This window comes from Sporosarcina aquimarina (genome assembly GCF_033253705.1).
Lineage (GTDB): Bacteria > Bacillota > Bacilli > Bacillales_A > Planococcaceae > Sporosarcina > Sporosarcina aquimarina.
Genome location: NZ_JAUBDH010000009.1, coordinates 57,672 through 115,342 on the forward strand (window position 1 = coordinate 57,672; position 57,671 = coordinate 115,342).

General features: G+C 42.8%; 60 protein-coding genes and 1 tRNA gene (2 of these 61 cut by a window edge). 15 read left to right on the forward strand and 46 right to left on the reverse strand.

The annotated features are described in order from the left end of the window. The 8 genes from tpiA to QT716_RS13445 form a co-directional block, all read right to left on the reverse strand. Positions 1 to 607, reverse strand: partial view of a triose-phosphate isomerase gene (gene tpiA, locus QT716_RS13410; protein ID WP_317936599.1) — the 5' portion only. 155 nt of this gene lie to the left of the window's left edge; the window shows 607 of its 762 coding nt (coding positions 1-607); its start codon is at positions 605 to 607; its stop codon lies beyond the left edge, outside the window. Positions 608 to 620: 13 nt separating this feature from the next. Continuing rightward, on the reverse strand, positions 621 to 1,808 hold the full coding sequence (locus QT716_RS13415) for a phosphoglycerate kinase (RefSeq protein ID WP_317936600.1): 1,188 nt from the start codon (positions 1,806 to 1,808) through the stop codon (positions 621 to 623). A 146-nt stretch (positions 1,809 to 1,954) separates the two neighbouring features. Beyond that, complete coding sequence (gene gap / locus QT716_RS13420) at positions 1,955 to 2,962, reverse strand: type I glyceraldehyde-3-phosphate dehydrogenase (RefSeq protein WP_317936601.1); 1,008 nt, start codon at positions 2,960 to 2,962, stop codon at positions 1,955 to 1,957. Positions 2,963 to 3,054: 92 nt separating this feature from the next. Beyond that, positions 3,055 to 4,047, reverse strand: coding sequence for a sugar-binding transcriptional regulator (locus tag QT716_RS13425; protein WP_317936602.1), 993 nt, complete (start codon positions 4,045 to 4,047; stop codon positions 3,055 to 3,057). 174 nt (positions 4,048 to 4,221) lie between these two features. Continuing rightward, positions 4,222 to 4,461 (reverse strand): glutaredoxin family protein, encoded by a 240-nt coding sequence (locus QT716_RS13430; RefSeq protein ID WP_317936604.1) that lies wholly within the window; start codon positions 4,459 to 4,461, stop codon positions 4,222 to 4,224. Positions 4,462 to 4,540: 79 nt separating this feature from the next. After that, entirely contained in the window at positions 4,541 to 5,344 is an 804-nt protein-coding gene (locus tag QT716_RS13435) for a TPM domain-containing protein (RefSeq protein ID WP_317936605.1), read from the reverse strand. Next, the gene (locus QT716_RS13440; RefSeq protein ID WP_317936606.1) at positions 5,344 to 5,919 is read right to left on the reverse strand and encodes a LemA family protein; all 576 of its coding nucleotides are present in this window, start codon (positions 5,917 to 5,919) and stop codon (positions 5,344 to 5,346) included. The genes QT716_RS13435 and QT716_RS13440 overlap by 1 nt, the downstream gene beginning before the upstream one ends. A gap of 181 nt (positions 5,920 to 6,100) precedes the next feature. Continuing rightward, positions 6,101 to 6,172: transfer RNA gene (locus QT716_RS13445), tRNA-Arg, on the reverse strand. A 188-nt stretch (positions 6,173 to 6,360) separates the two neighbouring features. Here QT716_RS13445 and clpP point away from each other — a divergent pair. After that, on the forward strand, positions 6,361 to 6,969 hold the full coding sequence (gene clpP, locus QT716_RS13450) for an ATP-dependent Clp endopeptidase proteolytic subunit ClpP (protein WP_317936607.1): 609 nt from the start codon (positions 6,361 to 6,363) through the stop codon (positions 6,967 to 6,969). Positions 6,970 to 7,010: 41 nt separating this feature from the next. On the opposite strand, the gene QT716_RS13455 is transcribed toward clpP, so the two are convergent. From QT716_RS13455 to QT716_RS13540, 18 genes are all read right to left on the reverse strand, one after another. Next, entirely contained in the window at positions 7,011 to 7,271 is a 261-nt protein-coding gene (locus QT716_RS13455) for an HPr family phosphocarrier protein (RefSeq protein WP_317936608.1), read from the reverse strand. Positions 7,272 to 7,289: 18 nt separating this feature from the next. After that, positions 7,290 to 8,234 carry a DNA-binding protein WhiA gene (whiA, locus tag QT716_RS13460; protein WP_317936609.1) on the reverse strand — a complete coding sequence of 315 codons (945 nt, stop codon included), beginning with the start codon at positions 8,232 to 8,234 and terminating at the stop codon, positions 7,290 to 7,292. A gap of 31 nt (positions 8,235 to 8,265) precedes the next feature. After that, positions 8,266 to 9,243, reverse strand: a complete 978-nt coding sequence (locus QT716_RS13465) for a gluconeogenesis factor YvcK family protein (RefSeq protein WP_317936610.1) — start codon at positions 9,241 to 9,243, stop codon at positions 8,266 to 8,268. 4 nt (positions 9,244 to 9,247) lie between these two features. Next, a complete protein-coding gene (gene rapZ, locus QT716_RS13470; protein WP_317936611.1) occupies positions 9,248 to 10,135 on the reverse strand; it encodes an RNase adapter RapZ in 888 nt (295 codons plus the stop codon). A 4-nt stretch (positions 10,136 to 10,139) separates the two neighbouring features. Then, positions 10,140 to 10,610 (reverse strand): NUDIX domain-containing protein, encoded by a 471-nt coding sequence (locus QT716_RS13475; protein WP_317936612.1) that lies wholly within the window; start codon positions 10,608 to 10,610, stop codon positions 10,140 to 10,142. A gap of 212 nt (positions 10,611 to 10,822) precedes the next feature. Further along, positions 10,823 to 11,773, reverse strand: a complete 951-nt coding sequence (trxB, locus tag QT716_RS13480) for a thioredoxin-disulfide reductase (protein WP_317936613.1) — start codon at positions 11,771 to 11,773, stop codon at positions 10,823 to 10,825. Positions 11,774 to 11,865: 92 nt separating this feature from the next. Beyond that, a complete protein-coding gene (locus tag QT716_RS13485; RefSeq protein ID WP_317936614.1) occupies positions 11,866 to 13,392 on the reverse strand; it encodes a tetratricopeptide repeat protein in 1,527 nt (508 codons plus the stop codon). A 90-nt stretch (positions 13,393 to 13,482) separates the two neighbouring features. Then, on the reverse strand, positions 13,483 to 14,007 hold the full coding sequence (locus tag QT716_RS13490) for an acyltransferase (RefSeq protein ID WP_317936615.1): 525 nt from the start codon (positions 14,005 to 14,007) through the stop codon (positions 13,483 to 13,485). Continuing rightward, entirely contained in the window at positions 14,004 to 14,657 is a 654-nt protein-coding gene (ppaX, locus tag QT716_RS13495) for a pyrophosphatase PpaX (RefSeq protein WP_317936616.1), read from the reverse strand. Before ppaX ends, QT716_RS13490 begins: the two co-directional genes overlap by 4 nt. Next, entirely contained in the window at positions 14,650 to 15,615 is a 966-nt protein-coding gene (locus QT716_RS13500; protein WP_317936617.1) for a nucleoside recognition domain-containing protein, read from the reverse strand. Before QT716_RS13500 ends, ppaX begins: the two co-directional genes overlap by 8 nt. Beyond that, entirely contained in the window at positions 15,605 to 16,411 is an 807-nt protein-coding gene (lgt, locus tag QT716_RS13505) for a prolipoprotein diacylglyceryl transferase (RefSeq protein ID WP_317936618.1), read from the reverse strand. Before lgt ends, QT716_RS13500 begins: the two co-directional genes overlap by 11 nt. Continuing rightward, complete coding sequence (hprK, locus tag QT716_RS13510; RefSeq protein WP_317936619.1) at positions 16,412 to 17,365, reverse strand: HPr(Ser) kinase/phosphatase; 954 nt, start codon at positions 17,363 to 17,365, stop codon at positions 16,412 to 16,414. A 165-nt stretch (positions 17,366 to 17,530) separates the two neighbouring features. Then, entirely contained in the window at positions 17,531 to 18,742 is a 1,212-nt protein-coding gene (locus QT716_RS13515) for a DUF4097 family beta strand repeat-containing protein (RefSeq protein ID WP_317936620.1), read from the reverse strand. A 72-nt stretch (positions 18,743 to 18,814) separates the two neighbouring features. Continuing rightward, entirely contained in the window at positions 18,815 to 21,688 is a 2,874-nt protein-coding gene (gene uvrA, locus QT716_RS13520; protein WP_317936621.1) for an excinuclease ABC subunit UvrA, read from the reverse strand. A 6-nt stretch (positions 21,689 to 21,694) separates the two neighbouring features. Then, positions 21,695 to 23,677 carry an excinuclease ABC subunit UvrB gene (gene uvrB / locus QT716_RS13525; protein WP_317936622.1) on the reverse strand — a complete coding sequence of 661 codons (1,983 nt, stop codon included), beginning with the start codon at positions 23,675 to 23,677 and terminating at the stop codon, positions 21,695 to 21,697. 130 nt (positions 23,678 to 23,807) lie between these two features. Continuing rightward, positions 23,808 to 24,044: an IDEAL domain-containing protein gene (locus QT716_RS13530; protein WP_317936623.1), complete on the reverse strand. Its 237-nt coding sequence runs from the start codon at positions 24,042 to 24,044 to the stop codon at positions 23,808 to 23,810. A gap of 75 nt (positions 24,045 to 24,119) precedes the next feature. Beyond that, on the reverse strand, positions 24,120 to 25,328 hold the full coding sequence (locus tag QT716_RS13535) for an ABC transporter permease (protein ID WP_317936624.1): 1,209 nt from the start codon (positions 25,326 to 25,328) through the stop codon (positions 24,120 to 24,122). After that, positions 25,312 to 26,061: an ABC transporter ATP-binding protein gene (locus QT716_RS13540; RefSeq protein ID WP_317936625.1), complete on the reverse strand. Its 750-nt coding sequence runs from the start codon at positions 26,059 to 26,061 to the stop codon at positions 25,312 to 25,314. Before QT716_RS13540 ends, QT716_RS13535 begins: the two co-directional genes overlap by 17 nt. A 119-nt stretch (positions 26,062 to 26,180) precedes the next feature. Here QT716_RS13540 and QT716_RS13545 point away from each other — a divergent pair, with 119 nt between their 5' ends. The 4 genes from QT716_RS13545 (at position 26,181) to QT716_RS13560 (ending at position 28,028) form a co-directional block, all read left to right on the forward strand. Beyond that, the gene (locus tag QT716_RS13545) at positions 26,181 to 26,612 is read left to right on the forward strand and encodes an HIT family protein (protein WP_317936627.1); all 432 of its coding nucleotides are present in this window, start codon (positions 26,181 to 26,183) and stop codon (positions 26,610 to 26,612) included. 78 nt (positions 26,613 to 26,690) lie between these two features. Then, positions 26,691 to 27,047, forward strand: a complete 357-nt coding sequence (locus QT716_RS13550) for a YtxH domain-containing protein (protein WP_317936628.1) — start codon at positions 26,691 to 26,693, stop codon at positions 27,045 to 27,047. Positions 27,048 to 27,195: 148 nt separating this feature from the next. Continuing rightward, positions 27,196 to 27,783 (forward strand): HTH-type transcriptional regulator Hpr, encoded by a 588-nt coding sequence (locus QT716_RS13555; protein WP_317936629.1) that lies wholly within the window; start codon positions 27,196 to 27,198, stop codon positions 27,781 to 27,783. 53 nt (positions 27,784 to 27,836) lie between these two features. Next, complete coding sequence (locus tag QT716_RS13560) at positions 27,837 to 28,028, forward strand: hypothetical protein (protein ID WP_398293538.1); 192 nt, start codon at positions 27,837 to 27,839, stop codon at positions 28,026 to 28,028. Positions 28,029 to 28,077: 49 nt separating this feature from the next. On the opposite strand, the gene QT716_RS13565 is transcribed toward QT716_RS13560, so the two are convergent. After that, positions 28,078 to 28,179: a YjcZ family sporulation protein gene (locus QT716_RS13565; protein WP_082003340.1), complete on the reverse strand. Its 102-nt coding sequence runs from the start codon at positions 28,177 to 28,179 to the stop codon at positions 28,078 to 28,080. A gap of 144 nt (positions 28,180 to 28,323) precedes the next feature. Here QT716_RS13565 and QT716_RS13570 point away from each other — a divergent pair, with 144 nt between their 5' ends. Then, positions 28,324 to 29,247, forward strand: a complete 924-nt coding sequence (locus QT716_RS13570; RefSeq protein WP_317936631.1) for a peptidylprolyl isomerase — start codon at positions 28,324 to 28,326, stop codon at positions 29,245 to 29,247. Between the two features lie 501 nt (positions 29,248 to 29,748). Here the strand turns inward: QT716_RS13570 and yhaM are convergent. From yhaM to QT716_RS13605, 7 genes are all read right to left on the reverse strand, one after another. Then, positions 29,749 to 30,690 carry a 3'-5' exoribonuclease YhaM gene (gene yhaM / locus QT716_RS13575; protein ID WP_317936632.1) on the reverse strand — a complete coding sequence of 314 codons (942 nt, stop codon included), beginning with the start codon at positions 30,688 to 30,690 and terminating at the stop codon, positions 29,749 to 29,751. Then, the gene (locus QT716_RS13580; RefSeq protein ID WP_317936633.1) at positions 30,687 to 33,587 is read right to left on the reverse strand and encodes an ATP-binding protein; all 2,901 of its coding nucleotides are present in this window, start codon (positions 33,585 to 33,587) and stop codon (positions 30,687 to 30,689) included. Before QT716_RS13580 ends, yhaM begins: the two co-directional genes overlap by 4 nt. 19 nt (positions 33,588 to 33,606) lie before the next feature. Continuing rightward, positions 33,607 to 34,812, reverse strand: coding sequence for a metallophosphoesterase family protein (locus QT716_RS13585; RefSeq protein WP_317936634.1), 1,206 nt, complete (start codon positions 34,810 to 34,812; stop codon positions 33,607 to 33,609). Positions 34,813 to 34,946: 134 nt separating this feature from the next. Next, the gene (locus QT716_RS13590; RefSeq protein WP_317936635.1) at positions 34,947 to 36,203 is read right to left on the reverse strand and encodes an ABC transporter permease; all 1,257 of its coding nucleotides are present in this window, start codon (positions 36,201 to 36,203) and stop codon (positions 34,947 to 34,949) included. Next, entirely contained in the window at positions 36,196 to 37,095 is a 900-nt protein-coding gene (locus QT716_RS13595) for an ABC transporter ATP-binding protein (protein WP_317936636.1), read from the reverse strand. The genes QT716_RS13590 and QT716_RS13595 overlap by 8 nt, the downstream gene beginning before the upstream one ends. Positions 37,096 to 37,191: 96 nt before the next feature. Beyond that, positions 37,192 to 37,491 carry a DUF3796 domain-containing protein gene (locus tag QT716_RS13600; protein ID WP_317936637.1) on the reverse strand — a complete coding sequence of 100 codons (300 nt, stop codon included), beginning with the start codon at positions 37,489 to 37,491 and terminating at the stop codon, positions 37,192 to 37,194. 21 nt (positions 37,492 to 37,512) lie between these two features. Then, positions 37,513 to 37,713 carry a helix-turn-helix transcriptional regulator gene (locus tag QT716_RS13605; protein ID WP_317936638.1) on the reverse strand — a complete coding sequence of 67 codons (201 nt, stop codon included), beginning with the start codon at positions 37,711 to 37,713 and terminating at the stop codon, positions 37,513 to 37,515. Between the two features lie 312 nt (positions 37,714 to 38,025). On the opposite strand from QT716_RS13605, the gene QT716_RS13610 reads away from it, so the two are divergent. Both QT716_RS13610 and mgsA read left to right on the forward strand, forming a co-directional pair. Beyond that, positions 38,026 to 38,211 (forward strand): YhzD family protein, encoded by a 186-nt coding sequence (locus tag QT716_RS13610; RefSeq protein WP_317936639.1) that lies wholly within the window; start codon positions 38,026 to 38,028, stop codon positions 38,209 to 38,211. A 56-nt stretch (positions 38,212 to 38,267) separates the two neighbouring features. Further along, the gene (gene mgsA, locus QT716_RS13615) at positions 38,268 to 38,702 is read left to right on the forward strand and encodes a methylglyoxal synthase (RefSeq protein WP_317936640.1); all 435 of its coding nucleotides are present in this window, start codon (positions 38,268 to 38,270) and stop codon (positions 38,700 to 38,702) included. 12 nt (positions 38,703 to 38,714) lie between these two features. Here mgsA and QT716_RS13620 read toward each other — a convergent pair whose 3' ends face one another. The 5 genes from QT716_RS13620 to QT716_RS13640 all read right to left on the reverse strand — a co-directional run bounded on the left by QT716_RS13620 (position 38,715) and on the right by QT716_RS13640 (position 43,645). After that, positions 38,715 to 39,530, reverse strand: a complete 816-nt coding sequence (locus tag QT716_RS13620) for an STAS domain-containing protein (RefSeq protein ID WP_398293547.1) — start codon at positions 39,528 to 39,530, stop codon at positions 38,715 to 38,717. 152 nt (positions 39,531 to 39,682) lie between these two features. Then, positions 39,683 to 40,462, reverse strand: coding sequence for an enoyl-CoA hydratase (locus QT716_RS13625; RefSeq protein WP_317936641.1), 780 nt, complete (start codon positions 40,460 to 40,462; stop codon positions 39,683 to 39,685). 85 nt (positions 40,463 to 40,547) lie between these two features. After that, positions 40,548 to 42,053 (reverse strand): coproporphyrinogen III oxidase, encoded by a 1,506-nt coding sequence (locus tag QT716_RS13630; RefSeq protein WP_317936642.1) that lies wholly within the window; start codon positions 42,051 to 42,053, stop codon positions 40,548 to 40,550. 106 nt (positions 42,054 to 42,159) lie between these two features. Further along, complete coding sequence (locus tag QT716_RS13635) at positions 42,160 to 42,510, reverse strand: YlbF family regulator (RefSeq protein WP_317936643.1); 351 nt, start codon at positions 42,508 to 42,510, stop codon at positions 42,160 to 42,162. A gap of 13 nt (positions 42,511 to 42,523) precedes the next feature. Continuing rightward, entirely contained in the window at positions 42,524 to 43,645 is a 1,122-nt protein-coding gene (locus tag QT716_RS13640) for a DUF445 domain-containing protein (RefSeq protein WP_317936644.1), read from the reverse strand. Positions 43,646 to 43,836: 191 nt separating this feature from the next. Between QT716_RS13640 and QT716_RS13645 the strand changes: the two genes are divergently transcribed. After that, positions 43,837 to 44,619, forward strand: coding sequence for an ABC transporter substrate-binding protein (locus QT716_RS13645; RefSeq protein WP_317936645.1), 783 nt, complete (start codon positions 43,837 to 43,839; stop codon positions 44,617 to 44,619). A gap of 297 nt (positions 44,620 to 44,916) precedes the next feature. Here the strand turns inward: QT716_RS13645 and QT716_RS13650 are convergent, their stop codons facing one another. Continuing rightward, positions 44,917 to 45,309 carry a ferritin-like domain-containing protein gene (locus QT716_RS13650; protein WP_317936646.1) on the reverse strand — a complete coding sequence of 131 codons (393 nt, stop codon included), beginning with the start codon at positions 45,307 to 45,309 and terminating at the stop codon, positions 44,917 to 44,919. A gap of 72 nt (positions 45,310 to 45,381) precedes the next feature. On the opposite strand from QT716_RS13650, the gene QT716_RS13655 reads away from it, so the two are divergent. Both QT716_RS13655 and QT716_RS13660 read left to right on the forward strand, forming a co-directional pair. Beyond that, positions 45,382 to 45,585, forward strand: coding sequence for a YheE family protein (locus tag QT716_RS13655; RefSeq protein ID WP_317936647.1), 204 nt, complete (start codon positions 45,382 to 45,384; stop codon positions 45,583 to 45,585). Between the two features lie 54 nt (positions 45,586 to 45,639). After that, positions 45,640 to 45,783 (forward strand): hypothetical protein, encoded by a 144-nt coding sequence (locus tag QT716_RS13660; RefSeq protein ID WP_317936648.1) that lies wholly within the window; start codon positions 45,640 to 45,642, stop codon positions 45,781 to 45,783. Between the two features lie 26 nt (positions 45,784 to 45,809). On the opposite strand, the gene QT716_RS13665 is transcribed toward QT716_RS13660, so the two are convergent. The 3 genes from QT716_RS13665 to QT716_RS13675 all read right to left on the reverse strand — a co-directional run bounded on the left by QT716_RS13665 (position 45,810) and on the right by QT716_RS13675 (position 50,698). Next, a complete protein-coding gene (locus tag QT716_RS13665; RefSeq protein WP_317936649.1) occupies positions 45,810 to 47,081 on the reverse strand; it encodes an MFS transporter in 1,272 nt (423 codons plus the stop codon). 132 nt (positions 47,082 to 47,213) lie between these two features. After that, positions 47,214 to 48,959 carry an ABC transporter ATP-binding protein gene (locus tag QT716_RS13670; RefSeq protein ID WP_317936650.1) on the reverse strand — a complete coding sequence of 582 codons (1,746 nt, stop codon included), beginning with the start codon at positions 48,957 to 48,959 and terminating at the stop codon, positions 47,214 to 47,216. Continuing rightward, positions 48,956 to 50,698, reverse strand: a complete 1,743-nt coding sequence (locus QT716_RS13675) for an ABC transporter ATP-binding protein (RefSeq protein WP_317936651.1) — start codon at positions 50,696 to 50,698, stop codon at positions 48,956 to 48,958. The genes QT716_RS13670 and QT716_RS13675 overlap by 4 nt, the downstream gene beginning before the upstream one ends. A 582-nt stretch (positions 50,699 to 51,280) precedes the next feature. Between QT716_RS13675 and QT716_RS13680 the strand changes: the two genes are divergently transcribed. Further along, positions 51,281 to 52,594 carry a hemolysin family protein gene (locus QT716_RS13680; RefSeq protein WP_317936652.1) on the forward strand — a complete coding sequence of 438 codons (1,314 nt, stop codon included), beginning with the start codon at positions 51,281 to 51,283 and terminating at the stop codon, positions 52,592 to 52,594. Positions 52,595 to 52,641: 47 nt separating this feature from the next. Here the strand turns inward: QT716_RS13680 and QT716_RS13685 are convergent, their stop codons facing one another. Further along, on the reverse strand, positions 52,642 to 54,198 hold the full coding sequence (locus tag QT716_RS13685) for a GNAT family N-acetyltransferase (protein ID WP_317936653.1): 1,557 nt from the start codon (positions 54,196 to 54,198) through the stop codon (positions 52,642 to 52,644). 115 nt (positions 54,199 to 54,313) lie between these two features. Between QT716_RS13685 and QT716_RS13690 the strand changes: the two genes are divergently transcribed. Genes QT716_RS13690 through QT716_RS13700 form a run of 3 tightly spaced genes read left to right on the forward strand, consistent with a single transcriptional unit; the run spans position 54,314 to position 56,075 of the window. Beyond that, positions 54,314 to 54,739, forward strand: coding sequence for a disulfide oxidoreductase (locus tag QT716_RS13690; protein ID WP_317936654.1), 426 nt, complete (start codon positions 54,314 to 54,316; stop codon positions 54,737 to 54,739). Between the two features lie 3 nt (positions 54,740 to 54,742). Beyond that, complete coding sequence (locus tag QT716_RS13695; RefSeq protein WP_317936655.1) at positions 54,743 to 55,213, forward strand: thioredoxin family protein; 471 nt, start codon at positions 54,743 to 54,745, stop codon at positions 55,211 to 55,213. A 22-nt stretch (positions 55,214 to 55,235) separates the two neighbouring features. Beyond that, positions 55,236 to 56,075, forward strand: coding sequence for an RluA family pseudouridine synthase (locus tag QT716_RS13700; protein WP_317936656.1), 840 nt, complete (start codon positions 55,236 to 55,238; stop codon positions 56,073 to 56,075). 49 nt (positions 56,076 to 56,124) lie between these two features. On the opposite strand, the gene QT716_RS13705 is transcribed toward QT716_RS13700, so the two are convergent. Both QT716_RS13705 and trmL read right to left on the reverse strand, forming a co-directional pair. Further along, complete coding sequence (locus tag QT716_RS13705) at positions 56,125 to 56,952, reverse strand: aldo/keto reductase (protein ID WP_317936657.1); 828 nt, start codon at positions 56,950 to 56,952, stop codon at positions 56,125 to 56,127. A gap of 328 nt (positions 56,953 to 57,280) precedes the next feature. Beyond that, on the reverse strand, positions 57,281 to 57,671 hold the 3' portion of the coding sequence (trmL, locus tag QT716_RS13710) for a tRNA (uridine(34)/cytosine(34)/5-carboxymethylaminomethyluridine(34)-2'-O)-methyltransferase TrmL (RefSeq protein ID WP_317936658.1). The gene runs 83 nt beyond the window's last position; 391 of the gene's 474 nt are visible here — the last part of the coding sequence; its start codon lies beyond the right edge, outside the window — the gene reads right to left on this strand; its stop codon occupies positions 57,281 to 57,283.

Genomic DNA, 57,671 nt, shown 5'->3' on the forward strand with positions numbered 1-57,671 from the left:
CCACAGGTCCTGAATACAGATCCGTTAAGACACTGCGGATTTTTGCACAGACTTCGTTTGCGTCTTCTGCAGTAGCAGTACGACCTGTTCCGATTGCCCAAATTGGCTCATAAGCAACAACCGCTTTCGCTGCATTTGCTTCATCAATCTCCGCAAACGCTTTCTTAACTTGGTCTGAAACGATTGCTGAAGTCTCGTTAGCTTCACGCTGCTCAAGCGTTTCGCCTACACAAACGATTGGAGTCAAGTTGTATTCGAACGCTGCTTTTACTTTACGATTCACAGCTTCGTCTGTTTCGTTATAGTACTGTCTGCGTTCAGAGTGTCCAAGAATGACATACTTGGCCCCAATGCTTTGGAGCATTGCTGGACTCACTTCTCCTGTAAAAGCGCCTTCTGCGTTTTCATGCATCGTTTGCGCTCCAATTTGGATTGGAAGTCCTTTTGACTTTTCTACTAGAGTCGCTAAATACGGTGCAGGCGGACAAATCACTGTTTCAGAAGCGTCGCTATCTTTTAACTTTCCCGCTAAAGCATCCATAAACGAAACCGCTTCATCCATCGTTTTATACATTTTCCAGTTTCCTGCGATAATTGGTTTTCTCATGAGTGTTGCCTCCTTATGAACGATCTTTTAGTGCAGCGACACCTGGCAGTTCTTTTCCTTCCATGAACTCCAGTGACGCACCGCCACCTGTTGAAATGTGGTCCATCTTATCGGCTACATCAAATTTCTCGACAGCAGCAGCTGAATCACCGCCGCCAATAATCGTGAATGCAGTTGTTTCAGCCATCGCTTTGGCAACTTGCTTTGTGCCATCCGCAAATGGTGTCATTTCAAATACTCCCATCGGTCCGTTCCAAATGACCAATTTCGAGTCACGAATCACACTGTCATAAAGTTCCGCTGTTTTAGGACCGATATCCAGTCCCATCCAACCTGGCTCGATTTCGCTAACTGAAACAACTTTCGTTGCAGCTTGTTCTGAAAACGCATCGGCTACTTTCGTATCGATTGGTAAGTATAAGTTAACGCCTTTTTCTTTTGCTTTTTCAATGAATGATTTGGCAAGGTCGATCTTGTCTTCTTCAACAAGCGAATTCCCTGTTTCATGGCCTTGAGCTCGTGTAAATGTATACGAGAGTCCGCCGCCAATCAGAAGATTGTCCACCTTATCCAATAAATGATCGATTACGCCAATTTTGTCTTTAACTTTCGCGCCGCCAATAATTGCCGTGAATGGACGTTCAGGAGCAGACAATGCTTTTCCTAAGACATCTAATTCTTTTTCAAGAAGGAATCCTTGGACACTCGGCAAATACTCTGCGATTCCAGCAGTCGTTGCATGTGCACGGTGTGCAGCACCAAATGCATCATTGACGAAAACGTCTGCAAGTGCAGCAAACTGCTTAGCGAGTTCCGGATCGTTTTTCTCCTCACCAGCATGGAAACGCACATTTTCAAGTAATAGGATGTCTCCATCAGCTAATTCAGAAACACGTTGTTCAACGAGAGGGCCTGTTGACTCGTCCAGCTTTTGAACAGGTTTCCCAAGTAATTCAGCCAATCGTTTCCCCGCCTCAGTTAAGCGGGAGTCTTCTTTGACTTCACCTTTTGGACGTCCCAGGTGGCTCGCAAGAATTACCTTTGCGCCTTGCTCTGAAAGGTATTCAATCGTTGGAAGTGCAGCTCGAATCCGTGTATCGTCCGAAACTTTTCCATCTTCCATCGGTACATTGAAATCGACCCGGCAGAAAACACGTTTCCCTTTTAGATCTAAGTCTTTCATCGTCATTTTGGCATTCATGCGAACAAGCACTCCTTAAAAGAAAAGTTTATGTTAAAAAAGGAGGAAACGGGCAAAGCCGCTCCTCCTGCCCATCTATTAAGTATAATCGGTCACAATCCGATAAGCCAGATTTTATGTGCCCGATATATGCGGTCGTTTGGTTCTTATAGTCCTTTTTTGTTCATGAACAACGCAAGGTCGATACAACGTGCAGCATATCCTTGTTCGTTATCATACCAGCTAATTACTTTAACCATGTTATCTCCTAAGACCATTGTAGACAGACCATCAACTGTAGATGAAGCCTGGTTGCCATTATAGTCTTTAGAAACAAGCGGAAGATCCGTGTAGAACAAGTATCCTTTTAGTTCGTTTTCAGATGCTTCTTTTAGCGCTTTGTTTACCTCTTCAACAGTTACGTCTTTTTTCAACTCAGTTACGAAGTCGACAAGAGATACGTTAGGAGTTGGTACACGTACAGCCATTCCATCTAGTTTCCCTTTCAATTCAGGAATAACTTTAGTTACAGCAGATGCTGCTCCAGTTGTTGTAGGAATCATTGACTCTGCTGCAGCACGAGCACGTCGGTAGTCTTCGTGAGGAAGGTCAAGAATACGCTGATCATTTGTGTATGAGTGAATAGTTGTCATCATACCGCGTTCAACACCGAATTTTTCGTTCAAAACTTTCACGACTGGTGCTAGACAGTTTGTTGTACATGAAGCATTCGATACGTAGTGATCTGTTGCAGCATCGTATTCTTCTTCGTTCACACCCATAACAAGTGTTTTCACATCGCCTTTAGCCGGTGCTGACAAGATAACTTTTTTCGCTCCAGCATCGATATGTTTTTGCAAGCCTGCTGCATCACGGAAGACGCCAGTACTTTCAACGACGATGTCCACTCCAAGCTCTTTCCATGGAAGGTTAGCTGGGTCTTTTTCAGCATAAACGCGAATCTTTTTACCATTAATAATAATATGGTTTTCGTCTGAAGTGATATCCGCATCCAAGATTCCGTGAACAGAGTCATATTTAAGCAAATGTGCCAGCATCGGTGCATCTGTTAAATCGTTTACAGCTACAACTTCTAATTCTTCGTGTGCCAAAGTGTCTCGCATTACAATACGTCCAATACGTCCAAATCCATTAATCGCCATTTTTACAGTCATGTAAAATCCCTCCAAGGTTATGTTTGTTTTTTAACTTATATTGACGGTCTGTTCTAGAAACTTTCCAAAACAAGACCGATGTAAACGTTTAGTTAGTCATTCTCAATCAGGCTAACGATTTCTTTTGCTGCACCTTCATCTGTAATGAGCACGGTTTGTTTCGCAGCCCCTCGCAAATAAGAGAGGATTGCTTCTGCTTTTTCAGAACCGCCGGCAACTGCTAAAATCAGCGGAATCCGTTCCAAATGATTTGTTTGAATCCCAACGGTTCTGAGTCGATGAACAATTTCGCCAGCACCATTAAAGTAATATCCGAACGCTTCACCTTTTGCTCCTTTGGATGCGAGCATTTGCTGTTCGTCTTCGTCAGAATCACGCATTGCTGCCATTTTTTGAGCATCACCGATACCATGCAGTAAGCAATCTGTACTCTCATACAAATCCAGCATTTTTCTTGCAGTTGGCTCTTTCAAAAAGACAGTATGTGCTTCTTCACTGAGTGATTCCGGATAATACAGCGATTTGTACGATGAGTTACACGTTTGTGCAAACGTAGCTGCGATGACGTTCGCCTGCTGCCCAATATCATCACCCACTCCGCCACGTGCCGGAATGAACAAAGTATCTTCTGCACCGGGATAACAGCTTAAGTGTCTCGGGATAGCAGCCATCGTGCCGCCGCCAGTTACCGCTACAATCCGTCCGTTCCCAATACGGCTTGCAAATACAGAAGCGGCTTCCGTTCCAAGTAATTCGTTCGAACCACCGGGATCTGAGCTATTTCCTTTTACAATGTGCACCGCTTGAATTGAAAAGTAGTCCTTAATACGTTTAGCTAGAACATTCTTTCCATATTGCAATTCAATTAGCGGTTCTAGATGGTGTAAAACATTTTCTCCCTCGGTCGTTACAGTGGCACCTTCTTTCGCAACTCGGATCAGCTGCTGATTACGAAGGGCTTCCATTACAGACCTTGTTTCACGTTCAGACATTCCGGCAGTTTCAGCTAGGGGGCGTCTTCCGATTGGACCGGTTGTCTTAATGAGCTTTAAAACAAGATAACGCTGCTGTAAGGCAGCCATCATTTCTGGAACTAACTTTTCTTGTGCTTCAACAATTACCGGCTTCAGTGTAACTCCCCCTCTCTTAATCTACTGGACATTATCTGACCATAATGGTTGAAAAACGTCCCACATTAGTCAAAAAAATATATTAACTTATATCCATCATTATACATACTATTCCCGCTTTATTCAATATTAAACATCGGATTCAAAAAGTAAAGCGAGATCCACATAACTAATTACACCTGAACACAATACTTTATTGTCCTTTTCCACTACAGGAATCATGAACACATACTGTTCGTGTTTCGCGTCATTCTCCTCGATATTAACGGCCGTCCACGTTAAGGGATAGTCTTCTTTAATAAGTTCCATCATCTGTTCAGCTTCATCACACAGGCTGCAGCCTGGTTTTGTATAAAAAAGTACGTGCATCACAATCCCTCCATTACTTTGTAGTGTAAATTGAAAAAATGATCAACGCAACAATTACTGCTGCGTTGATCATTCACTGTTACCAGCTTCGGCCTGCGCCTCCGCCGCCTCCGGAACCTCCGCCGCCAAAGCCGCCGAATCCTCCACCGCCGCCTGAACCTCCGGAACCGCCTCCGAATGATCCTGGGAAGATGAATGGTCCGCCGCCTCGCCGGCCGCCTGATCCTCCGGAGCCGCCTGAACCGCCGCCTCTTCCAGAGTTAAAGAAGATTTGGATGAGAATGAATCCAATCACAATGATTGGGACGATAGGGAACCCACCGCCATCATCACTGTTGTCTCCTTCAAATGTTGCTACGGGTAATTCAGAACCTTCCATGCCGTATTCTTTTGCAATTTCGTTATACACAACTTTGTACATTTCGAATACACCTTGACCAGGTTCCCCGTTTTGCATATAGGGCATCGCTACTTCATCAATAATTCTACCTACTTTACCGTCAGGAAGTGCGCCTTCTAAGCCATAACCAACTTCCAAACGAATGTGACGTTTACCATCTTCATCCGGATCAGTCGTTACAACTAATAATGCCCCATTATTTTCTTTCTTGTCGCCAAGTTGAAATTCGCGCAATTTATTTAAAGAAAACTCTTCTAGAGGTCTTCCTTCAGTTGATGGGACGATCAATACGGCAAACTCAGCACCAGTAGCGCTATAGAGCCGTGTTCCATAATCCGTTAATTCTTCTCTTTGACTCGAAGACAAAATGCCGGATTCATCTTGAATAACATCCACTTTCGCTTGAACTACAGGTTGAACCACTGTTAACAATACGAGAAGCATGCCAAGCAGGGCAAATGCCCGGACAGCTGTCTTTTTCATTACTCATCTTCTCCGAAGTCGACATCTGGCGCTGTTTCAGCTCCAGCTTCAGCTTTGAAGTATTCTTTTTCGTCAAACCCAAAAATCGATGCAACGAGTTTGCCCGGGAAACGCTTCACAGATTTGTTATAAGAAGCGACCTCGCCATTATAATCTTTACGTGCTACCGCAATACGGTTTTCAGTACCTGCTAATTCATCCATAAGCTGTGTAAATTGTTCGTTACTCTTTAAATCAGGATAGTTCTCCACAACGACTAACAATCTGCTTAACGCGCCAGAAAGTTCAGAGTCTGCAGCAGCTTGTTCCTCCGGACCTTTAGCTCCTGCTAGTTTTGAACGCGCCTCAGTCACTTGTGCAATGACCTCTTTCTCCTGTTTCGCAAAGCCTTTCACGGTATTCACTAAGTTCGGAATGAGATCCACTCTTCGCTGCAACTGTGTTTCAATCTGAGAATACGCTTGGTCCACATTTTCTTCAGAAGTAACAAACTTGTTATAACTCGGCACAAAAATTAGTGCCAATACGACGATAATACCAACTACAACCGCTATCGGTCCCAATAGTTTTTTCAACACTCTCCGCCTCCTTGAAATTTTATAGTTCTTCTTCACTTTCAGAAGTTTACCCTGAAACGAACACGCTCAAAACGTTCTCGCTTATTCTTTATACGCAGCTGCATCGAAAAAGTTTCTTTTAAACGAAAAAAACTCACTTCACTGAATGAATTACATTCAGTGAAGTGAGTTTAAAGTATGCCCTCGGCGGGAGTCGAACCCACATTTCAAGCTTCGGAGGCTTGCGTGCTATCCATTGCACCACGAGGGCGTTTTCCGTCCTTTAGTTCTTTAGCGGACAAGTTATAGTATACGTGCTGGGATATCCAAAAGCAACAAAAATTTTTAAAGCGTTATATTTGACCTTAGTTGACCATACTCTGTATGATAAAGTCATGGTTGAGCGAAAACAGCGACTCAACATACGACTATTTCAACCATTAAAGGGAGGAACAAAAGATGAACTTAATTCCTACAGTTATTGAAACAACAAACCGTGGAGAGCGTGCGTATGATATTTACTCTCGCTTGCTAAAAGACCGGATCATCATGCTTGGCAGCGCAATTGACGATAACGTGGCAAACTCAATTGTTGCGCAGCTGCTCTTCCTTGAGTCTGAAGATCCAGACAAAGACATCTCAATCTACATTAACAGCCCAGGCGGAAGTATTACAGCAGGTATGGCGATTTACGATACGATGCAATACATTAAGCCGAACATCCAAACCATCTGTATCGGTATGGCTGCTTCAATGGGTTCATTCCTACTTGCAGCGGGTACAAAAGGAAAACGCTATGCACTTCCTAACGCTGAAGTCATGATTCACCAGCCACTTGGCGGTGCTCAAGGTCAGGCAACTGAAATTGAAATCGCAGCAAAACACATTCTATTCATCCGTGAAAAGCTTAACCAAATCCTTTCAGAACGTACAGGACAGCCAATTGAAGTCATCGAAAAAGATACAGACCGTGATAACTTCATGACTGCTGAACGTGCGAAAGAATATGGATTAATCGATCATATCATCACTCGCAGTGATATGAGAGAATCCGAAGAAACTAAATAAGTCAGATCCGCAGCGTCCCGTTAACCGGGACGTTTTTTTGTTCACTGATGTTCTCCGTGTACAAAAGCGGCTAACGCATCCACAGCTTGCTGTTCGTCTCCACCATCGGCAACTAGAGTCACGGTGCTGCCTTGAGCAATCGCTAAACTCATGACGCCCATAATACTTTTTGCATTTACTTGACGCTGTTCCCGCTTTACATATAAGTCCGATGTATATCGATTCGCTTCTTGCACAAAAAGTGCTGCCTGTCTTGCTTGTAAGCCAGGCTTAATTTTTACTTCTGCTGTTTTCTCGATCATTTCATTTATCTCCCCTCTTCATGTAGTAATTCCGCCGACTCTGACTTTTTCTGCAATCTCGCCAATTTTACGCAGGCGATGATTGACCCCTGATTTACTGACTGGTCCTCCGGATAACATTTCTCCCAGTTCTTTAAGTGTTACATCTTGATGCTCTACACGTAAATGTGCGATTTCTTGCAGTCGATCTGGCAACGTTTCAAGACCGATTGTTGACTGAATCAGTTTGATGTTTTCCACTTGCCTCTGGGCAGCACCTATTGTTTTATTTAAATTGGCTGTTTCACAGTTTACAAGACGATTCACACTGTTTCTCATATCTCGGACAATACGAATGTCTTCGAATTTCATCAACGCAACGTGTGCTCCTATGATACTCAGGAAATCCGCAATTTTCTCTGCTTCTTTCAAATAGGCGACAAAGCCTTTTTTCCGTTCAATCGATTTTGCATTCAACTGGAAATCGTTCATGAGTTCGACAATTGCATCTGAGTGTTCCGCATAGAGTGAAAATACCTCTAAATGATACGAAGAGGTCTCTGGATTGTTGACGGATCCGCCCGCTAGAAATGCCCCGCGCAAATACGCTCTCTTACAACAATCATTTGGAATGATTTCTTTAGAGATTGTTTGTTTCGATTGAAACGTATTCGTCAGGATGTCCAAGTCATCTAATAATTGCTGTGCTCCTTCTCGAATCCGGCAAATGTACACGTTATTTTTTTTCAAACGCATTTTTCGGCGAACGAGCAATTCAACTTTGTATTTATAAAGCTTTTTCAAGTTTGAATATAACCGTCTTGCAATTGCGGCATTTTCTGTTTGAACGTCTAAACTAATCGCTTTGTTGGAAAACGATAAAACCCCATTCATGCGGATGAATGCTGCAACTTCCGCTTTAGTACAGCAGTCATCTGCCTCAATCTGTGTCAGTTCTTTTTTTGTTTCTGATGCGAAAGACATGATGTCTCCTCCTTCTCGGTGACGAGCACGTCTACTTATTATTCGATTCGTCTGTTATGTAGTTCACGAACCATTCCGCTACTTTTTCTGCGTCGTGTAAAACTCGCTCATTCTCTGCAAGTGCAATGTCTTCCTGCCAAATTTGCGGAACCATCTTTTGTAATTCTTCCAGATCCCGCTCCACTGGCCAAGATGTCACTGTCTGACCTGCAGCGGACAGTAGCGGCATGATGTCTGAACTATTTAAAAGAACTGCATCTAAAAATGGTTCTCCTACGTGATCATACAGTGCACCGACGTGTTCCGATGCTGTATAACGGAACGTTTCCCCTCTTTGGGTAGTCAGGTTGCCCACATATACTTTACGTGCGTCACTCTTAAGCACGGCATTTCGAATGCCTTGAACAAGTAAAGAAGGTAAAATACTCGTATACAAACTGCCTGGTCCGATAATGATCAGATCCGCTTGTTGAATTGCATTCAGCGTCTCTGGCAATGGTTCTACATCTGAAGGAGACAAATATACTTGGCTAATTTTACGGGCATACATCGGAATCTTAGATTCACCCGTGACGATCGTTCCATCATCGAGTTCTGCGTGCAACGTGATGCGTTGATTTGCTGCGGGAAGAACTTTTCCTTTTATGTTTAACACTTGCCCCATTTTTTTGACAGCACTGGCGAAATCGCCTGTAATGTCCGTCATGGCCGCAAGCATCAAGTTCCCGAGGGAATGTCCATGGAGATCATCCTGAGTTGTAAAACGATACTGGAAAAGCTGCTCGATGAGCGGTTCGACATCTGAAAGCGCTGCCATCACCTTTCGGACATCACCGGGAGGCGGGATATCATATTGATCCAACAACCTCCCAGAACTTCCTCCATCATCTGCAACTGTCACAACAGCAGTTAAGTCGACAGGGTAGTTTTTCAACCCGCGAAGCAATGTCGACAAACCAGTACCGCCTCCAAACACCACAATCTTTTTGCGGTCATTTGAAGTTGTCATAGCGTCAGCCCTTTCTTTTTTCAATGTGCTGATGAGTCACATATGTTGTGTACTCCTCTTTAAAAAGATTGCCGAAGTATTCTGCAAGAGTAACGGAACGATGCTGTCCGCCCGTACAGCCAAATGCAATGACTACTTGGGATTTACCTTCGTTTTTATATTGAGGTATCAAAAATTTGAAGAGATCTGTCAGTTTAGCAATCAAAGTTTGGGTATCTTCCCATTTCAGCACATACTCATACACTTCCTGATCCAGACCGGTTTGCGGCCGCATCGCTTCAATGTAGTAAGGGTTTGGTAAGAAACGAATATCAAATACAACATCCGCATCGATTGGCATACCGTGTTTAAACCCGAAGGATATAAAGTTAAGCGTGAAGTTTTCTCCTTCGCCAACAGAAAACTCCGAAATGATTTTATCTCTCAGTTCTTTAGGCTTCATGGTCGACGTATTAAAGATCGAGCGCGCTCTTCCTTTTACATCGCTCAGCAAGCCGCGTTCTTTCTGAATCCCTGTAAGCGGCTGTCGGCCATTCGCAAGCGGATGAGATCGTCTTGTCTCTTTATAACGGCTGACAAGTGTTTCGTCATCTGCTTCCAAGAAAAGAATTCGAGTCGATACGTTGTCCATTCGTGTTAAATTATCAATCGCATCGAGAAGAGCATCAAATAATCCACCGCCGCGTGTATCAATAACCGCAGCAATTTTAGATTTCTTGTTTTCGGATTTCAACATTAAGTCTAGAAATGTCACGAGTAATTCAGGCGGCAAATTATCGATACAATAGTAGCCCATGTCTTCAAAACTTTGCATTGCTACTGATTTCCCTGCACCAGACATTCCTGTAATGATTACCAGTTCTTGACCTTCAGATTGTGTGTCGATCCCCATTGGTTCATTCACCTTCCATTGAGTTTTGAATTTTTTCATCTAGCAGTTCAAAGTCCTCTGTATACGTAAATGTTCCATACTGAATTCCGGGATTCGATACGGCAAACAGCAAATTAGTACGGTCTCCTTCTGCCATAGGTAACGTTTTTAACGCCTCAACAGGATGCCATTCAAGCTCCCCTTCCACCGTATGTTCCATTGGAGTTCCAGTTAAGTCATGTGCGACAAATGTATATAACATCCATTCATTGACAACATCTTCACCATTTCGAATGACCATTGTAAAAGCACCTTTAAGATGTGGCTTTACAGGTCTTGCGCCCGTTTCTTCTGTGAATTCGCGGACTGCTGTTTCCATAATCGACTCCCCGGGATCCATTTTTCCTCCGGGAGCGACGTACCAGCCTCGACGCGGTTTTTTTAATAATAGCACTTTTCCGTCTTTCATGACGAGTAGGTTTACGATTCTTTGCATAAGCATTGCCTCACTTCTTTTTCTACACATAGTAATAAGTATAATCGATTTCCTCGGAAAACGACACAAAAAGAAGCTGCCGGCATGGTTCTCTCCGGCAGCCTAAAAGGTTATTTAAAAATAGGGGGTCAATCAACACTCTTAGTATAACCGATAACTATTTCAGGAGCGTTACAGAATTGTTAAAGTTGTATTAAGGAAACATCCCTAACTCAAACTTTTGCTTCGAGGGAATCATTCAACTCTTCAACGTATTTCTGACAAGATTGTGCTGCGATACTTCCGTCGCCTGTTGCTGTTACGACTTGTCGCAATAGTTTTTCACGTACATCGCCCGCTGCATAGATTCCAGGAATCTCTGTCTCCATCACTTCGTTTGTTTTAATGTATCCATTTTCATCCAAGATACCTAAGTTTTCGAATGGAGCGGTGATTGGATCTAAACCGATGTATATAAACATACCTTCAGTTTTATGCTCACGCTCTGAACCATCTTCAGTCGATACTAAAGTGACTGAATCGATTTTACCGTCTTTACCGTGGACTTCTTTAACTGTTGTATTCCAGACAAAGTCAATCTTGTCGTTTGCAAATGCGCGCTCTTGCACAATTTTTTGTGCGCGCAGCTCATCGCGACGGTGAATAATCGTTACTTTGCTTGCAAAACGTGTTAAGTACGTTCCTTCTTCAACTGCAGAGTCTCCGCCGCCGATTACAATGATTTCTTTGTTTTTAAAGAATGCACCATCACAAACTGCGCAATAACTTACTCCGCGGCCTGTAAGTTCTGCTTCACCAGGAATCCCCATCTTACGGTATTCCGCACCCGTTGTAATAATAATCGAACGGGCTTTGTATTCTTTGCCGCCTGCAACGACTGTTTTATATTCTTTGCCATCAATAATTTCTTTAACATCACCGTAAGCGTATTCAGCACCGAAACGCTTTGCATGATCAAACATTTTAGTGGACAAGTCTGGTCCGAGGATAGATTCGAATCCAGGATAGTTTTCGATTTCTTCCGTGCTCGCCATCTGGCCGCCTGGAACTCCACGCTCTAGCATAAGCGTCGACATATTTGCGCGAGCTGTATAAACCGCGGCTGTCATTCCAGCAGGTCCTGCTCCGATAATTAACACGTCATAGATTGTTTCAGCTGACATTGTAGTTCCTCCTCTAAATAACTCTTGTTCTGTACAAATCGTATAAGTTTTTAGAACATCCATCAACTTATCTGCCTACTTTTTGCAAGAGCTTATGAGAAGTTCGGCAAGAGCTCAAACAACTCACTTACGTACTTGGTCAGGGTAGCTGGACTAATGCCGTAAGTTGCGGCGAGTTTAGTCTTAGTAATCCCTTTAGTACGTGATGATTGAAACATATAGTCCGCCGCTGCTGCAATGGCCTTTGGATTTTTAAAGCGATACTGTTTACTGAACCCTGCTTCGAATAACGAAAACCACATTTGGAACAGATGGGTTCCTTGCTGATCCAATGGCTTATGCTGATCATAAAGGAGTCCAGTCGCTTCAATCGCCCGATTAAACGCCTTATCTGCAGCGGTTTCTTCCACTAGGCTATAATCTAAACTTGCAGCGAGTACAAGCTTTTCCAGATCATTCAGTTTCTCGACATCGATGTAAGCAGGATGGGCAATGATTTCTTGTTTATGAATCGACTTACCAAGTAAGAAGAAGCCAAACATCCTTTCACTCCCGTACTCATTCCCAATTTTGTCGAGTATAAATTGTTTGTCTTGCGTATACGCGGAAGTATCCAATTCCAACTCGGAATCCGTTTCAAGCCAAGGTTCGAGTCCAGCTTTTGAAGGATCAATTTCAACGAGTCGGCTGAATGCATCTTCAGCTTGTTTTCGATGACCAGAAAAGAACGCCGCATGAGAAAGCCAGAAGAAGAAACCGGCATCTCCTTCGAACCCTTTCTTTTGGATGCTTCGCAGCCAATGATACGCTTCCTTATGATTCCCTATCAATGCAAAAGTAGCTCCCAGTTTATAGCGGTTTTCAAACTGATAAGGCCGGATTTTCACAAGTAACTCAATTAGGGGTTTCAACTTTTCCTGATCGCCTTCATAGTAGTAAAACACAGCAAGATTACATAGTGCATGCACATTGCCTTGGTCTGCTTTCAGGACGTCATATAACAGTTGTCTCGCATCCGTCGTTTCACCTCTGTAAAAATAAGCGAGTGCAAGATTGTTAAAAGACGTCCAGGATTCTGGGTAGTCGACAACGATATCCTCAAGAACTGTTACGGCTTTGTCGAATTCCCCAGATTCCATTAAACGTCTTGCTTTTTCCTGTAAAAGATGAACTTCCTCATCTTCAGGTCCTTCTTCTGCCATAAATGCAGCTTCTTGCTCTGCAAACTCGATGATTTCTTTTGCTTCTTCCGATAGTTCACCCTCCGGTGCCATACCGATATACTTCTCAGCAAACAGTTTTGCCTCTCGCAACAAACCTAGGTGTGCATGAATTTCTGCAAGATAGAAAATCACATCTCGATCTGTCGGCTCCAACTCATATGCTTGTATAAGTAAGTCAAGTGCTTCTTCAAAACGTCCTTCTTCCATCACCATAATGCCGTATTGCATAACAATTTGATGATCTTCGGGATTAAGCTCCACCGCACGTTTCAAGTATTTGAGTGCTTCTGGAAACTGATCTTTCTGTATTTCCGCAAGTGCGCGCTCAAAATAAAAATCGCCGTCTGGGACAAATGAAATAATATTATTGTTTTTGTTGTGCTCGTTTTTATCCAAACAGATTCCTCCGAAAAAACAAGAAGGAACGCGAGGGGCGCACCTTCTTGCAATATGTCTACAGTATACCATAACTTCTTTTGTACAACGTTAAACCTTTAGATTGTTTTCTCTTCGCGCGGCACGCTGTTCAGCTGTGTATATAATCCGAACCGGATTGCCTCCTGCGAAAGCTCCTTTTGGAATATCCATATTGACCAGGGATGCAGCAGAAACAACAGCGCCATCGCCTATTGTCACTCCTGGAAGAATAGTGGAGTTCGCACCAATCATCACTTCATCGCCGATCACAACATCCCCGATTCGATACTCGTCTATCAAGTACTCATGAGCCAATATTGTCGAGTTAAATCCAATGATTGTATTGTTGCCGACTTTTATTCTTTCGGGGAACATGACATCAGGAAATACCATTAGTGCAAATGCTGTTGTATGGCCGACTTCCATGTGCAGGAATGTTCGATATAGCCAATTTTTCATTCTAAAAAACGGCGTGTATCGTCCGATTTGAATGACGACGAAATTTTTAGCTACTTTTGAAAACGAAACCGAGCTATACAAATTCCAAAGCGAGTTCCCCTTTTTTTTCACTGGAAAACGATCTGTTTTTCTCATTTGACTGCTACACCAATAATTTCGTATAAATCCGTTATATGCTTCAGCATGTAGTCTGGATTAAAAGTCGAAAGAAATTCTTCCCCTTTTAAAGACCAAGCAACACCAGCTGTCAGGACTCCCGCATTTTTCCCGCCTTGGATGTCGTGAAAGTTATCTCCAACCATTAATACTTCTTCTTTTTGAACGTTCAGCCGTTTCATTGCAAGGAGTAAGGGTTCGGGATCTGGTTTGGGATGTTGAACATCATCTAACCCGACAATCGTTTCAAATAGGTCCGATAGTTGGAGTAAATCTAGCCCTTTTTGAACCATATCATTCCGCTTAGTGGACACAACTGCCATTCGGATGCCTAAATCTTTCAAACGAGTTAACGTCTCTGTGACACCGTCAAACTCGGTAACGAGCTGGTCATGGTTGGCCATATTCCAATCACGGTATTCTGCGATCATCATTTCAGTTTTAGCAGGATCCATCCCGTTAAACGTTTCAGCCAACGTTGGTCCTAAAAAGGGTAAAATGTCAGCCCGCTGGTACCGTCCTGGGTAATGTTTGCCGAGCAATTGCTCAAACGATTGGAGGATCAGCTCATTTGTATCTAGTAATGTGCCGTCCAAGTCAAAAAGAATTGTTGTAATTTTGTTAGCCATTTGTCACGGTCGCCTCCTTTTCCAGTTTTTCATTTAGTTTATGCCGCCAGAAAAATGCGACTGCTATTGTAAGTACAAATGCTGTAACGACACGGATTAGTAAGAGCGGCCATATAGGTATTCCTAATGGAACAAATAATAACGTATCCTCAATGACCGCGTGACAGGCTACCAGGAAGATGAATGACAGTGTCGCGTCCCGTTTGCTGACGCCATCTTCTTGCACCGCTTGAATCATCACACCAGCACCATATGCAAGCCCGATGACGAGACCGGCAACGAGTGTTAACGACGCATTCGGTTGGACACCAATCAGTTTCGTAACAGGTGCAAATTTGGCAGAGAACTTTTCAAGGTATTTTCGATCTTTCAAAAATTGAACAAGGATCATGAGTGGAATGACGATAAGAGCAAGCTGCAAGACGCCAAAAGATGCTTTTTGTAATCCTAATAAGAAAATTTCAAGCCAGCCACTTGGAACCACTGTCGTTTCAGGGGCAATTCCATACTTGGCGATTTCTCCGCCACCGCGCCATACGAGATTAATAACAATACCAGAAATGGCAGCAAGCCCAAATCGTACGACGAGGACAATCCACAATTTGACACCGACTTTCAATGCGACCCCCGTCTCGATGAACAAGTTGTGTGCAAAACTCAACATGACCGCGATGATGAATACTTCCTTCACTGTCAAATCGAGTGATAAGATTCCTGCAATTCCTGCATACAAATTCAATGCGTTTCCTAACACGAGCGGAATTGCGGCTTCGCCGCTCAACCCGAACAAATTCATGAAAGGCGAAACAAGTTTTACAATCCAAGGTAAGATAGGCGTATGCTGCAAAATGACAACGAGAATCGTAATAGGAAAAATGATTTTTCCCAGTGACCAAGTCGTCTTCAAACCCGCGCCTAAGCCGTTACGCAACGTAGAGGTCTGCGTGTTATTTGTCATTGTACCTCACATCCGTCTTCACGATGAATCTACGATAAATCAGTAACCCCAATCCAATCAGCACTCCGATAATCGATACAACTTGAGCAGCACGGAGACCGCCGCCGTACAAACTGTCTGTCCGCATTCCTTCTATGAAGAAGCGTCCAATGGAATACCATGTTATATAGAAGAAAAAGATTTCGCCGCGTTTTAAATTTACACGCCGCAAGAGCAAGATAATTGCAAGACCGACTAAATTCCACAATGATTCATAGAGAAACGTCGGGTGATATGTGATACCCTCGATTGTCATTTGGTTCATAATCCAATCAGGAATGATGGTGTTGTCAAGAAACGCTTGTGAAACCGGCCCGCCATGAGCTTCCTGATTCATAAAGTTGCCCCAACGTCCAATAATTTGGCCAATGAGCAGTCCGGGTGCTGTAATATCCGCGACTTTCCAAAATGAGACTCCGCGTTTTTTTGTAAAGATAACCGCCGTAATAATCGCTCCAATTAAGGCACCATGGATCGCGATTCCGCCTTCCCAGATTTTAATGATTTCTGAAGGATGGTCTTTGTAGAAATCCCAGGAAAAGATAACGTAATAGATCCTTGCAGAAATAATGGAAATGGGCACCGCCCAAATCAGCATATCTGTGAGCAAATCGGGATGCATGTTTTGTTTCACCATTTCTTTTTGCACAAGCAAAAAGGCTAAAACAATCCCGGTTGCAATTAAAATTCCATACCAGCGGACTTCGAAAGTACCGAATGAAAACGCAACAGGATCGATCGCTAATAATGTGTTCATTTACCGATTAATCCCCTTCTCTTCTGCCGCAGCCGACTTCTCACTAATGACCGCGTCCAGCTTGTTTGTAAATTCTTCAGCCGCATTGATACCTAACGACTTTAATCGATAATCCATCGCAGCCACTTCGATAATCACGGACAAATTACGCCCCGGCCGAACTGGAACTACTAATTTAGTCACTTCAGAATCCATGATCTTCAACGTGTCTTCATCGACACCTAATCGATCGTACATCTTATCTGGATCCCATAACTCAAGTTCAATGACAAGCACTATCCGTTTATCGTCTTTTACAGAGCTTGCACCAAACAACGTCATAATATCAATAATCCCGACTCCGCGAATTTCAAGCATGTGCTGCAGAAGCGGCGGCGGACTGCCGATCAAGATGTTTTTGGCGACTTCACGAATTTCTACAGAATCATCTGCAATTAAGCGGTGCCCGCGTTTAACGAGTTCCAGCGCTGTTTCACTTTTACCCACTCCGCTTTTGCCTGTAATCAGTACACCAATTCCATAAACATCTACCAGAACACCATGAAGTGTTTCCATTGGAGCAAGCCGCCCTGCTAAGAAATTAGTGATCATTCCTGACAACCGCGTTGTCGGAACGTCTGAACTTAACACAGCGATGCCCATTCGTTCTGCAGCTGTTTCCAGTTCAGGCGGTAAAGTTACACCATGAGCCAAAACAAAAGCTGGTGTTTCCGGGGTACACAACAAATTCATACGCTCGATGCGATGGGCTTCAGGTAACATTTCGAAAAAGGAAATTTCGGTTTTCCCTAAAAGCTGTATGCGTGTTCTAGGATAAAAATCGAAATACCCTGCCATTTCAAGTCCTGGACGGGATATATCACTTAACTCTATCGTTCTGTCAATCCCCACTTCACCAACGAGCAGCTCCAAGCCAAATCGATCCTGCATATCTTTTACAGTGACTTCGCTCATCTGACAGTCACCTCCATATTCATTTAATGTCTATGCATCATTCTACCATTGTAAGCATGAATTTGAATGCTATTTTGCATATGTATTTTATTGTGAAAGTTCAGTTGGCAGCTGAATTCAAAAAAACCTTCTCTCGGAAATGGTGAGAGAAGGTGGATTTGTTAGTTACTCATGCTGTTCAGGTGTGTAGCAAACAAGTACTGAACCTGTTTTAGATTCAGCAAATACATGTAGATCGGATGGAGAATCCTGAACCTCTTTTTTAAAGTTGATAGAACGATGTAACAGCTGATCTTGGTTGGATGTTTTCTCCACATCGGGCAGCTTCAAGCTGAGACTGCCAATCGTAGACGTAACGCTTCCCACCAAAGAATGAGTACTCGGTACATACAATTCTATATTACCGCCAACACTTTTGGCTTCGAGTTTTTCAGGCTTATCGTGCTTAGAAGTAACAGAAATTGGTCCGTTAAGCGTTCGTGCTTCTGCTTCTTTTACTTTACCATCGATGTAGATCAGCCCATTCATCGTTTGAGCATCGAGTTTAACCGCATCAAAACTTAACAGACGAATTTCACCATTCAGTGTTTCAATCTCTGCTTCTTTTGAATTCACATAACTTGCATTGACCTTACCGTTTGCAGTCTTTACACGCAGTACGTCAGTTTCCAAATTGCGCACTTCAAGTCCGCCATTCAGCAATCGAACTGAAATTTTACGGTACACTTTTTTAGGAACGGTTAGCACCGTATTGACTTGTATCGTTTTTGAGTTGCTTGAAATTCTAAGTGTTTTGTCATCTGCTACAAAAATGAGTTTCTCAACGAAATCCTTCTTCGCCTCTTCTTCAGAATTAGATGTAAAAGTTTTCACAGAGAACGCAGCTGAAACTTCTTCACTATCACCCGGAACAATCGACAATTTTCCATTATCGATATCCAAAATCAGTTCTTCAATATCTTTTCCGTCTTTTTGTTCACTATGCTCAAACTTAACAGCAGCACCGAAAGGGTTATCCATATCAAACTGTTTTACTTTCTGTACTGCACTTTGCATGAACTGCATAAACTGATCCCCCACACTGGTTAAGTCTTTACGGAGATCCTCCATAAATTCTTCAGCAGAGGCACTGGTTTTTCCATATTTAGTTGACTGGTCTTCAGAAGAGTTTTTCTGCTTTTTAAAAGGATCCTCTTGCTCAGTTTTTTCTTCCTCTGATGCCGGGCTCTCTTTTTCCTTCGACTGTTCCGTTTGAACACTTGCAGGCTTGGCTGCAGAATCTGATTGCGATAATGCTTCTAGTAATGTGAGGGCCTCGTCAGTAGATATCGTTCCGTTTTCAAGCATAGTTAAAATGCGTTTTCGTTCGTTTTGCATTTTCTCCGCCTCCTTAGTGGACTGGTGATGCTCGTTCCCTTACTATCTATACGACTGCGATAGGAAAAAGTTTCATGTGACTGGATTTTCTGCTTGTTCCAGTCGATCCGTCATTCTTTTGCGATCCCGTTCTAAAATCGGTTTCAAATACATTCCTGTGTACGACTTTTTGTTTTCTGCGACTTGTTCAGGTGTACCCGTTGCGATAATTTGGCCGCCTTTGTCACCGCCCTCAGGTCCTAAGTCAATGATATGATCGACGGTTTTGATGACATCCAAATTGTGCTCAATGACGAGAACTGTATTCCCTGAGTCGACAAGTCGTTCCAATACTTTCAATAACTTCGCGATATCATGGACATGAAGCCCTGTAGTCGGCTCATCTAAAATATAGAACGACTTCCCATTTGAACGTTTATGAAGTTCAGAAGCCAATTTCACCCGCTGTGCTTCCCCGCCCGACAAAGTTGTCGCGGGCTGTCCTAATTGAACATAACCAAGACCTACATCCACAATCGTTTGAAGTTTACGTTGGATTTTAGGAATGTTTTCGAAAAACTCTGAAGCCGTCTCTGCAGTCATCTCTAATACATCCGCAATGTTTTTCCCTTTATACGTCACTTCTAAAGTTTCCCGGTTATATCGTTTACCGTGACAGACATCACAAGGTACATAGACGTCAGGAAGGAAGTGCATTTCTATTTTTAGAATTCCATCTCCGCGGCACGCTTCGCAGCGTCCGCCTTTTACGTTAAAACTGAAGCGTCCTTTTTTGTATCCGCGGACTTTAGCTTCGTTTGTCATCGCAAAGACATCACGGACATCATCGAACACCCCTGTGTAAGTTGCAGGATTGGAACGCGGTGTACGGCCAATTGGGGATTGGTCAATTTCGATGACCTTTTCCAATTCTTCCAATCCTTCTACGCTTTTATACGTCCCTGGCCGTTGTTTCGCGCGATTTAACTTTTGAGCTAAAATTTTATGGAGAACATTGTTAATAAGTGTACTCTTACCTGAACCTGAAACACCCGTGACCGCTATGAACTGCCCTAACGGAAAATCGACATTCACTTTTTTAAGATTGTTTTCAGAAGCACCTTTAATTGACACTTTACGGCCGTCCGGTTTGCGCCGTTCGATTGGCAATGGGATGTAACGTTTCCCGCTTAAATATTGGCCGGTAAGTGAATTAGGATCATCCATCACTTCTTGCGGTGTTCCAGCCGAGACGATTTCACCGCCGGCTACACCTGCACCAGGTCCGATATCAATTAGATAGTCTGCTTCCATCATCGTATCTTCATCGTGCTCGACGACAATGAGTGTATTTCCTATATCGCGCATGCTTTTCAATGTATTAATAAGCCGGTCATTATCCCGCTGATGAAGTCCGATCGACGGTTCATCCAAAATATAGAGTACGCCTGTTAAGCGGGAACCGATTTGTGTAGCAAGCCGAATCCGCTGGGCTTCCCCGCCTGACAACGTTCCTGCTGATCGCGAAAGTGTTAAGTAATCAAGACCCACGTTTACTAGGAATCCAAGTCGTTCATTAATTTCACGAAGAATCAGTTCTGCGATTTGCGCATCTTTTTCCGAGAGAGTTAAGCTGTCAAAAAACGTCCGTGCTTCGACAATCGATTTTTCTGTAACTTGCCCTATATGAATCCCGTCTACTTTCACAGCAAGTGATTCTGGCTTTAAACGGTACCCGTCACATGATGGACATGGTCGCTGTGCCATATATTTCTCCATTTGCTCGCGTACATAATCAGAAGAGGTTTCTCTGAAGCGACGCTCAACATTGGACAAGACTCCTTCAAAGTAAATGGCATTATCGCGTGTTTGTCCGAATTCGTTTGTATAACGGAATCTGATTTTGTCATCTTGGGAACCATGGAGTATTTTGTTTAGGTCCTCTGTCGCTAATTCGTTGACGGGACAATCCATTGAAATGTCGTAATGCTTCGCAACGGTTTTCAAGAGTTCCGGGTAATATTGGGAACTTGTCGGAATCCACGGAACGATCGCATCGTCTTTTAATGAAAGGGACGGGTCCGGGATGACGAGATCAGGATCCACTTCCAATTTCACTCCAAGACCATCGCAGTCAGGACATGCACCAAACGGACTGTTGAACGAAAACATCCGAGGTTCTAGTTCACCGATTGAAAATCCACAAATTGGACATGCATGATGTTCACTAAACAACAGTTCTTCTCCGTCAATGACATCGACAAGTGCAGTACCTTCAGCTAGACGAAGTGCTGCTTCAAGTGAATCACTTAATCGGCCAGCAATGCCTTCTTTAATAACGACCCGGTCAACAACCACTTCAATATTGTGTTTCTTATTTTTGTTAAGTTCGATATTATCATCTAAATCGAATGTCTCCCCGTCAATACGCACTCTTACGTATCCTTGTTTCTTCAAATCTTCTAGTAATTTCACGTGAGTTCCTTTACGGCCAGAAATGATGGGAGCTAGAATTTGAATGCGCGTACGGTCTTCCAGTTCAAGAACACGGTCTGTCATCTGCTCGACTGTCTGTGAAGTGATTTCAATACCATGATTCGGACAAATCGGTTTGCCGACTCTTGCGTATAACAAACGTAAATAGTCGTAAACTTCCGTTACTGTTCCTACAGTAGAGCGCGGATTTTTACTCGTCGTTTTCTGGTCTATTGAAATTGCAGGAGAAAGGCCTTCTATTAAATCGACGTCTGGTTTATCCATCTGTCCTAAGAATTGGCGCGCATAGGAGGAAAGCGACTCTACGTAGCGCCGCTGTCCTTCTGCATAGATTGTGTCAAAAGCAAGCGAGGATTTTCCGGATCCGGAAAGCCCAGTCATCACGACTAACTGATCCCGCGGAATCGTGACGTTAATGTTTTTCAAGTTATGCGCACGTGCGCCTTGAATATAAAGTTCAGTATTTTTCATACTTCCTCACCTTTCTGCTTTCAATTCCAAGATTGTATCGCGCAGTTCTGCAGCACGTTCAAAGTCGAGCGCTTTTGCAGAGTCTTTCATTTCTTTTTCAAGCGATGCGAGTAATGTAGCCTTTTCTTCTTTCGTGAGTTTCTTACCTTCTGTTACTTTATCGACAAAGGACAGAGATTCATCGGCTGCTTGTGTTGCGCGAATGACATCACGAATTCCTTTTTGAATGGTTTTAGGCGTGATATTGTGTTCTTCGTTATACGCCATCTGAATTTCACGGCGGCGCTGGGTCTCATCAATGGCTTTGTTCATAGAGTCTGTATATCGATCCGCATACATAATAACCCGGCCTTCAGAGTTACGTGCAGCACGGCCAATCGTCTGAATCAATGCACGTTCCGACCGCAGGAATCCTTCTTTGTCCGCGTCGAGTATGGTGACTAGTGATACTTCAGGTATATCCAAACCTTCCCGCAACAAGTTAATGCCGACTAAGACGTCATACGTGCCGAGTCTAAGTTCACGAATGATTTCGATACGTTCCAGGGTCTTAATTTCAGAGTGCAGGTAGTTCACTTTCACTCCTGCTTCTTTCAAATAATCGGTTAAGTCTTCCGACATTTTTTTAGTAAGCGTCGTTACGAGCACTCGCTCATTTCTTTGTGCACGGATGTTGATTTCATCCAGAAGATCATCGATTTGACCTTCAATAGGACGAACTTCAATGATTGGATCGAGCAGGCCTGTCGGACGAATGATTTGTTCCACCATTTTAGGCGTATGCTCAATTTCGTAAGGCCCGGGAGTAGCGGATACGTAAATTGCTTGGTTCACATGCTCTTCAAATTCTTCAAACATGAGCGGACGGTTGTCCAATGCGGATGGCAGACGGAATCCGTGCTCAACCAGCACTTTCTTTCTCGCTTGGTCGCCGTTATACATCCCTCTTATTTGCGGAAGTGTTACATGGCTTTCATCGGCAACAATTAAGAAGTCATCCGGGAAATAATCGATTAACGTATAAGGTGTTTCTCCCGCTTCACGTAATGACAGATGACGGGAATAGTTTTCGATTCCTGAACAGAAACCCATTTCACGCATCATTTCCAAATCATAACGGGTACGTTGTTCCAACCGTTGAGCTTCCAATAGTTTGTCGTTGTCCCGCATAATTTTAAGTTGTTCTTCCAACTCGATTTCGATACGTTCAATCGCTTTCACCATCTTTGCTTCTCCAGTAACGAAGTGGGAATTCGGGAAGATGGCAACGTGATCCCGTTCACCAAGCACTTCACCTGTCAGCGCATCCACTTCTCGTAAACGATCAATCTCATCCCCGAAAAACTCAATTCTGATACAGCGCTCGTCTTGAGACGCTGGGAAAATTTCCACTACGTCCCCCCGCACACGAAACGTTCCGCGAGTAAAACTAACATCATTGCGTTCATACAGATTGTCCACAAACATTCGCAACAACTGATTACGATCGATTTCAAGACCCGGTCTGAGTGAAATCATATGTGCTCCATATTCTTCTGGAGAACCGAGACCGTAAATGCATGAGACCGATGCGACGATCAGCACGTCATTCCTTTCAAATAATGCTGCTGTTGCTGAGTGACGCAGCTTATCGATTTCGTCATTTATGCTTGAATCCTTTTCAATATACGTATCTGTCTGCGGGACGTACGCTTCCGGCTGGTAGTAATCGTAGAAACTGACAAAGTATTCAACTGCGTTGTTAGGAAAGAATTCTTTAAATTCACTATATAGTTGCCCTGCAAGAGTTTTGTTGTGCGCTATAACTAATGTAGGTTTATTTATCTCTGTTACGACGTTGGATACTGTAAATGTTTTACCTGTACCTGTTGCACCTAGTAATGTCTGATGCTTTTCACCATTCTTTATGCCTGCCGTTAATTCTTTTATGGCGGCTGGCTGATCTCCTTGTGGAGTATATGGGGCTTGCAGGTCAAATTTCTCTGTCACTAATCGTCACTCCCTAGTATTCCTCTACTATCTATTTTATCACATTCCCTTTCTAACCCAAAGCAAAAAGCGAACGTACGTTTTTTTGAAGAAAAATAAAAAGCCGTACGCCATTGCGTACGACTTCGAATCAATCTTTTTCGTCCAACTTCAGAAGAGAGTCGGTAAGTTCAATAAATTTAGGTTTGTCTCGACGTTCCAATGCTTCATCAATCTGAATTAGCAATCGCTCTCGAGTTTGTTCACGATGTATGTGCTTCAAGAACAAATCGATGTAGATGTCATTCAACATTTTTTCCGCGTGCATTGATGAACTATTTTTTCCCACAGCCTTTAGAAACTCAGCATATGAATAATTATTCTCCATCTCGCTCACCTCGGAACCCTTTTTATTATTGTATCGAACTCTCTATATAAATTGCAAGCACTTTTTAGAATATTCCTACTCCTGTGTCTCTTTATTTGTTAGTCGGATTGTGGCTTCTGAAATAATGAGAACCACTGCCCCCATAATGAGCGGTGTTATCGAAAGTCCATGAATCACAAACGCCGCAATAATTACGCCAGCCACTTGTATCCATTGCACTCGTTCAGTTAAACGGAAGATTTGTTTATCCCTAGTTTGTTCAGTGTTTGGATAGAGCATATCCATGCGGAATTCGTCACCGCCCCGCAGGCTTTGCAAAGTCTGAATAGCTGATGCGAACGCCAACGCGCCTGTAAAGATGAATGCCACAATTGGAAATGGAATGAACAGCACGCCAATAATAGACAGCACCGTGAGTCGAAGCCACAGCCAAAACGATTCGTCTGTACGAATGAACGTCCTTCTGAGTAAGAAAGATTGTGCATCCGTGCGCTCGACATTTGAGTCCGGCATGAAGATACCAAGCCAAGATCGTTTGCTGACGGATCCTTTTAAGTGCGGGACTTCTGTAAAGTAATTTGCAAATCGATAAAATCCCATCATTCGATTTTGTTCCAATTCAATGAAATGGTTATATGGGAAAGGTTTTAATAACGCTTTCTTCTTCCAAGACAGGCTATAAACTACATAGACTAGTACAATGGCAGCAAATAACAGCCAAATTCCTGAAAGTGCTCCGTAAAAGAGCAGCGTGCTCAAAACGAATCGCAGCATGCGGTCTTGCCAAACTCCTTGTCCTTCATTTGCTTTACGGTAATGAAATTCAGAATGTACATTCGTCCACTCTACAACTAGCAAGAGTATGAATACGAATACATATAAAGGTTTAGCACCAATGGCATAGGCGCTAAGAAGCGGAAGTGCAACAATGAACAAAATAACTGGTAAAGGAAGCTTCGAGAAGAATGTCCAATTCAACGCTCGTTTCGTGTACGTCGGCAATTCCTTCTCTAGTGGCAGTAAATAGACGGCGTCCGCTGGTTTCAGTAATGTAACAGGCGTCGCAAGAACTGTTGCTCCTGCGAGAAGTACTGAGACAAGCCAGGCCGCTGGTAGTTCTGCAGGCACGTCTTTCAGCCATTCGCTATAGGCATAGCCTGCTGCACCAATAGAAAAAAGCAAAACAATCGCCAAGTGTCCTGTGAACACATATTGCAAATACCTTTGCAGCTCCATGATATATTTACCGAAACGATTCCCCCATACATCACGTAAGCTGTTCATAATCTGCTTCCTCTGTCATCGCAATGTATAAGTCATCGAGCGATGCTTCAGGTCGCCCAAACGCTTTTCGTAAATCATCCATCGTTCCATGTGCCCGTACGTATCCTTCATGCAATAAAATAATTCGATCACAATGCTTTTCTGCAGTGGATAACACGTGCGTAGACATAAGAACAGCCGCCCCATTTTCTGTCCGCTCCGTCAATTGAGCAAGAAGAGAACGTATTCCTATCGGATCGAGTCCGACGAACGGTTCATCGATAATGTAAAGTGCCGGTTCTGCTAGAAACGCACACATAATCATCACTTTCTGTCTCATTCCTTTGGAGAAGTGGGACGGATACCATTTTAATCGTTTTTCCATACGGAATTCTTTCAAAAGGGATGCTGATCTTGCTTCAAATACATCTTGAGGAATGCCATACGCCATTGCAGTGAGCTCCAAATGCTCCCGTAACGTCAGCTCTTCATACAAAATTGGTGTTTCAGGAATGTAACTGAATGCTTTTCGATACATTTCCGCATTCTCTTCAAACGTTACGCCGTTTATTTCGATAGCGCCGCCCTGGGGATTCATTAACCCGATAATGTGTTTAATCGTTGTACTTTTACCGGCTCCATTTAGTCCGATCAGCCCGACTAATTCACCTTCTTGAATGTTAAATGATACGTCATGCAGGACGGGTTTACGTGTATAACCGCCTGTCACGTCTTTCAAGTCAAGTATTGCCATGCGTCTTCCTCCATTCTTCTTATAGTTTACCAAATCTGAAACAACAATGCCTTGTCCAGCTCATGCCGATTATCTGAAAATATGCTACACTAATGACATTCATGAAAGGAAGTGTACAAATGACCTCATGTATTTTTTGTAAAATCGCAGCTGGGGAGCTCCCCGGAGAAATTTTGTATGAAGATGAGCACGTAATTGCTTTCATGGACATAATGCCTGTCACGAAAGGGCATGTCCTCCTGATCCCTAAAACTCATAGGGAAAATGTATATGACTTAACATCTGCAGAGGCTTCGCATTTATTCGCAGTGGCACCCAGCATTGCAAATGCGATAAAGGATGCATTTAAACCTGCAGGGATGAACCTCGTGCAAAACAACGGAGCGGCCGCAGGTCAAGCTGTGTTCCACTTCCATCTGCACTTTGTTCCAAGATATGATGAAACAGACGGTTATCGTCCGACTTGGGACCAGAAAACAGATGAGTTTCCTGCTGAACGAATTCAAGAACTTGCAGGAGACATTAAAAAGAATCTCCAAACTCGCGTGTAAAACCACTAGTTTACTTTGCTTTTAAGTTTTAACTAGTCAAGACAAGGAAATGATACCAAATAGAAGGAGTGAACTATAATGAAAACCTCTACTTTTATAGCAGGACTTGCAGTTGGATCAGTCGCTGCTGCAGTGACTGTTCTCTATTCAACTCCACAATCGGGAAGTGATATGCGGTCTACAGTTGCTACGGCTTCAGCCGATTTAAAAGCTAAACTTAAAGATGTAAAAGGCAGAGTCGATGAGCTGAAAGATTCAGTGACAGACTTCGCTAACGAAAATGTTCCAAGTACAATTGAAGGCGTAAAAGATTCACTTGGCGGATGGCGAACTGCTGATCCAGGATCACGGAACCGTCTCGAAAATGAGATTCAGGAAATCCAGAATGCGATTGAAGAATTAGAGCGTTCTGTTGCTGCTCAGCATAGCCATTAATATCCAAAGCATCCTCCAAAGTGGGGATGCTTTTTTATTTGTATCGGATATCCAAAGGAATTGAATTATTTTTCAATTCCAACTTTTTTATTTGTTGCTTTCCTGCTATAATGAACCCATGTATAAAATTTAGGAAGTAGGTGCTAGCATGTCCGAACAAGAATACTCGATTAAAGAGGCTATGATTTACACTCAGCGTCTTGCCCAGATGTCAAAAGCGTTATGGAAAGCTGTCGAAAAAGATTGGCAGCAGTGGATAAAACCTTATGACTTGAATATTAACGAACACCATATACTTTGGATTGCTTATCATCTACAAGGTGCCACAATCTCCGATATTGCAAAATTCGGTGTTATGCATGTCTCGACAGCATTCAACTTCTCTAAAAAGTTAGAGCAGCGTGGGTACTTAAAGTTCTTCAAAAAAGATGATGATCGTCGTAATACATATGTGCTCGTTACAGATGAAGGTGAAGAATTACTAAAGGAAATGACAGAAAACTATTTTGTTTCACATCATACAATTCTTGACGGTTCGCTCCCAATTAAAAATATCTACGGTAAATTCCCAGAGTTTCTAGAAGTAATGTCCGTCATTCGGAATGTTTACGGTGAAGACTTTATGGAAATTTTCGAACGCGGTTTTGACAGCCTTGGCGAGACGTTCAACGAAAGTGACGGCAGAATCACGACGACTCCTCCCGAGTTAAAGCTTGCATCCGGAGAGGATAAATAATTCCCAAATCTCCATTGAGTCTGCTATGATGAATAGAGATGTCCAAAGGGGGTATGTACGTGATTTTGATAATAACCGTTCTCTTTTCATTATTCTACTTGTTCCAAATCAATAAAATGACGTTCGCGCTCTGCGAATCACGAGAAATTCCAGAAGAAAAGCAAAATAAAATATATGCAACTGTAAATGTATTAATTACTATTTTGATGTTGTCACTTTACGTTGAAGTTTTCATGAAAGTGTAAAATAGAAAAGTCCATCCCGAATAGTTCGGGATGGACTTTTTTTCATTTTTTAGTACAGGTAAGCCGCGCCTACAATGATCAACAGAATGAACAGGACAACCAACAAAGCAAATCCAGATCCTGCTCCAGTACCTCCAGCATATCCACTCATTGAAGCACCCCCTCTCTTCTTTAGTATCTTATGCGACTTCCTTTTCAAGTGTTAGGCGAATGTCGTGGGAACTTTTTTGTGCTCCATTCGTTTGTATGGTATAGTGTCACTTGTTAATTACATTTACAGAGGAGTATCTAAACTATGAAAAAAACAGTACTATCGTTCACATTGGCAGCATCTGTTCTAGCTCTATCCGCGTGTTCTGGGAATGCTTCCGATGACGAAGCAATCGTTACATCTAAAGATGGAGATATAACAAAAAGTGAGTTCTACCAAGAGATGAAAGATTCTGTTGGGGAGCAAGCACTACAAATGATGGTGATTGAAAAGGTCCTCGAATCAAAGTATGATGTATCTGATAAAGATGTGCAGGCTGAGTACGATGATGTTGAAAAGCAACTCGGCGATAACTTCGATCAATACCTTGCACAGCAAGGTCAAACAAAAGATGGATTCAAAAAAGCAATCAAATTGAATAAACTTCAAGAAGCAGCACTTACAGACGGAATTGAAGTAAGCGATGACGAATTAAACAAATATCTTGAAGAGAAAAGCACTGAAGTAAAAGCTAGCCACATCTTGGTGGCTGATGAAGAAACAGCTAAAGAAGTGAAGAAGAAAGCAGACGCTGGCGATGATTTCGCGAAGCTTGCAAAAGAATACTCTACTGAAGACGGCGCTGACGAGTCAGGCGGAGAGCTTGGATGGTTCGGCGAAGGTAAAATGGTTGCAGAATTCTGGGATGCAGCTAAAGGAATGGAAAAAGGCGATATTAGCGAACCAGTTCAGTCTGAGTTCGGTTACCATATCATCAAAGTAGAAGACAAGCGTAAAACAGACGACAAAGAACCATCAAAAGCTGAAAAAGCAAAAGCTAAAGATGAGTTGAAACTCGCGAAAGCGGACACGAATACAATCGTTGAAAAAGTAGCGAAGCTTATGAAAGACGCAGACGTTAAAGTAAAAGACAAAGACTTGAAATCTGCATTGGATATGTTCAACCAACCTAATCCAGAAGCTACAGAAGACGGCGCTGAAGCAGATGTAGAAGGCGAAGAAAAGTAAATTTGTGAGAATAGCCACATGAGCCATCAGAGTGTTGATGGCCATGTGGCTTTTTTTGTGTTGTTAGTGTGTTTATATTCATTGTGATACTGGGGGTGTATTTGCTTTTTTAGTTTTCATGAGTATTTCTTGTTTGTTATGAGCTCTTTCCGCGATTTATGAGCGCTTTTCCAAGTTTATGAGCATTTTCCGCGATTTATGAGCACTTCCACAGGTTTATGAGCACTTTTCCAGTTTTATGAGCACTTCCACAGGTTTATGAGCACTATTCACGATTTATGAGCACTTTCCCCGATTTATGAGCGCTTTTCCAGGTTTATGAGCACTTTCCCTGATTTATGAGCGCTTTTCCAGGTTTATGAGCACTTCCCCTGTTTTATGAGCACATTCCGCAACTTACAATCACTCCCCCCAGTTTTCACGATAACAGAGGTATTTTTACACCCCCATCCCCTTTCCACCCATCACAAAAGGAGCTTCCGCGGAAGCTCCTTTTGTAATTCATTCTTCAAATGCAGGCTTATAAAATGAGCGGTTCTCTAGTGGGAAGATCCGTTCAGAGAACGTTCCTGGCTCTGTTTTACTCATTGCCCGATTCAGCATGTTCATCTTGGCATCGATATTGTCGATGTAGTGAAGCATTTCAGCTTCCGGAAGCATCGGACGTTTAGGGCTGCCCCACTCTTCTTTACCATGATGTGAAAGCACCATATGCTGAAGGAGCATTACTTCTTCGCCTGTCACTTCCAGTTCATCCGCCGCTTTAGAAATTTCTGTTACCATGATGCTAATGTGGCCGAGTAAATTTCCTTCTACCGTGTAATGAGCTGCGACCGGACCGGAAAGTTCGATCACTTTTCCGATATCATGTAAAATCACACCTGAATACAATAAGTCTTTGTTCAATGTCGGATACAAATCCGCCACCGCTTTAGATAGCTTCAACATCGATACTACGTGATCGAGCAATCCAGAGACATAGTCGTGATGATTTCTCGTCGCTGCCGGATACATCATGAAGGCTTCCTGGTGCTTTTTGATCAAATGACGAGTAATTCGTTGAATTTGAGGGTTCTTCATTTCGAAGAAGAACTCCATTAACTCATCCATTAAGTCCTCTTTACTCTTTTCAGCCGATGGTACGAGATCGGACATCGTGATGCCCTCGTCTGCTTTAGCTGGACGAATGCTCTTAATGCGGAGCTGGTTCTTCCCGCGATACTCATGGACTTCCCCGCCAACCCGTACGATGGACGCAGCAGCGTACAAGCGCTCTTGTTCTTCTCCTGTATCCCAAAGCTTTGCTTCCAGGTCTCCGCTCTTATCTTGTAAGACGAGTGACATGAAAGGGCTGCCTTGCTGAGTCACTCCTTTATTGGATTGTTTGATGAACAAAAATAAATCTACGGGTTCTCCTACTTTGTGGTCTAATAGTTTTTTCATAATGCAACTCCTTCTGGTGATTTTCCAACGTTTGAAACGTTGAGCACTTTAGCTTCTGGCCAATGAGAACTGAGCGTTTCATGGCACGTAAATACGATAATTTGATGATTCTTCGCTAATTTAGAGATGAGTTCTGTCATCTGAGACAAGCGACCTGCATCGAAATGGACAAAAGGATCATCCATAATGATTGGAAATGGTGCTTGTTCCAAGAGTTCTCCAGCTAGTGATAAACGAAGTGCGACATACGCCTGTTCCTTCGTCGCTTGGCTTAACTCGGCTATCGCAAACCGCTGTCCATCTTTATGCAGCGCGTGAAAGTGACCATCTGATTGTATAGATAGTGAATCGTACTGACCAGTTGTCAGCTGCTGGAAAATAACATTTGCCCGCTCTAGGACAGCTGGCAGCTTTTTGTCTTTCAAGTCCGCCATCGTTTGTCTGATTGCTTCAGCCGCTGCTTGACGGCTCGACCATTCAAAAGCTATTTCATTGAATTCTGCCTTCTTATTTTCATATAACTGAGACGTTAACAGATGCGCATCATCCGTTAACAAGGCATCTGTTCTATGGAGGAGCGAGGCACGTTCGTCAGTTAAGTCCGTCACCTTCTGTTCCACATCACGGCGTTGAGACTCCACTTGAGAAAGCAAATGGTGCAGCTGTTCTTCATCGCCCGCCAATCCTTCTGCGTCTTGAAATGTATTCAATTGCTCATTCAATCCGTTTAAGTTCAACTGCATGGATTGGAGTTGTTGATAGCGATCATGAGCTTCATAGAAAGATTGTTTGTCGTCAGCTCCAGCCAATGCGAATAATTGCTGTTCCTGTTCTTGAAAGGAGTGAAGTTCGAGTGTCTTTTCTTGGATAATGCGCGTGAGTTCCTTCATCCGCTCTTTACCTGCATTATCTGCTAACATCGCTTCACGTAACATTCGGGCTTCCTGCCTGATTAAAGTATACAGGTCCGATTCAGGAACATCACGCCCGAGCACTGATTTTGCTTGGGATAAATGCTGTTCGATTTTTTCATATACCTGTTTTAACTCTTCACCACGCTGGATTAAAAGACGTTCGGTATTTTGCACATTACGAATCATCCTGAAAAGTTCCGCAATGATTTCTACGTTTGCTGAAACGGTGAGTCCGCCAGATTGAAGCGCTTCAAGGAGTTCCTTATGAGCACTTTCTTTTTGAGTCAGAATACCTTTTAAATCCTCTTGTAACGACTCGCGATCCAGTGCCTGCTCTTCGGCAATTAACTTCAAACGTTTTTTCTTTTGGGTATATTCCTCAGTCTTTCTGCAAACTTCTTCAAACAATTCTTCTTTTCCTTCATACGCTTTCAAAAGAGCCTTCATTTCATTCATCTGTTCATCTGTTTGCGATGGCACTTGTGCTTTTTGTAAAATTCCATAACCACCCACCGCAGCAAGAACTATTCCTATGATGACCAGCGCCCATTGTTGCTGCACCACACCATATGCAGATAGCAGAAGCGCAATGACGAGCAACATCCAAATCATTGTTTTAGAATTCTGCGGCTGCTCTCTCTTCCCGAAAGAAACGTAAGCTTTCGCTTCGGCAAGACGGGATCGTACCGATGGCCATTTCAAAGCTTGAGCTTGTTCATCTGGTGTGGGGGCTTGTTCTTCAAGTCTGTTCAGCTGTTGCACTGTCCGTTGTTCCAATTCAAGGGAACGTTGCAATTCATTTTGATAAGAATCTGCATTTCGTTCGATTTGTTGAACTTGAGATGCCAATTTATGGAGGAATTGCTCATTCGAGACGGAACCGTCCACTGCTAGAATTGTTTCTTTCATAGAAGATTCCGTAGCGCCAAGGCGGCCCAGAAGATCATGTTGTTCGGTCTTGAGCCGTGCAATGTCAGCTTTTGCACTTACCACCTGCTGCTGCAGCACTTGCCAATCTGATTCTTTCACTAGCATCGCTTCTACTGCATCACTTTGCTCTTGCTGTGATTTGCTTTCCAGCTGATCCCGAATTTCGTTCAGTTGGTAAGTCGAGCGTGAAATAACAGCTTCTGCTTCGTGCTTTTTAGCTTCCAGCATTTCCTGTTCACGAATTCCATTTGGAGGAAATGTTGTATTATCAAGCTCATCAATCTGTGCTGCCAACTTATTCCGATTTGCTTCAATTGGGAGCCGCAGCTGAGCATTCTTCAGTTTGTCCGATCCTTTTTGAAGTTCTTGCAATTCTCGTCGATTCTCACGTAACAATTGTTCGACTTGCTCCAGCCGTTTCACCGCAGGCTCGTATTCATCGACTTTTGCCCGTTGTACTTTTAATGTATCTTCTAATTCGCGCAGTTCTTTTAATAAAACATTCATTTGCGGATTCTTACCCGACTTCTTGAACAGTTCCGCTTTTTCCTTCTCGAGCTGTTTTTCTAACTGCATCAGCAAATCGATTCCCGTTGTTCCTGAAGATAACAGCGTACGGCTTAGTTCGTCCGCATCCATTTGTTCCAGCCCCTGCAGCTGAAAAAGTGAAAAAGAAAAGACGGATTCAAATGCGGTACGATCATATTGACGTAAAATTTCACTTAGCTCTTCCTGTCCGCCGACTGTTCCATCTGAAAAACGCACGGTAACGTCTCCAGCGGATTTACCACGGATCCGTTCAACTTCCACGACACCCGAGCGTTCGTCCGAAAGAATAACTTTCCCGCCATAATGAGATCCGGATTTAGGTTCATATCGAAGCTGCTGATTATTTTTCGGAGGAAACCCAAATAATACTTGTAATATAAATTGATAAATTGTTGTCTTCCCTGCTTCATTCTTTCCATAAAAGACGGTAATTCCGTCTACTAGCTCGATTGTTACATTGCTATGGCGTCCAAAACCATAGATTACCAGGCGTTCAATCTTCAAAGTCTATCACTCCCTATACTCATTTTGAGAGCTCATTTGAAATTAGCTTGCCAGCCTCTTCTATTAAATCTTCTTTCATTCCTTGATTTATTGGCGATAAATAGGGTGCGGACCGTGCATGTTGGTAGACATCTTTTAATACATGTTTCCATTCATTGAGTTCCCAGTGTACCATCTGTTCTTTTACAGAACGAACGAGCGGCGAGTCTGGCAGCTGCACACTTTCAGAAGTATTTTCAAATGTCAGCTCAGCGAACCAGACGTCTTTTTCTGCTGATTCCCTGAGAATTTCCAACCATTCACGGGACGTTGAACTCGCAAACATTTGAACGGCCTCTTCGCTGATATTCACATTGTGAACGCTAAGTATACAGGCGCCTATTTGTTCAATACGATCACTCACCAACTCAAGACACACAGCGAGCCATTCGTTTGCATGGGTAAGTTTGGAGCAATCCACTTCGATTTCATCGAACACAAGGACAGACGTGGGGACGAATTTAAAAGCGGCATGGGTCTCCTCAAGTTCCACTTCGTAAATACCTTTGACACCTTGTTCGTTACGATGACGTCCTTGGATATTTCCCGGATAGACAACAGGCGGTTCACTTAGGATTGTCTGACGTTTGTGTATATGACCAAGCGCCCAATAATGGTAGCCTTTTCCCACAAGCGCTTCTTTCGTGAAGGGTGCGTATACCGCATGCGTTTCTTCTCCCATCAAACTGCCATGCAGCATTCCAATATCGAGTGTCCCTTGTTCTCGCTGTATAATTGGATAGTGCTCAATCATTGGTTTCCGGACATGTCTCTCAGGATAGCTGAATCCATGTATTCGAACGAGATGCTCACGGATTTTAAGTTCAACCGTCTCGACGAAAGGGCCGAACACAGTCACATTGTCCGGCAGTTCGAATCGCGTCCATTTGCCTGCGAGGTGGTCATGGTTGCCATGTGATATGAAAACAGGTATCCCCGCTTGTTTCAATCGCTCAAGACCTTTTACAAAGCGCATTTGAGCCCGTAAACTCCTGTCTTCTCCGTCGTAAATATCCCCGGCAATCAAAATGAAGTCAGGCAGCGATGTTTCTGCATATTGAATCACGTTTTCATAGGCCGCAAATGTACTTTCTCGTAGCTCAGCCAGGCGATCCGCTGGCATTTCCGTCATTCCTTTAAAAGGACTGTCTAAATGCAGATCAGCAGTATGTATAAATCGGATCATTAAACGCTGCACCTCCACAAAACGAATATTTGTTCTAATTTTACCATATTTCCAGCTGTTGCGCGATATCATTACAAGCGTTCAACCCATGAAAATAGCAGAGGCGATAGTTGCACCTCTGCTGAAATCCCATCTTATTCTTTTCCTAATTGAATTGCTTTTTTAATATCTTTTAACGAACGGGACGGTCCGTACATAAGGACTCCTCCACGGTAAACGCGAGCCCCGAACCAGCCAAGTACAAAAATCGTAACAAGCATGATTGCGATAGCGAGGAGCGGCTCCCACAGCGGTAAATCGAGCATTCCTACACGTAAAAACATAACGAGAGGTGTAAAGAACGGGAAGAACGATGCGTATTTCAAATAGGTCAGCTCAGGATTGCCAAGTCCTGAAGCAGCTAATATGAAAGCTGCTACAATGAGAAGTGTCATCGGCATAATCATCTGCTGGACGTCTTCTGTACGGCTTACGAGAGAACCGAGAAGCGCTGCGAGTGTCGCATACAAGAAATAACCGAGTAAGAAGAACACGACCGCATATACCAGAGTGATAGGGTTGATATCCTTAAAGCTGAAGAAACTTCCCAGCCCTTCAGTCACTTCCGATGCAGATGTTTTAAAGGCTATGAATCCAGTAATTGCATAAATTATAATCTGGACGATACCAAGAGTCCCGATTCCAAGCACTTTGGCAAACATATGCTTGACGGGTGAAACACTCGATATCAAAATTTCCATGACACGTGATGATTTCTCTGTTGCCACTTCTGTTGCAATCATGCTGGAATACAAAATGACGGCAAAGTAAATGACAAACATGAGAATATATACGAGAACTCTTGCCTGATTCAACTCATCTTCTGATTTTGCGGAGGATGAAATATTGTTTTTCTCAAAATTCACTTGTGTAAAGAGTGAATCTACTTGGTCACTTGATAACGATAGTTCATCCGCTTTGATACCTGCCTGCACAGTTTGAAGCGCATTCTTCAATGTATCTGGCAGACTCGTTTCAATACTGCTAAGCGTTGTATAAGTTGCTTGAATCGTATTGCTGTCATCCAATGAAAGCGTCAAGTAAGAGTCGATGTCTTTGTCCTGTACTTGCTTCTCCAACTCGCTTTCGCTCTGGCCCGTACTTTCCAATGTAATATCGGATTCGTTGGCTTGAAGAACTGCAGCAAGCGGATCTTTCAGCTGCCCTGTAGTGTCAACAATCTTCAGCTCAGCTGCTCCGTCATTTCCCAGTCCATCAAAAGTTTCAAGAATACGCGGCAAGTTGGACAGAAGAAACATCCCTGCCATGACAATTACAGTCGTAATGACAAACGATTTCGTTTTCGCCTTCGTTAGAAACGCTTGCTTAAAAATAATCCAAAACTCACGCATGTTCTTTCCCCACCTTTGCAATAAAGATATCTTGAAGTGTAGGTTCTTCGATTTCAAATTGACGCACCGGGCCGGATTTCAGTGCTTCAGCTAGTAACCGTTCTGCTGTTTCTTCCGTTTCGATTTGATAAACGGCACCTTCGACAGTTGGGTTGACAGCTGTTACCCCGCTGATGTCAGTGAGTGAATCTAGCGGATAGTCGGATCGAATGCGCACGTTCAGCTTGCCAAACGATCGTTTAACATCTTTCAACGTTCCACTCACGACTTGCTTCCCATGATCGACGATACTGAACTGTTCACATAACTCTTCAACATGATCCATTCGATGACTGGAGAAGACAATCGTTGCTCCGCTATTACGGATATCCAGAATTGCTTTCTTCAGCATTTCAACGTTTACCGGATCTAATCCCGAGAAGGGTTCATCCAGAATCAGTAATTTGGGTTTGTGTAAAAGGGCTGCGATAACTTGAATCTTTTGCTGATTCCCTTTCGATAGCTCTTCCACTTTTTTGTTTAAATACTGAGGTACTTCGAAACGGTCCAGCCATCCGCCAATTTCTTTTTTAGCATCTGCCCGTTTCATTCCGCGCAATTCAGCCAGAAACAGCAGTTGTTCTTCCACTTTCATTTTCGGATAGAGACCGCGCTCCTCAGGCAAATACCCGATTTGAGGACTAGTTGCATAAGAAATCGGCTTCCCATTCCATGTAATGTGTCCTTCGTTAGGCGTCAGCAATCCAAGAATCATGCGGAACGTTGTTGTCTTCCCTGCTCCATTGGCTCCGAGAAATCCATACATGGTTCCTTTATCTACCGTCAAAGAAAGGTCATCTACCGCAGTAAAGTCTCCAAATCGTTTCGTTACGTGCTCAATTTGTAATGACATAATCTTGCTCCTCTCATCATTCTCTTATTACCTGTTACGAATAGAAAGTGATTTCGTTTCAGTTAATTTATTTAATCTATGCTTGCTCAACACTCGTTATAGTTTCCTATTGTAGATGAACACCGCCAAGAAGTATGTGAGCATTGCTGCTCCGTACAAGCTGGCGAGTAATATCGCTGCTAATTTCCATCCCTCTATAATCAATGCCATTAATGCCATAATGTATGACATTCCGACAAACACGATCCAAGAGACCGTACGTGCTTTAACATGTACTTTTTCATATCGTTCATCGAACAACCGTGCTTTTTTCCCGCGTCTCCACATAACCAGTACGATGATTGAAACGATACCAAAGCCGGTGATGAATCCAGTTCCAGTTGATACCCAATCCATTGAAAGACCCCCTCTCTCATTTCATTCCACTTCGTCCGGTTCAAAAATATCTTCAATGGAACGATTGAACAGCTTTGCGATTTTAAAAGCTAAGATAAGCGAAGGATTATATCTGCCTTTTTCAAGTGAAATGATTGTTTGACGCGATACTTCCAACTTTTCAGACAGCTCACCCTGAGTGAAACCTAACTCCATTCGAATCTCTTTTATCAAGTTCTTCACTTGATGAGTCTCCTCCTTTTCTATCTTCTTTTGCGGAGATATGATGTATCCGTTGGTAAAGGTAACTTTACGTAAAGCCTACTTTACATCACTCCGTATGTCAAGGAACATTTACATTCAGATCTTAATAACGGGTCAATTCAATCGAATAGTATAAGACGTCCAAGTTCCCTAGTTTCCAATTCATTCTTGTCATGAAACGACTGAGGGAAAAGAAGAAAGTAAAAAACAGATAGTGACTCACTACTGAGTCACTATTCATTTGAACCAAAAAACGTGTATACTAATGGAAAAGGATTGGAGTGGGTACGTATGAGAACTTACAAACTAACGGCTTATGAAAAGACTGGAAAGTTATTAGCGGATGAAACGTTCACAGCAGAAACGGACGAGGCGGCAAAAGTAATTGGTCAATCACTTTTGGAGGAACAAAATCTTGTCGAGCAAACCCATCGTCTTGCATCACCTGCAGGTAAATTACTATTATTTCATGTTTGAAGTAATTCCTGAATGAGTGTGCTATTCTGTAGACAATCAGGTAGGAGGCGAATTGAATGAAAATCGCATTAATTGCTCACGACGAAAAGAAAGATGAAATGGTGAATTTTGCAATTGCATATGAATCCATATTCCAAGACTTCACGCTATATGGGACGGGTACAACCGGAAAACGAATTATGGATGAAACCAATCTCCACGTAAATCGGATGAATTCGGGACCTCTTGGCGGGGATCAGCAAATTGGCGCTATGATTGCGACAGGCGAACTCGATCTCATTTTGTTCTTCCGGGATCCGCTGACCGCACAGCCTCATGAACCTGACGTCAGTGCTCTGCTTCGCCTATGCGATGTCTACGGGATTCCGCTAGCAACGAATATTGCCACTGCTGAGTTACTGATTCGTTCTATTGAAAAAGGCTATTTTAAATGGCGGGATACCGCTGACAAATACAAACAAAAGACGCTTGCCCGCTTTGATCGCGGATAAGCGTCTTTTCTTTTACAAATAGAACTGCAGTGCACGCTGCAAAGTACCCAGTGTTTTCGTTTCAGCGTCAAAGTGACTTCCAAGTGAAGCCATTTTACGAACGACATCTGGACGCAGCCCTGTAATCACGGTCTGACATCCCATAAGTTTTGTGCTGTCGATCACTTTAGTTAGATTATCAATCACTTCGTGTTCCATATCCGCGATTCCGGACAAATCCAAGATGAGCGTTTGGATATGTAAACGACTGATTTCATACAACACTTTTTCTTGGATTATGGTAGTCCTTGAGTAATCTAATGATCCAATTAACGGTAAAATACAAGTAGTAGCGGTAATTGGAATGATTGGAACAGATAAGTCTTCAACCAAGTCTTTTTGAGCACTAATCTGTTCATCTTTATAAGAAGAATACCGTAAGAAGAATGCATTCAAAAATAGATCCAATCTTTCATTTATACTTTTTTCTAACTCGAAAAACTCTGGCATTGTAAATGTTTTATCGGCTTCATTAATATACCGTTCGATGAAAGTCCACATAGTACGACGAATTGCAGATACCCATTCCAATTTAAAAGCGAGAGTCAAAGAATGTTTTGCCCATGCAACCCCTTCCTGATTCGCAAATGCGACAAGTTCCTCCCGTTGTGCTTCACTGACGTAGGCGACAAGCTTATGTGCATTTTCAATCAAGTTTATATTTCCGATCCGGAGAATACTTTCTATTTTATCGTTCACATTTACGGCTTCTATGAGTAATTGGCGTTCGAAAGCTTCTTTGTTATCATCGATGAATTGCTTAACACGTGTATCTATTACCTTATTCACAATTGGATCGCTCCTTTTATAGACCTATTCACAGTTAGTTATAACAAACACAATAGTAGTACCCGAAGTTTGTAGTTGCAAAACCTGCTTTTCAAAATTTTTTCAGATTAAAAACTGACATTCATCAAGTTGAGAATGCCAGTTTTGTTCTTTTAGTTTCCTTTGAATACAGGAGGACGTTTTTCCACGAAAGCTCGAATTCCTTCCTGGTGATCCTTTGTGCTGCGCATTGCAACTTGCGCTTCGCTTTCTAGCTGAAGTATGTGTTCAAGTTCCGCTTTGTTGCTTTCATGAAGAATCTTTTTTGTAGCGATCATCGCTGAAATCGGTGAAGCAAATAATGCATTCGCCAGTTGTTTAGCTGAAGCTTCAGCTTGTCCGCTCGGAACTAGTTCGTCAATAAGACCCGCAGCTTTTGCTGTTTTCGCATCGAGGACTTCCCCGCCCCAGATCATTTTCTTCGCGTTAGTAGCACCAATCCGTTCTTTCAGGAAAAAGTGGCCGCCACCGTCAGGAACTAAACCAATACCGATGAAGTTCATCGCAAGTTTGCTATCGTCTTCAGCCACAATTATATCGCAGCCAAGAGCAAGACTGAACCCAAGTCCTGCACAAGCCCCATGGATGGATGCAATGGTGATTTGAGGAAGTAAATAAAGCGCCTTTGAGAGTCGTGTGATATGCTGCATAACCGCTCCCATATCCATAGGTGATTCGGGATCCATCATTTTCTTAATGTCTCCGCCCGCAGAAAATGTCCGCCCTGCCCCTTTGATCAGTACCACTTGAACTCCGCTATCGGCTTTCAATTCTTCAAAGGCATCCGCTAATTCTTCCATCATGACATCATCCATTGCATTCATGGATTCCGGTCTGTTGAATGTAAGTGTTGCCAACCGATCTTCTTTAGTAAGTTCTATCGTTTGAAACATTGTGTTTCCCCCTTATATCGTTAGAAAATCATTGTGAAATGAATGACTATTCATTACCCAATTCGTGATGGAAAGAAAAACTCCTTTATTTTGAAACCGGTTGAGGGAAAATTTCGTTCAATAGGTCTAACTTTTTCTCAATAGACTCCTGATATGACAAAATATACGCAGCAGGATCTTTAGGATTATGGAATTGTGTAATTCTTCCAGACTCAGGATCACGGAATTTACTCGATGCCCCGCAGCCAATACCGATGATTGATTGGACTTCTTCCATTATCATAATGTTGTAGATGCTCTCTTCACCCGGCTTTGAATAGCCCACATTCTCCAGATTGCCAAGTATGTTTTTCTGACGGTATAAATAGTATGGCACATATCCATTATCGGCTGTCCATTGTTCACCGAGTTTCATCATTTGTTCCGCAGTAGGCCTGTCTGCCACTTCATATTTCTTTTTGTTGCGCGTCATTTCAGATGCCCGCTTGAATGACAATGTATGGATCGTTAATGATTCAGGCTGCAGCTTCTCTGTCTCTTTTAATGAATGGGTAAACTCTTCGATTCCTTCATTCGGAAGACCGATGATCAGGTCCATGTTAATGTTGTTCATGCCCATAGAACGCGATAGGTGAAACTTGTCAATTGTCTCTTGAACTGTGTGATGGCGGCCAATTGCTTTTAGTGTTTCGTCTGTATACGATTGCGGGTTCACACTGATTCGGTCAATTCCGAATTTTTTCAGCACATCAATTTTTGCTGGTGTGATGGTATCTGGTCTTCCCGCTTCTACAGTTACTTCACGGACTTCTTTCATGAATGGGAAAGAGTCGACCATCACTTCGTAAAGGGCGTCCATCTCTTCAGCTTCAATGGAAGTTGGCGTTCCTCCCCCGAAATAGATTGTCGTCACTTTTACATTCCGCTGGGTAAGCCACTCACCCAACTGCCGGATTTCCTCATGAAGTCCATCTAAAAACGTTTCCACACGACCGCTTTTCCGATGAATTGCATACGCGGGAAACGTACAATACGCGCATTTAGTCGGACAGAATGGGATACCAATGTAAATACTGACTTCGTCTTGAACTTTATAGAGATCTGGTACAGCCGTCAGCTGGATGTCCGCAATAGTTTCAAGCAGATTCACTTTTCTTGACGATACACGGTGTTTTTCCATTAACAGCTGTTTTACAGCTTCCGCGCTATGTCCTTCTTGACGATACTTATGGTACAACTTTGTCGGACGAATCCCCGTCAAGATGCCCCACTCCTGGTTCATTCCTGTGTATGCTTCTAGAACTTCCAGTAAAACATGTGAGTAAAGCCGCTTCCATTGACGATTTTGATCTTTCTCAGTGCCGCCTTCAAATGCCTCTTGGAATGCAGCATGGTACGTTTTACCCTGTACATCCAGTTCTGCTTTTACTGTCAGGATATCTGCTTCCTGCTGCTCCTGAAAACGGACAGTTAAATCCGCGGATTCCGAACCTTTTATGATTTTTGTTTCTTCAAAGAATAAATTTGCCAAGTGAATGAACATCCGCACCCAATCTTCTTTAAAATCGCCGTGAAGCGCGATGGTTTGCATAGCTAGCCCAACTTTCTCCGGTTCCTACAATTCGCCGGTCGTTTCTGTTATTCAGTATAGCAAACCAACAAAGAAAAAAACCAGCCACTTTGGGCTGGTTTTAGTTTCAGTTCATCGTTTCGTATAGTTCTTGAACAGGTTTCATGAAAATGCGGTTGATTTCTTCAATAACACCGCTCAATTTCATCTCTGCTTCAAGCATTGCCATAATCTTTGGATTTTGTTGAGAAAGTTGAGCTGTTTTTTGTGCATGCTCTAACTCATCCGGCTGGATTTCTTCTCCTGCCATTTGCTTTTCCTGCAACGTCACTTGAATTTCGCGGAAGTTTTTAAACATCTCCAAAGCCTCTGGATCTGCTTTCACGTCTTCAATTGCTTGCTTTACACCTAAAAATTCCTCTGTCGTACGTAATGTCTCTTCTAAGCGATTAATATCGTCATAAATGTTAACTGCCATTCTAAATTACCCCCTAAGTAAGATTTGTAAAGTATACAATGAGTCCTTGAACAATTCCAATCATACCACCCAAAGCGGCTCCAAGAACTGTAATCATCTTAAACTCCCGTTTCGAAATACCAAGCACTAAATCCTCTAATACCGCCACTGGGAACGTATCCACTTGTTCTTTAACGATTTGGTCCAGCTTCAACCGTTTTAAAGAGTGCTCCAATTGTTTTTCAGCCTGCGCAAAAGCAAACTCGACTACTTGAGGTGTTAGATGAGTTGCTGTCCATTCCGCACCTGTTGGCCAATAGTGAACGAGAGGCTGCTCTAAACGGTTTTTAACATCCAATTCCTTCAGTAAGTATGTCCGCAACGAGTTGCCTAGACCGTCCCAGTCGAACCCGCCAGCAAGTTCTTCCATAGGACGCTGTTTTAACTTGTCCCACTCTGTTTGCAGCATCTTTTCAATCAGCTCCGTAGTACCTGGAGCTGCTATAAATTTTTTTGCTTCCCGCTGAACCTTCTCAACGAGTGAATTGGAGTCTCCGAAGAACATTTTCACCATACCGCCGAGTGTTCCTTTTGACTCAAGGAAATCAGTAATCAGCCGTTGGAACATCACTTTTCCTTCGAAAGAATCTACGAACTGATCCCCTTTTGCAAGAACATAGGAAGTTACCGTTGGTATGTGCGCTTCCGCCTGCAACAGCCACTTTTCAGGAACCGTTTCTTCCACAGTTCCTGATAGCATTGCCGCTTTAGCCGCTAAGATCTTTGAGTCAATCAATTCACCCGCACGCCGTTCTACTGTCACGTCTAAATCGGAAACACCCGCAAGCTCAAGCCACTGAGTAAGTGTTCGCTCAGAATGCAGCACTTCTTTTTCTAATCGGCTTTGGATGAACTGCTCCGCTTTTGCAGCCATCTCGGGTGTCAATAAACGCTTACGAAACGTATCTGGTGTTAATAGATAGTTTGTTACCGTGCGGCCGAGCTGCACCGCAAGTTCATCCCGTCTTTTAGGGATAAGTCCCGGAGTAAACGGAACTCGCCAATTTCCGATATATTTTGCCGTGTGCGGCCGAAACAACATCTTGATGGCAAGATGATTCGTAAAGCCTCCAATTACTGCTCCAATCACTGCCATAAATAATAATACCCATAAAAAATCCAATCGCTTCACCTTTTTCTGATCGATTTGTTTTTAAGTATAACAGAAATACAGTCTGCTCCAACTAATTTGGTTATCCATTGCTCTTAATTAAAAGCCATGAAATCATTCAATAAGTCAGGTAGTATGTAAATTAGATTAGACAAATGCAGGGAAAGGATGATTTCATGGAACGAACTGTGCAAGACGCACTTGGAAGAACAGTTACTTACTCCTATCCTCCGAAACGAATTGTGTCACTTTGTCCTGGCATAACAGATACTCTGTTCGCATTAGAACTTCAAGAGGAAATTGTCGGAAGGACACGTTTTTGTATTCATCCAGACCCAGAAGTGAAAGCTGTAAAAGCTGTTGCCGGAACGAAAGATATAAAATTAGAAGCGATTTTAGCACTTCGGCCAGATCTGATTATCGCTGAAAAAGAAGAGAATACTAAAGAAATTGTTGAAACACTTGAACAGCATGTACCGGTATATGTGGCTGAAGTTCAATCGGTTGAAGAAGCGTATACGATGATTCAAAACTTAGGCGATATTACAGATCGTGTACAGCAAAGTGAAAAACTAATTTCATCGATTCAAGACGGATTCAACTCATTACAAGGCATTGCCTCTGGAAGTGCAATGTATGTCATTTGGAAAAAACCCTATATGGCAGCTGGAGATACGACATATATCCATTCTTTACTAGAGAAATTAGGTTTTCAAAACACGGTTTCTGAATTTCCTGGAAGGTATCCACAACTTACGACTCATGACATCCAGCAAGCGAATCCCAACTTAGTACTTTTAGCTTCAGAACCTTATCCTTTTAAAGAGAAGCATATTCCTGAATTTCAAGAGATGCTGCCGAAAGCGAGAATTTTACCAATCGATGGTGAAATGTTTTGGTACGGACCAAGGATGCTTGAAGCCGTGTCCTACTTTAAAAAGCACTTTACTATAGAGTGAAATCGATAAGCTTGCCCTTATTTTAATTAACACATTTTCCCAATACGTGTGATATTTACACATTTGTAGTTTAGTGCTATAGTTGTCCTATCGACAGATCTTTTATCATGGAAAAATTTGTTCCGACAGGGCTTTTAGTAACGAACTTTCCATTCTATGATTAAATGTTGATCCTGAAATCGACAACATTCTGTCTCATTATAAGTTGTATTTCTGATTGGCCTCAGGAATTCATTTCGCATGTCATACATACAAAAACCACCTTCCGCAGTTTATCGAAAGGTGGTTTTTGTCAATTTAAGAAAGTGCATGATAGATCACTGACATTCGAATGGCATGTTCCATCTCGTCGTGCATCGCGATGAATAGCGGGTTGTACGCCTCTTGAATAGGAATCGTCAACAACATTTCTTTATAGGTCTCGATGTCCTCAAGTTCGTCTGCCAATGCTTTTTGAACACATTGCTTCGCATCATAACAAGGGATGGGACGCTTTGGATTAGGCACATACTCGCCCGTCAGCATATAATGGAGCTGTTGAAACATTTCGTAATGACTTTTTTCATCTTCATACGCATGGCGAACGAAGTCTTTCCACATCGGTTCTTTTAACTGATCATGCAAAGACTTATAGAAAAAGTAAGCTTGGTATTCATCTTGAATCGCTTGTTTTAGTTTGGAGACAAACACGTCTTGCCCTCCTATACGGTTTATTTCAACTATATGCAGGGCTTTACTGAATCATGAAAGGGGCAACTTATTATGCTACAACATTTCCGAGTACAACCTATGTTTGAAGGCGGTCAGCTTCCCGGTTGGACGTTTTCTTTCCAACAAGGTGCAGAGCGCTACACAGGAGACTACATGCCGGACGGGACGATTAAGTGGACCACTGCAGCGCCTTCTAATGAAGAAGACGTGAAAAAAATGGTCCATGAGTTAATGACATTCCACGTTTATGAATAATGTTTTCTCTTCTGCACAGTCTAGCTGTATAGACAAACTTTGGAGGGACAACACATGGAGAAAAAGTCACCTGAGCAATTGAGTAAGGAGCAGCAGCAGCTGCAAGTAGAAAACCAGAAAACAGAGAATGTCTTTGAAGACAAAAGCCGCGTGCCCGATGAGCAAAATGCATGGAAAGAAACGCAGCCCAAAAGATAACCCTTCCGCAAATGCGGAAGGGCTTTTTAGTCTTCTGAAAGTTTTTTCTTACCTATGACAACGTAATAATAAATTGAAGATACAACGTAAAGGCCAGCGGTGATGCTAAATGCGATTGCATAGCCCCAGTAGAATCCTTGTGCCACCACAAGCCCTGTGGCAATCGGTGCCATCGATGCCCACCCCAACTGGAAAACAGTCTGATTCATCGAGTTAGCAAGCCCTCTATACTTATCTGCGACAAGCTCCATAGCAACAGCACTTTGAATGGGATTTCCTGCATTCATCAGTGCCTGGCGCATTAAAAATCCAAGTGATGCAAACAGTAGCGAATTCGTAAAGGCTGTGAGCAGCAGAAAAGGAATGGATAACAGCTGAAATAATATGAGAGCTTTCACTTTACCCACTTTTTTCACAAGGACTGGTCCGATGAGCGCAGCTACCGCTGTCATCGCTGAACCGAGTGATAAAATCAGGCCAATGTATGAATTAGAAGCACTAAATCGATTGGCAAAATATAAGTTCAAATAAGGAACGACTAAACCAGATCCGATCCCAACCAGTAATCCTACAAAGGAAAAGTGAAGAATTAAAATAAAGTTCTTTTTAAAACCTGTACCCGTCGGTTCTTCAATCGGTTCCCGTCCTATTCCAGGAGCCGTTTCTCTTACCTGTACAGGTATTGGCGGCTTATCACGCAACGCAAAGAGCGGCGGGAGTCCAAGTGCAAAGATTCCGGCACCGATATATAACGACCACCGGATTGCTTCCACAGCACCCATGTTGAAAAACTTTTCGAGCGCATCTGCCAGCAGTCCCCCAGAAAGGCTTCCAATGACCTGCGACACAGTAATGAGTGCGAATTGGATGCTGAACAATTTCACTCTCTCTGAAGGGGATGAGTTTTCAGCTAAGAACGGAATCCCTGAAACCTGAACGAACGCCATAAAAATCCCCGTGAGTAAAGAGACAAACACAATTGGTTCTTCTAGAACAGCTGTGCTTCGCCAAAATAACGTAAGGACAGTGATTGCGGCACCGCCAGTAATCATCCATTTCCGTCCGAATTTATCACTTAAAAATCCAGCGGGCACGAGCATAACAGCTGTCGCAAGCGCCGTCATAGAAATCACTTTTCCGTTCACTGTTTCCGGCATTCCCAGTTCACGGATGTATAAGTTGTACATCACCATGAAAACGCCAAGCCCAATTTGAAGAAATATGTTAGCAAGCAAGAAGAATTTCACATTCCGATTAAACGACAGTATCGTACGTTTCCAATCTTGAAGCAGTCTCACATAATATCCTACTTTCTTTTCAAAACGTTTCGATACTCTAAATATAGGGGTTTTCTCTTGATCAATCAATACCTTTTCGAACTTCGAAGTAAATGACAAAAAAAGCCGAGGCATATTTGCCTCGGCGTCACATTAGGATACTGTAATTCCTGACTGCAGTTTATACATCTGCGCATACTGGCCGTCTAGATGGACAAGCTCATCATGCGTTCCGCTTTCAACAATTTCCCCGCGATCCAAAACAAGAATGCGATCTGCGTTTTTAATCGTTGAGAGTCTGTGTGCGATAATGAACGTCGTTCGTCCTTTCTTTAAGACATCCATCGCGTGTTGTATAATTTCTTCCGTTTCCGTATCGATGTTTGAAGTCGCTTCATCCAAAATCAGGATTGCCGGATCAAACGCAAGAGCACGTGCAAACGAAATCAGCTGGCGCTGTCCGCTTGATAATGTACTTCCACGCTCCACGACCGGTTCTTCAATCCCTTTCGGCAAATGCTCGAGAACGCGCTCTCCTCCAACGGCGTCTAGTGATTGCTGGACTTTTTCTTTCGAAATCCGTGCATCCCCGAGACTAATATTGGATTCCACGGTTCCAGTAAACAAATATGGATCTTGCAGCACAATCCCCATATGATTTCGGATTGTCTGGCGTGGTACTGACGTAATATCGATGCCGTCGATCAGTATCTTACCTTTTACCGGATCATAGAAACGGAAGAGTAAGTTCATAATCGAACTCTTACCTGAACCAGTATGTCCGACCAATGCGACCGTCTCTCCGCGTTTCGCTTCGAAGTTGATGTCTTTCAGCACATACTCCTCTTCTTTGTATGCGAACCAGACGTCTTCAAATGTGACATTCCCTTCATAACGCTCCATACGCTCATCACTGACAGGCTCACCTGTGCGGTCCATGAGTTGGAATACCCGTTCAGCCGCGACTAGGGAATGCTCAAGCCTTGCAAACTGGTTCACAATCCCTGTAACCGGGTTGAACAACCGTGTAATGTAATCGACAAATGCATACAGCAAACCGACGGACACCACGCTGCCAGCTGTGAAGGATGCACCTGCGAAATACCAAATGAAAATGACAAATGTCATTGATCGAATCGCGTTGACTAGGTTATGCGAAGTCGCCGCTTCCACTTTCAGTAATTTCGTTTGGTACTCATAATGGGTTGTATTCAACTCTTCAAACTCGTCTTCCATTTGTTTTTCCCGACTAAATGCTTGAATGATCGTCATCCCATTTATGGATTCGTTGATCATCCCATTCATGTCACTGACTTTAGCGCGGATCACGTGATTCACTTTAGAAGCGAATTTACGATAGAGAATCATCCAGATGTAAAGCAGCGGCAATACGAACAGCAGGATTGCACCCATTTCTGCGTCCAGACTGAACAATGCAATGTAAATTCCAATGATGTACATCCCACTGATTGCAAATTGTGAAACAACCGTTACGTACAGATGACGAATGGCCTCTGTATCGTTAGTTACCCGGGCTACGACCTTCCCTGCGGGTAAATTATCGAAATAACTAATCGGCAGCGTTTGAATATGCTGATACAATTCGTTCCTCATCTTTTGCACAATCCGGTTCGCTGTCGATTGCAATAGCAAGTACTGGCCATAACGGAATATGGCCGTAACAACTGCTAGTGCAAAGAAAATCGCGAGTAATTTTAATATTGGCTGAAAGTCAATTCCACCTGTTTCAGCGCCTGATATATGCTTATCTATTATCTGTTTTGCAATAATCGGTCCAAGCAGGTCAGCACCAACTGCAATAGCTAGCAGCGCCATGCCGCCAAGGAAATACCCTTTAAATTGAACCGCATAATTGACTAATCGTTTCCCTGTGGTCATGATTCGCCACCCCCAATTTGCTGGCGGTCATATTGTTCCTTATACCAACCGTTCCTTGCAAGTAATTCTTCGTGTGTACCTTCTTCGATGACAGTTCCGTCTTCGAGCACAATAATCCAATCTGCGTGCTGAATGGCTGACAATCGATGCGTTGTAATAATTGTGGTTTTACCGCTTCGTTCGTTTTGGATGTTTTCAATAATTCGAGTCTCCGTTTTCGCATCCACTGCAGACAAAGAATCATCGAGGACAAGAATCTCCGGATTTTTCACGATTGCACGTGCAATCGAAATCCGCTGCTTCTGTCCGCCTGAAAGTGCCACTCCCTTTTCACCTACGAGTGTTTCTAACCCTTCCGGCAGCATTTCCAAGTCCTTCTCAAAGTGCGCAAGTCGGATGGCTTCAGAAATGTCATGATCATCTGCATCAGGCTTACCGAATAAAATATTATCCCGTACGGATCTAGAAAACAGCACATGATCTTGCGGAACATATCCGATCCAATTCCGCACTTGCTCTTTCGTCATGTCGTTCAAACGGTTTCCGTCAAACGACAGTAATCCTTCGCCCACTGGATACTCCCGCAGTAATTGTTTAACAAACGTAGTTTTTCCACTGCCCGTTTTCCCGACGATTCCAAGCGTTTGGCCACCGCCAAGTTTCACTTGAATGCGATCCAAGTTTTTGCGTGTGGAAGTTGGATACGTAAAGCTGACGTCTTCGAAACCAATCATTCCCGGCCTGGACATTTGAATTGGCATCGATGGGTCCCGTACGTCTTCCACCGCGTTTAACGTCTCCTGGACGCGATCGAGCGATGCATTCCCCCGCTGCATGACGTTGATCAGTTCACCAATCGCAAACATCGGCCAGACAATCATCCCGAGATAGACGTTAAACGTAACTAATCCGCCCAACGACATTTCACCTACTGACACGAGATAAGCTCCATAGCCGAGACCAATCATATACGACAATGACGTCATGATTTTAGAAATCGGCGTGAACAGCGCGTCAATTCGTTCAACGTCCATGTTTTTACGGTAAACATCTTCAGTTGCTTCTTCAAATCGCTTCTCTTCCGCTCGTTCTTGAACGTACGCACGGACAACGCGTACACCCGCAACCGCTTCAAGGACATCGTCATTCAAATCACCGAATGCCCGTTGAGCAGTTACAAATTTCAAATGGATTCGTTTCCCGAGTACTTGCATTAAGTAAGCGAGAATAGGCAGCGGTAAAATCGCTGCTAGCGTCAGTTTCCATGACACTAGGAATCCCATCATGACGACGAGTGTAAATAAGTAAACCGTAGAATCGATTAACGTCATGATTCCAAAACCAGCTGTTTCAGAAATGGCTTGTAAATCATTCGTTGACCGGGCCATAAGATCCCCAGTCTTGTTACGCTGATAAAAGCTCGGTGTCATCTTCAGGAAGTGTCTCATTAAATTCCCGCGCAGTTTTCGTTCAATTACATTGGCACCGCCAAAAAGCTGATATTGCCATACGTAATCCCCGATGTAGCCTACTACTATAATCAGTAACATTATTCCGATATACGTCCAAAGCACTTGTGCGTTCATCGTCTGCAAATGGATACCATCGATTGCTTTTCCGATAATCCAAGGAGGGATAATCGCCAGCACGCTTGTCATGATGAGAAGGAGCAGTGCTATCGTGTACCTTTTTTTGTTTTCTTTAAAAAACCATCCTAATTTACCTAAAACCGAAAACATACTATTCTACGACCTTTCTTGGAGACGTTCAGCTATCCGCTTTCACATGTCTTCTTTTTGAGCAATTGGTTAAGTTGTGCTGGTATATGTCTCACATCGATAGCTCTCCTTTCTCATTTAGATTCTATGCAACACGCGTACGCGCGAAGTCACCTTATTTTAGTGAACATAAAAAGACACACGCCCCTATTTCAGAGTCGTGTGTCTGAAAAAATGAACGGTGCCCTCACTGCAGCAATAGCAGTCAAATTTTTTAATTATTGCAGGTTTCGGGCAAAGCTTGAAATTGTGTGAGTTTCTTAGCTATTTGTAACCGCATAATCCAAGCCCTCCCTTTCCTTTCGAGTTTCGAATAAGTTTAGATTATCACTCTTTTTTCCATATTGTCAATACCTTTTAATGTAATCTTTAGAAAATTAAATAGTTTCTCAATCCGGTTGACTAAGGAAAAATCATTGAAGTTCCATGAATTTTAATTTATTATTGAAATCAACTACTTAATTTTAAACTACAGGAGGTGTACGCTTTGTCCCCCCTCGAACGAGTCATGGACAAAGCACCCATTTGGATATTCCCATACGCTTGGCAGCATTTGCTGCCTTGATCGCCCTCACTGCATTTTTTGTCGCAGCTGAGTTTGCAATAGTGAAAGTCAGAATGACACGTATTGACCAACTAGAGTTAGCGGGCAATAAAAAAGCTAAGGACGCTAAGCGAGTTGTAACAAATCTTGATGAATATTTGTCTGCCTGTCAGCTCGGAATTACGATTACAGCACTTGGTCTAGGTATGCTTGGTGAACCAACCGTTGCGCTAATACTAGAGCCTTTGTTTACTTACTTGCATTTATCAACTAGCATGACCGTATTCTTATCGTTCCTCATTGCCCTCATCGCGGTGACTTTCATCCATGTTGTCGTCGGTGAATTAGCACCTAAAACGATGGCGATTCAGAAATCTGAAACCATTACACTCGCTCTTGCGAAACCGTTAATCATTTTTTACCGGACAATGTACCCTTTCATTAAGATATTGAATGGATCAGCAAGAATCGTGACAAAAACCTTTGGATTCTCATCTGTTTCTGAAGCAGATGTCGGACATACCGAAGAAGAATTACGGATTATTTTGTCCGATAGTTTAAAAAGCGGAGAAATCAATCAAGCTGAATACAAATATGTGAATAAGATATTTGAGTTTGATGATCGTATTGCAAAAGAAATCATGGTTCCCCGGACAGAAATGATGTCCATTGAAAAAGAAATGAAAGCCGCAGAAATTTTCAACATGCCGGGTGTAGAGCAGTTTACACGCTATCCTGTTATAGATGGTGACAAGGATCACGTGATTGGTCTAGTGAATATGAAACATTTGCTTACGGCCTATATCAAAAATCCGAAAAACGGCGATTTACCTGTTACTGCATACATGCAGCCGATCATCCGTGTTATCGAAACGATGGCAATTGGAGATTTGTTATTGAAAATCCAGCGTGAACGGATCCATATGGCCATTTTAATGGATGAGTACGGAGGCACTTCAGGGCTTGTAACAATCGAAGACATCTTGGAAGAAATTGTTGGTGAAATTCAAGACGAGTTTGACCAGGACGAATTGCCGGATGTTCAAGTAATTGGCGAAGGTCACTTCATCTTGGATGCAAAAATGCTATTAGACAATGTCAATGCAACACTAGATATTGAACTGGATGAAGAGGATATCGATACAATTGGCGGTTGGTTCATGTCTCAGCGCTTTGAAGCCATTCCAGGTGAGAAAATCATTGAACAAGGCTATGAATTCTCTGTAAAAGACGTCGAAGGTCATCATATTCTCTACTTGGAAGCAGAAAAGCTTTCCAATGAAGAGAACGGTTCAGAAGAAGATACAGAATAACAAAAGAGACGACTCCGGATTAGGAGTCGTCTCTTTTTGGGTTCTGTTTACTGCTCTGGATTTTTCGCCAAATATTCGACGCGATAAATATCTTTTCTTCGGTCTTTTAATTGTTTAACGGTACCATCTTGACGTTGACGTTTGAGTACTTCCAAATCTACGTCACCAATTAGCACCGTTTCCAAATTCGGATTTGCCTCGCCTACAATTCCGTCTCGCGCAAATTCAAAATCTGAAGGAGCAAAGATTGCGGATTGCGCATACTGAATATCCATATTGACAGCTTGCGGTAAGTTTCCAACTGTACCGGATATTACAGTGTAAATCTGATTTTCAACGGCGCGTGCTTGTGCACAGTAGCGAACCCGTAAGTAGCCTTGTCGGTCTTCTGTACAGAATGGGGTGAAGATGATATTGGCTCCTTTTTCTGTTGCAATACGAGCGAGCTCAGGGAATTCGATATCATAACAGACTTGTATTGCGATCTTTCCACAATCGGTGTCAAAGACACGCACAGAATCCCCTGCACTGATCCCCCAATACTTTTTCTCGTTTGGCGTAATATGGATTTTATATTGCTTATCAATCGATCCATCGCGTCTAAAGAGATAGGAGATATTGTAGATTTCTTCATTCTCTTCCTCTACAAAGTGTGATCCGCCAATGATATTCACGTTATAGCGGACCGCTAAACTATTAAACAGCTCGATATAGTCTTCTGTATACTCCGATATTTTACGTACAGACTGACTTGCCGATGGTTCATCCAGGAATGACATGAGCTGCGTTGTAAATATTTCTGGGAATACAACAAAGTCCGAGTTTGCATCTGCTGCAACGTTTACAAAATACTCTACTTGTGATGCCAGTTCATCGAAACTGGAAATTTTACGCATCAAATACTGAACGACGCAAATTCGTACGGGATAACTTGTTTTATAGTGCCGCTTTGAAACAGCTTTGTAATCGATATTATTCCATTCCATTAACGTAGCATAGCGTTTAGAAGCGTGATCATCCGGTAAATAGTTTGGATTAATGCGCATCAGTGTGAAGTCGTTCATCAACTGAAATGTTAAAACCGGATCGTAAATACGATGCTTTGCAACAGAATTCACATATTCTCTCGGAGACATCTCATCGGAATGCTTATGATAGTTCGGAATTCGGCCGCCAATAATAATCGATTTCAAGTTCAATTCACGGGCGAGCTCTTTCCGCGCTTCGTACAGCCGCTCACCGACTTTCATACGTCTGAATTCCGGATGCACCATTACTTCAATTCCATATAAGTTATAGCCTTCCGGATTATGATTCGTTATGTAGCCATTATCAGATATGTCATCCCATGTATGGCGGTCATCATACTCAGCGAAGTTTACAATTAGACTTGAACAAGATCCAATGATTTGGCCATCCAGCTCCGCTACAAATTGACCTTCAGGGAATACTGTTAAATGACTTTTTAAGTGCGCTGGTTCCCATGGATCCATTCCGGGAAAACATGCTTCTTGCATTGCCAGTATTTCAGGTATATCCGACATATCCATTTGTCGGACGATCATACTCATTTCAAATGGGGATAAATCAAATTCTTCACTCACCAAAATCACCTCAGCTCCTTTAATACCCTCTTTTACGAAGAATATGCCGGAGAATAGCTAAAATGTTAAATTCCCTCTATAATAAGAACTTGGAATCGATGAGGGGGCACATGAAATGGACAAACGAATAGAAAACTTACTACTCTTTATATGGACCGTTGCATTGGTTGCAACGCTAGGTTCCTTATACTACTCAGAAGTAAAAGGATTCACACCCTGTCTCTATTGTTGGTATCAGCGTATCCTGATGTACCCTATCGTCCTGATTGCTGGCATTGCACTCTTCCAGAAAAATAGCCGTATTGCGTTAACGACTGCTGCTTTCAGTTTAATCGGCAGCCTTTTGTCTGCTTATCATTACACAACGCAAAAAATCAGCTTTTTTCAAGATCACGCCGGAACATGCGGAGACGTTCCTTGTACGGCTCAATATGTGAACTATTTAGGCTTTATTACGATTCCATTTATGGCATTCGTTGCATTCGCACTCATTTTCACTGCTAGTGTACTGATGTCAAAACGATTGAAGGAGACAAGATAACTTATGAAAAAATTATTGATCATCGGCGGTATCGTTATTGTATTTTTTGTTGCCATCTTTGCACTGACTTCCGCTTCAAACAAATCAAAGTTAGCAGATAACCCTTACGGAACAGATGATTTAGAAAAATCAACAATCGATTTGATAGGCAATGAAAATTACGACAGCATCGTACTTCCGGATGCTGTTTCAAAAAAAATTGAATCTGGAGAACCGACAACGGTTTACTATTTCCACCCTGAATGTCACTTTTGTATGGAGATGACACCTGTTTTAATGCCCATCGCAAAAGAGGAAGGTGTTAAAGTGAATCAGTTTAATATGCAGGAGTTTGGGAACGAAGCGAAGCAGTATGGCATCGAATCTTGGCCGACTCTTGTTCAGTATGAGAACGGTAATGAGGTAGGCCGACTTGTTGGACTCCAGCCAGAAGAAAATATCCATGCTTTCTTTAATGAATTTTATGGAAAATGAGTATGAGAGTGAGGATAACAAGATGACATCATTTACGTATACCGTACAGCACTCCGATATGACACTTGAACAATTGCTTCGGGACTATTGGAAAGCTGGTAAAAAAAACATTCATGAATTGCGTATGACGAATGCTGTAACAGACGCAGAAGGAGCTCCAGTAATTTGGAGGACTCCTCTTGTAGAAGGAACAGTCCTCACATTCAATTTGCCAGAGGCACATTCTGACTACCAGCCGCTTGACGTACCCGGTGTGAAAATACTGCAAGAGGATGAGCATTATATCGCTGTGTTTAAACCAGCTGATATTGCTGTCCATCCTGACGGGACGAGCCGTGAAGCAACGATGATGAACGCCGTGATTGCACATGTACAAGCACAAGGCGGCACATATGCTGAGCACATTCAACGCCTTGATAAAGGGACTTCCGGGATTGTCATCGTAGCTAAACATCCTATGGCTAAAGCTATGTTTGACCAAATGATTGCATCTAATGAAATTAAACGGCTTTACCATGCTGAAGTGGAAGGTCGATTGAAGCGGATTAAAGGCAGTATTAATATGCCGATTGGCCGTGATCGCCATCATCCAACGCGCCGGCGCATTTCGATGTCCGGTCAATCCGCTGTAACGCATTTCAAAGTGATTGAACGCAAAGAAGAAACGACACTCATCGAAGCATCACTTGATACAGGACGCACACACCAAATCCGCGTTCACATGCATCATTTAGGACATCCTGTCGTTGGGGACAACCTGTATGAGGCTGCTGCACTTCCAGACGGCTCTTACCGCTTGACTGCAGTTGAAACATCATTCATTCATCCGTTTACAGGTGAAAAGATTACAATTACGTTATAATGGATAGGAGAAGCGCCAAGGGATCAAAATGTCCCTTGGCGCTTTTTAGTTATCCAATTGTATCCGGATCTGTCCCGGTTCTTTCATTGCGATTCAGTGCATCAATCATTTTCATTTCTTCGTCACTTAAAACAAAATCTCCTATTTGACTATTTTCCAAAATGCGTTCAGGAGTAATTGACTTCGGAATGACGATTAAGTCACTTTGCAAATGCCAGCGAATGATAACTTGTGCTGCAGTCTTCTGATGTGCTTTGCCGATTTCAGTAAGAACCGGATTATCGAGCAGCTTACCTCGTGCTAAAGGAGACCATGACGTGATAGCCATATTTTGCTCTTCACAGTAGTCACGCAGCGGGACTTGAGTTAACAATGGATGCAACTCCACCTGATTGACCATTGGTGCAATATTCGCAGTCACAGAAAGTTTCTCAAGGTGATGGATATGATGATTGGAAACACCTGGTACACGGATTAACTTTTCCTCATACAACCGCTCAATTGCGCGATATGTTTCAACAAACGTCTCACTGACCGGCCAATGCGTCAAATAAAGATCCAGATAATCCAGTTCCAGCTTTTTCAACGAGGTTTCAAATGCTCGCAAGGTTTGGTCATACCCCTGGTCTGTATTCCACACTTTAGATGTAATGAAAAGCTCTTCACGCGGAATACCTGATGCTCGGATTGCCTCTCCCGTTTCAGATTCATTCTCATAAATTGCTGCAGTATCTACAGCACGGTATCCATTTTGTAAAGCATACTGAATTGCTTCAATCGTTTTTTTGGAATCCGTCATTTTATAGACTCCAAGTCCAAAACGAGGCATCTGTACACCGTTTGCAAGTGTTTTTGTTTCTGAATAAGTAGTTGCCATATAGGTATCCTCCCTCTCAATATGTAATGTTTTCTAGTTCATCGTACCATTCGAACAGGTTGCTGAAAACGAAAACGCTATAGCATTTGTCGAATACATGTCACAAATATTCAAGTGAGACATTTCCTTTTTGGAGTTGTTCCGGTATAATGGTGAAAGAACAACTGATTCAACAGGAGGGTATCTGATGAAACTAATTCTAATCATTGGTGTCTGTTTCGCATTCCTATCCGCAATCTTCACAGGCGGTTATGATGACAAGCCAGGCAAAGTGAAAAAATAACACATTAAAAAAAGAGTGAAGCTTGTAATAAGCTTCACTCTTTTTTTAATGCAATCCCGGATATCCTTGTTGACGTAACGCTTCATAGACAAGAATAGCGGCTGTATTGGATAGGTTCAAAGCACGAATGTGTTCATTCATCGGAATTCTAAGGCAAGTTTCAGGATGCGCTGCGGTCACTTCTTCTGGTAATCCTGTCGTCTCTTTTCCAAATACAAAGAAGATGTCTTCTTTAACATCCGTGAAATCGAAATCCGAAAAGGTTTTCGTACCAAACTTTGTAATGAAGTAAAAAACTCCTTCGGGAAATTTCTCAAACATCTTATCGATACTACCATGATACGTAATATCAACATGTTCCCAGTAATCCAAACCTGCCCTTTTCAACATCTTGTCGTCTGTTGAAAAACCGAGCGGCTCTATTAAATGTAATTTC

Coding starts and splice junctions, on each gene's coding strand:
- ppaX (WP_317936616.1), bottom strand. CDS start 14,657: ATGGCTAACAAAATTACAACAATTCTTTTTGACTTGGACGGCACATTA.
- QT716_RS13555 (WP_317936629.1), top strand. CDS start 27,196: ATGTCCGAACAAGAATACTCGATTAAAGAGGCTATGATTTACACTCAG.
- QT716_RS13645 (WP_317936645.1), top strand. CDS start 43,837: ATGGAACGAACTGTGCAAGACGCACTTGGAAGAACAGTTACTTACTCC.
- QT716_RS13655 (WP_317936647.1), top strand. CDS start 45,382: ATGCTACAACATTTCCGAGTACAACCTATGTTTGAAGGCGGTCAGCTT.
- QT716_RS13600 (WP_317936637.1), bottom strand. CDS start 37,491: ATGGATTGGGTATCAACTGGAACTGGATTCATCACCGGCTTTGGTATC.
- QT716_RS13560 (WP_398293538.1), top strand. CDS start 27,837: ATGTACGTGATTTTGATAATAACCGTTCTCTTTTCATTATTCTACTTG.
- yhaM (WP_317936632.1), bottom strand. CDS start 30,690: ATGAAAAAACTATTAGACCACAAAGTAGGAGAACCCGTAGATTTATTT.
- QT716_RS13545 (WP_317936627.1), top strand. CDS start 26,181: ATGACCTCATGTATTTTTTGTAAAATCGCAGCTGGGGAGCTCCCCGGA.
- QT716_RS13540 (WP_317936625.1), bottom strand. CDS start 26,061: ATGGCAATACTTGACTTGAAAGACGTGACAGGCGGTTATACACGTAAA.
- uvrA (WP_317936621.1), bottom strand. CDS start 21,688: ATGAAAAATACTGAACTTTATATTCAAGGCGCACGTGCGCATAACTTG.
- QT716_RS13415 (WP_317936600.1), bottom strand. CDS start 1,808: ATGAATGCCAAAATGACGATGAAAGACTTAGATCTAAAAGGGAAACGT.
- QT716_RS13475 (WP_317936612.1), bottom strand. CDS start 10,610: ATGCAAAGAATCGTAAACCTACTCGTCATGAAAGACGGAAAAGTGCTA.
- QT716_RS13455 (WP_317936608.1), bottom strand. CDS start 7,271: ATGATCGAGAAAACAGCAGAAGTAAAAATTAAGCCTGGCTTACAAGCA.
- QT716_RS13595 (WP_317936636.1), bottom strand. CDS start 37,095: ATGTCATTACAAATTGAGCACGTAACGAAACGATTTGGAGACTTTACT.
- QT716_RS13530 (WP_317936623.1), bottom strand. CDS start 24,044: ATGGAGAATAATTATTCATATGCTGAGTTTCTAAAGGCTGTGGGAAAA.
- hprK (WP_317936619.1), bottom strand. CDS start 17,365: ATGAGCGAAGTCACTGTAAAAGATATGCAGGATCGATTTGGCTTGGAG.
- QT716_RS13660 (WP_317936648.1), top strand. CDS start 45,640: ATGGAGAAAAAGTCACCTGAGCAATTGAGTAAGGAGCAGCAGCAGCTG.
- QT716_RS13490 (WP_317936615.1), bottom strand. CDS start 14,007: ATGAGAAAAACAGATCGTTTTCCAGTGAAAAAAAAGGGGAACTCGCTT.
- QT716_RS13465 (WP_317936610.1), bottom strand. CDS start 9,243: ATGACAACTTCAAATGACCGCAAAAAGATTGTGGTGTTTGGAGGCGGT.
- QT716_RS13695 (WP_317936655.1), top strand. CDS start 54,743: ATGAAAAAATTATTGATCATCGGCGGTATCGTTATTGTATTTTTTGTT.
- QT716_RS13610 (WP_317936639.1), top strand. CDS start 38,026: ATGAGAACTTACAAACTAACGGCTTATGAAAAGACTGGAAAGTTATTA.
- QT716_RS13425 (WP_317936602.1), bottom strand. CDS start 4,047: ATGATGGCTGCCTTACAGCAGCGTTATCTTGTTTTAAAGCTCATTAAG.
- QT716_RS13625 (WP_317936641.1), bottom strand. CDS start 40,462: ATGTTTCAAACGATAGAACTTACTAAAGAAGATCGGTTGGCAACACTT.
- QT716_RS13640 (WP_317936644.1), bottom strand. CDS start 43,645: ATGGCAGTGATTGGAGCAGTAATTGGAGGCTTTACGAATCATCTTGCC.
- QT716_RS13550 (WP_317936628.1), top strand. CDS start 26,691: ATGAAAACCTCTACTTTTATAGCAGGACTTGCAGTTGGATCAGTCGCT.
- QT716_RS13635 (WP_317936643.1), bottom strand. CDS start 42,510: ATGGCAGTTAACATTTATGACGATATTAATCGCTTAGAAGAGACATTA.
- QT716_RS13430 (WP_317936604.1), bottom strand. CDS start 4,461: ATGCACGTACTTTTTTATACAAAACCAGGCTGCAGCCTGTGTGATGAA.
- QT716_RS13700 (WP_317936656.1), top strand. CDS start 55,236: ATGACATCATTTACGTATACCGTACAGCACTCCGATATGACACTTGAA.
- QT716_RS13500 (WP_317936617.1), bottom strand. CDS start 15,615: ATGACAAATAACACGCAGACCTCTACGTTGCGTAACGGCTTAGGCGCG.
- trxB (WP_317936613.1), bottom strand. CDS start 11,773: ATGTCAGCTGAAACAATCTATGACGTGTTAATTATCGGAGCAGGACCT.
- QT716_RS13675 (WP_317936651.1), bottom strand. CDS start 50,698: ATGTTTTCGGTTTTAGGTAAATTAGGATGGTTTTTTAAAGAAAACAAA.
- QT716_RS13570 (WP_317936631.1), top strand. CDS start 28,324: ATGAAAAAAACAGTACTATCGTTCACATTGGCAGCATCTGTTCTAGCT.
- lgt (WP_317936618.1), bottom strand. CDS start 16,411: ATGAACACATTATTAGCGATCGATCCTGTTGCGTTTTCATTCGGTACT.
- mgsA (WP_317936640.1), top strand. CDS start 38,268: ATGAAAATCGCATTAATTGCTCACGACGAAAAGAAAGATGAAATGGTG.
- clpP (WP_317936607.1), top strand. CDS start 6,361: ATGAACTTAATTCCTACAGTTATTGAAACAACAAACCGTGGAGAGCGT.
- gap (WP_317936601.1), bottom strand. CDS start 2,962: ATGACTGTAAAAATGGCGATTAATGGATTTGGACGTATTGGACGTATT.
- rapZ (WP_317936611.1), bottom strand. CDS start 10,135: ATGGGGATCGACACACAATCTGAAGGTCAAGAACTGGTAATCATTACA.
- QT716_RS13590 (WP_317936635.1), bottom strand. CDS start 36,203: ATGCGTGAGTTTTGGATTATTTTTAAGCAAGCGTTTCTAACGAAGGCG.
- QT716_RS13630 (WP_317936642.1), bottom strand. CDS start 42,053: ATGCAAACCATCGCGCTTCACGGCGATTTTAAAGAAGATTGGGTGCGG.
- QT716_RS13565 (WP_082003340.1), bottom strand. CDS start 28,179: ATGAGTGGATATGCTGGAGGTACTGGAGCAGGATCTGGATTTGCTTTG.
- QT716_RS13535 (WP_317936624.1), bottom strand. CDS start 25,328: ATGAACAGCTTACGTGATGTATGGGGGAATCGTTTCGGTAAATATATC.
- QT716_RS13515 (WP_317936620.1), bottom strand. CDS start 18,742: ATGCAAAACGAACGAAAACGCATTTTAACTATGCTTGAAAACGGAACG.
- QT716_RS13705 (WP_317936657.1), bottom strand. CDS start 56,952: ATGGCAACTACTTATTCAGAAACAAAAACACTTGCAAACGGTGTACAG.
- whiA (WP_317936609.1), bottom strand. CDS start 8,234: ATGTCTTTCGCATCAGAAACAAAAAAAGAACTGACACAGATTGAGGCA.
- QT716_RS13690 (WP_317936654.1), top strand. CDS start 54,314: ATGGACAAACGAATAGAAAACTTACTACTCTTTATATGGACCGTTGCA.
- QT716_RS13670 (WP_317936650.1), bottom strand. CDS start 48,959: ATGACCACAGGGAAACGATTAGTCAATTATGCGGTTCAATTTAAAGGG.
- QT716_RS13585 (WP_317936634.1), bottom strand. CDS start 34,812: ATGATCCGATTTATACATACTGCTGATCTGCATTTAGACAGTCCTTTT.
- QT716_RS13435 (WP_317936605.1), bottom strand. CDS start 5,344: ATGAAAAAGACAGCTGTCCGGGCATTTGCCCTGCTTGGCATGCTTCTC.